The sequence below is a fragment of the Streptomyces roseoverticillatus genome (assembly GCF_000719265.1).
GTDB lineage: Bacteria > Actinomycetota > Actinomycetes > Streptomycetales > Streptomycetaceae > Streptomyces > Streptomyces roseoverticillatus.
Genome location: NZ_JOFL01000005.1, coordinates 171,463 through 227,734 on the forward strand (window position 1 = coordinate 171,463; position 56,272 = coordinate 227,734).

Sequence of the window (56,272 nt, forward strand, 5' to 3'; positions counted from 1 at the left end):
ATCTGCCCCGCCACGTATGAGGCCCCCTTCTTCCAGGAATCGGCGAATTCACCGAACGCCCCGCTGCAAGCGAACCCCGTCAACGACCCCGAAACGTCGGACGTCTTCGACACCGCGTCCTTGTGCGCTTCCCTGAATTCCTTGGCGGCCTTGTTCTCGGCCTTGTCCGCGCGATCGCGCAACAACGCGGCCGTCACGTGAAGCTTCCCCCGTCCTTCAGCACCCGCGCCGCCACCCGCACCGTCGAGCCGCATGCGCGGGGCGTGCTCGGCCTTGGCCTCGGCGACAAGCCGCCCCCATTCCTCCTCAAACGACATCCCCTACCCCCAAGTGATAGATACCCCCCAAGCACGCTACCAACGTGCGGCCGAGGGGTATGTGACGCAGCTGTCACGGCGGGCGAAATCTCGTTAAGGCCCCGTCAAATGAGGTGCGCCGGCCCCTGGGGCCAGGTGGCGGCCCTCCGTCCCTCACCCGGATGGGCAACTCAACGACGCTGACCACTCCTTCGCAGGAGCGCGCCCCAACGGCATCGTCGTTCCCGCCCAGTTGGGGACGTTTCTCCCCACGCGCCCCCCAAACTGGATCAACTCCCCCTAGAGGCGGCAATCATCCACGATGGCACCGAAAGGTCGGGGAACCCCCCGTACCCACGTCAACAGTTATGACTCGGAGGAGAACGTGACGTTCCTGAGGAACGCCGCAGCTGCCGCGGCGATCGCCATCACGGCGGTCGCCGGCCTCGCCGCACCGGCCGGCGCCGACCCGGTGCCCAACACCGCCGACGCCCAGGCGACCAGCACCGACGGACAGAGCAAGACCAGCACCGCGGGCGTGGCGTCGGCCGCGGCCAACACCCCGGTCCAGCGCGCCTCGAGCTCCACCGAACGTGAGCTGGCCGCGAACTGCTGGAACGGCCGCACGGACGGCGGCCGAAACTTCTTCATGACGTGCAACGGCACCTCGTACCACGTGTACGTGGACTGCACGGACGGCCGCCACCTGTTCCCGGAGACCTTCTCCGGCCAGTGGGACTTCCGCCTGACCTGCCCCGCCGGGACCCGGGCCGTGTGGGGCGGCAGCTGGTAACACACCACATCGGCCGGGCGCCACGGGGCGCCCGGCCGATGGCCCCGGCGGCGCGCGCCTCGGGGGATACGACGGAGCCCCTCTCCCGGTGACAGGAGAGGGGCCGCGGGGTCACTTTTTCCGGCGCTTGCGGGGCGCGGGAATGGCCGGTGCCTCGGTCTCGCGGGCGGCAGTGAAGAAGGGCGCCATGACCTCCTCGTACTGCTTCAGGGACTCGGACCCCAGGTCGATCTCGAGCCACTTGGGCACCTGGATTTCCCTGATCTCCGTCACCGGGGAACCGTCCTCATCCACCTCCCCGGTCAGGTCCTCCATTTCCTCGGTGACCGTCACGGCGAACTTGACCGTGGTCAGATTGTCGGTCACCTCGGGCGCGAGGTCATCGAAATCGATCCGCTGAACGAAAATCGGCGTCGTGATCGTCTGACCACCGACCTCGATCGTCTTCACTCCTTCTTCCACGCCGGGCTGACCCTTGTGGGATTCGTCTACCTCAATGAATTTGGTGCCCATGGACGGCGCCTCTCCTCTTTGCTGGTGTGCGAGTAAAGTCTAGTGGAGAAAGGGTTGTTGACGCCAATTCAGGGAGAGCTGACCTATCGTCACACAGATGTCGTCGGCGGATCTCCGGTGACCGGATATGGAGTCTCGACGAAAGGCGCCTGATGGACAAATGGCCGGTTCGGGCGCCTTTCTCATGCCGCTAGAAGAAGCCCAGCTTCTTCGGGGAGTACGAGACGAGCAAGTTCTTCGTCTGCTGGTAGTGGTCCAGCATCATTTTGTGGCCCTCGCGGCCTATGCCTGACTGCTTGTAGCCGCCGAAGGCGGCGTGGGCCGGGTAGGCGTGGTAGCAGTTGGTCCAGACGCGGCCGGCCTGGATGGCTCGGCCGGCGCGGTAGGCCGTGGTGCCGTTGCGGGTCCAGACGCCGGCGCCCAGGCCGTAGAGCGTGTCGTTGGCGATCGAGATCGCGTCGTCGAAGCCGGTGAAGGGTGTTACCGCTACTACCGGGCCGAAGATCTCCTCCTGGAAGACGCGCATGTCGTTGCGGCCTTCGAGGATCGTGGGCTGGACGTAGTAGCCGCCGGCCAGTTCGCCGCCGAGGTCGGCGCGGTGGCCGCCGGTGAGGGTGCGGGTGCCTTCCTGGCGGCCGATGTCGAGGTAGGAGAGGATCTTCTCCAGCTGGTCGTTGGAGGCCTGGGCGCCGATCATCGTGGCGGTGTCCAGGGGGTGGCCCGGGACGATCTGTTCGGTGCGGGCTTTCGCTGCCTCCAGGAAGGCCGCGTAGTGGCCCTGCTGGATGAGGGCCCGGGACGGGCAGGTGCAGACCTCGCCCTGGTTGAGGGCGAACATGGTGAAGCCTTCGAGGGCCTTGTCCAGGAAGTCGTCGTCCGCGGCGGAGACGTCGTCGAAGAAGATGTTCGGGCTCTTGCCGCCGAGTTCGAGGGTGACCGGCTTCAGGTTCTCCGAGGCGTACTGCATGATCAGGCGGCCCGTGGTCGTCTCACCGGTGAAGGCGATCTTCGCCACGCGGGGGCTCGACGCCAGGGGCTTGCCCGCCTCGGCGCCGAAGCCGTTGACGATGTTGACCACGCCCGGCGGGAGGAGGTCGGCCACCAGCTCCATCCACACGTGGATCGAGGCCGGGGTCTGCTCCGCCGGTTTGAGGACGACCGCGTTGCCCGCCGCCAGGGCCGGGGCGAGCTTCCACGCCGCCATCAGGATCGGGAAGTTCCACGGGATGATCTGGGCGACGACGCCCAGCGGCTCGTGGAAGTGGTACGCGACCGTGTCCGCGTCGATCTCCGACAGGCCGCCCTCCTGGGCGCGGATCGCGCCCGCGAAGTAGCGGAAGTGGTCGATCGCGAGCGGGATGTCGGCGGCGAGGGTCTCGCGGACGGGCTTGCCGTTCTCCCAGGATTCGGCGACCGCGAGCGCCTCCAGGTGCTGCTCCATGCGGTCCGCGACGCGGTTCAGCACGGCGGCCCGCTCGGCCACGGGGGTGCGGCCCCAGGCCGGGGCGGCCGCGTGCGCCGCGTCCAGGGCGCGTTCGACGTCCTCGGCGGTGCCCCGGGCGATCTCGGTGAACGGCTGCCCGTTCACCGGCGTCGGGTTCTCGAAGTAGCCGCCCTGCTTGGGCGGTACGTACTCGCCGCCGATCCAGTGGTCGTAGCGCGGGCGGTACGAGACCACCGCGTCGGGGGAGCCGGGGCTGGCGTAGCGAGGCATGGGGACGGCCTTCCCTTCCGGGTTCCGGTTTGCTGCCGGTCTGCTGCTGATCTACCGGCGTCCGCTTCCTGTGCGGGCGGCGGCGACCGGCAGGAGCTCCAGGGCGCTCAGGACGCTAGGGCCGGGGACGTTGCGTGAACGTTGCCCGGTCGGCAGACAGGCCCGGCGCCGCGGCCCGTACCCCCGGCGCCCCGGTTCCTCCGCCCCGCGCCGCCGCCCGTAAGCCCGCCGCCCCCGCCCGTACGCCCGGAGCCGCGCCCCCTGCGCCCGGCCCTCCCGGCGCGTACAGCTCCCGTAACCTCCGTGCCTCCGCCGCCACCCCGCCCCGCTGCGGCGCGCTCGCCGGCAACGCCGCCAGCAGTCTCTCCCACACCTCCAGGTCCTCCTCGCCCCACGCGCTGTCCGCCCACAGCTGCAGCGCCCATGCGTCCCCGCAACTCAGCACCGCCCGCCGCAGCCGCCCCTCCACCACCCGCCGCACCCGGCACACCCCCGGCGCCTCGGAGGAAGGCAGCAGAGGCCCGTCGTACGAGCGGAGCGCCCCGCGCACGTCGCCCGCCGCCAGCTCCCGCTCCACCCGTGCGACGTCCGTCGCGACGGGCGCGCACAGCCGGTACGGGCGCGAGCCGAGCAGCGGTCCCACCAGCCGCCGCAGCCGCGACAGCTCGGCGCGCAGCGTCACCGGCGGCACGAGGCGCTCCCCGTACAGCGCCGTCGCCAGCTGATCCCCGGTCAGCCCTTCGGGGTGCGCGGCCAGCAGGACGAGGATCTCGCTGTGCCGCCGGCCCAGGTGCACCCGGCGGCCGTCCGCCGTCGCCAGGACCGCCTCGTCACGGCCGAGGGCCGACAGGAACGGCCCTGTCCCGGCGCCGGCCGCCAGTCTCGCCTCGGCCGCCAGCGCGGTCGCCCGGACCAGCGCCAGGCTGTGCGGAACGGCGAGCTGGTCGCCGCCGGTGAGGTCCACCGCGCCCAGCAGCCGCCCGGTCCGCGGATCGTGCACGGGCGCCGCCGCGCACGACCACGGCTGGACCGCGCGGTTGTAGTGCTCGGTGGCGAAGATCTGCACGGCGTGGTCGAGGGCGAGGGCCGTACCGGGCGCGTTCGTGCCCGCGTGCCGCTCGTCCCAGCGGGCACCGGCGACGAAGTTCATGGCCTCGGCCCGGCTCCGTACGCCCCGGTGCCCCTCGACCCACAGCATCCGGCCGTACGCGTCGCAGACCGCGAGCAGGTGCGCCCCGTCGTCGGCGATCGTGCCGAGCAGCTCTCTGAAGAGCGGCATGACGGAGGCCAGCGGGTGCGCCCGCCGGTACTCCTCCAGCTCCGCGCCGTCCAGCTCGACCGGTGCCAGGAAGTCGGCCGCGGGCAGCGCGGCCGCCGACCGCCGCCACGAGCCGGCGACCACCGGGCGGACGCCCGCCCCCACCGTGCCTCCGGTCACGAACTCCTCGTGCGCGCCGCGGACCGTACGGCTCCGCTCGGCAGGGTCGTCGCCGGTACCCATCGCCGGCCAGGAATCGGCCACCTGGTCCCTCCTCACGTGCAGTTCCGGGGCTTGCGGTGCGGGCCGCGCCGCCACGACGCTTCCCTTACCCATCGGACACGAACGGAAGAGACGAAGAAACAGTCATGCAGAAAGCGCAGAAAGTCCTGCTCGACATCCTTGAGCGCACCGCCGCCGCCTACATCACCACCTTCCTCGGTCTCCTCCTCGCCGACGGGTTCGACCTCACTGACGTCTCCGCCCTCAAGGCCGCGGCCATCGCCGCCCTGCCCGCCGCCCTCTCGGTGATCAAGGGCGCGATAGGCACCCGCTTCGGTGACAAGGGCAGCGCGGCCTGGCTGCCGGGCAGCGGTCGCATCCGCGGTCGCGGCCGCAAGCCCCGCAAGGCGGCGGCAGAAGACCCGAAGACCACGAAGACCACAGGGGCCGGGGGGACCACGGAGGCTGCGAAGGCCGCCAAGGCGACGGAGGCCGGCGCGGCCACGGACCGCTCCACCGGCACGACCGGAGGCTGATCGTTCACACGGGGTGTGAGCCGCGCACCCGCGATCGCCCCCGCACACACGCTCCCGCGCGCGCCCGTACCGCGCTTGACTCGGTTCTGCGAGTCCCAATGGAGCGACGGGACCCCCGGGCCGTCGGTCCTTCCCCCGAGCCGGCGACCCACCCGCCTCGTACCGCCGGGCGGACGGTACGGGGCGGGCCCGTGCGCCCGTGCGGGGGGTTCGCACGGGCGTCAGTGCGCACCCCGCCGCCGCGCCGCGCGGCGCGGATGCAACGATGTCCACGTCATGAGAGCAGGGCCGCAGCCGGAACAGGGACCGCGAGCGCTGCGAGCCGCGGTGTTCGCAGCGGTCTGTGTGCTGCTCGCTGCCCTGGGCCACGCGGTCATGTCCGGCACGACGGTCCCGTGGTGGGCCGTCGCCGTCGCGCTGTGCGGCACGGGCAGCGGAGCATGGTTTCTCGCGGGCCGCGAGCGCGGGCCGCTGCTGGTCACGCTCGCCACCGTCGGCGCCCAGACCGGCCTGCACTTCTTCTTCGCACTGGCGCAGAACGTCGTCGTGAACACGGCCCGGGCCGCCCGGCTGGGACTGGACCCGGGCATGCCCGTGGATCACAGTGCCATGCCCTCCATGGGCGACGTGCCCTCCATGGGGGACATGGCCGGCAACGCCATGTCCACGGGTATGGATCCCGCCATGGACATGGGTATGGGCATGGGCACGGGCATGGGTCATTCCATGTCCATGGGCATGGACCACGGCGCCATGGCCTCCATGGGCGGCATGGCCGGCCACTCCATGTCCATGCACGCAGGCCACGGCGCCCTCGGCATGTGGTCCGCGCACGTCCTCGTGGCCGTCGTCTGCGGCATGTGGCTCGCCGGCGGCGAACAGGCGGCCTTCCGGCTCGCCCGCATCGTCCGCAGCAGCCTCTTCGTCCCGCTCCTCGTCGTCCTCGGTGCCGTACCCGCGCCCTCCGGACCGCCGCGCATCCGCGCCGACCGGAGCCGCGCCGCGCAGCGCCTGCGGCAGCTGCTGTACGCGCATGTCCTCTCCCGACGTGGTCCGCCGGCCCGCCTCGCCGTCAGCTGACTGACGGCGACCTCCGGCACCGCATCACGTCACCGGGCCCGTCCCGTTCCTCGGGCTGCCCGGATTCCAGGAAGGACACAGGGCGATGACCCCTGCCCGTACGGGGGACGTGCCACGCAGGCACGCCGCTCCCGCCACCCCCTCGGCCGCCTCGGCTCCCGCAACCGTCTCAGCCCAGGTCGAACCGCGCCGCGAGAAGCTTCAGCCGGCGTGCCCGATCGCCCCACGCACAGCACTCGGCGCAGCCCAGCAGGTGCGCGTCGAGGGCCGCGCCGGTCACCCCCGGCGGCAGGTCCTCGCCGTCGACGCGGGCGGACAGGGCGGTACGGAACTCACTGCAATGCACCCCGCCATCGTCCCCGGTGCCGCTTTTGCCCCGTGCATCACCCCCCGGGCTGCCCACACCCCCCGGTCTGCCCACACCCCTCGGGCTCCCCGAATCTCCCGGGCTCCCCGCACTATCCGTGGGGGAGGCCGCCATGCGTGATGACGAGACGGTGACCGCCTGGGCGCTCGCCGCCCGCGGCGGTGACGCCGACGCGGTGGAGTGCTTCATCCGGGCCACGCAGAACGACGTGCGCCGCTACGTCGCACGGCTCAGCAACGACCCGCAGGGCGCGGACGACCTCGTCCAGGAGACGTACCTGCGGGCCCTGCGCTCGCTGCCCCGCTTCGAGGGCCGCTCGTCGGCCCGTACGTGGCTGCTGACGATCGCCCGCCGCACGGTGGTCGACCGGCTGCGCTTCAACGCGGCGCGCCCGCGCGTGTCGGACACCGACGACTGGCAGTCGGCGGCCGAGCGTGCCCAGACGGCGCAGCTGCCCGGCTTCGACGAGGGCGTCGCGCTGTCGCAGCTGCTGGACCGGCTGCCGTACGAGCGCCGCGAGGCGTTCGTGCTCACCCAGATGCTGGGCCTGCCCTACGCGGAGGCCGCCGTCGTCGCGGGCTGCCCCGTCGGCACGGTGCGGTCGCGCGTCGCGAGGGCCCGCGAGTCGCTGATCTGCCAGCTGGAGACGGCGGAGCGGGACGCGGTGCGCATTCCGGTCGCGGCGTAGGTCCTTCCGGCGGGTGACGTGAACGCACTGGTTGCGGAGGCCGCGCATTCCGCCGGACTCTCACCGCCGTGGTCGCGCGCCGCTGCGGCGGGCACGTTTCGCCGCAGCGGCGGCGCGTGACCACGACGTGGTGGACCGGCAGTGTCGCGGCCCCGGTGGCTCGGCGGCGGCACCCGGTAGGAGGGTGGCGGGGCATGCGGCCCCGCCACCCTCACCCGTCAGCGGCTGCCCGGCCGGACGACCTCCGCCTCCACCCGTACCGTCCCCGCCTCCCGGAAGCGCAGGACGACGGGCAGCCGGTCGCCGAGCTTCAGCCGCGGCGGGGCCCACACCATCACGTCCAGGCCGTGCGGGGACATCTCCAGCGTGCCGCCGGACGGCAGGGGAGCGGACTGCACCATCTCCATGTGGCCCGCGCCCTTGCGCACCACGGTGCGGCTGAGCATCGCGCCCCCGGCCGTGGGCGCGTCGACGCCGATGAGTTCGTCGTCGGCGTCGCCCTCGTTCCGTACGCGGAAGAAGGCGGCGGTGTCGTCCCGGCCGAGCGGCAGCAGCACCCGTGCCTCCTCGACCGTGACGGCCGGCGGCCGGCCCGCCGCGCCCGAGGCCGTCCAGGCGCAGAGCCCGCCGAGGGCCACGGCGCCGGCGACGACCGGCACGAGCGCGGCGCGCCCGGCGGAGGCGAGGGCGGAGGGAACCGAGAGCTTCATGCGTCACCTCGCGAGGAGACCGGGGCGGCAGCGTGCCGGCCGGGGGAACCGTGGGAACCAGAGGCTGCGGGGCCGCGCCGCGGGCCCCTGCCCGCCGCCGCCCGCGAGGGCACCGGCTGCCAGCCGCGCAGCCGCAGGCTGTTCGCGACCACCAGCACCGAGCTGACGGACATCGCCGCCGCCGCGACCATCGGGCTGAGCAGGCCCACCGCCGCCAGCGGCAGCGTGACCAGGTTGTAGCCGAACGCCCACGCGAGGTTGGCCCGTACCGTGGCGGACGTCCGCCGGGCCAGCCGGACGGCGTCGGCCAGGGCGCCCATGTCCTCGCGGACCAGCGTCACGTCCGCGGCGCCGATGGCCGCGTCCGTGCCGCCGCCCATCGCGATGCCGAGGTCCGCGCCGGCCAGCGCGGCCGTGTCGTTGACGCCGTCGCCGATGACGGCCACCCGGCGGCCCCGGGCGCGCAGCTCGCGGACGAGCTCGGCCTTGTCCTCGGGCGTGGCCCGCGCGTGCACCTCGGTGATGCCGAGTCCGGCGGCGACGGCCCGCGCCGCGCCCTCGCTGTCGCCCGTCGCGAGGACGGGCCGCAGGCCGAGCCGCTTGAGGTGGTCGACGGCGCGGTACGAGCCGGAGCGGACGGTGTCGCCGAGGACGATCACGGCTTCGGGCGTGCCGTCGACGCGGACGACGACCGCGGTCCGGCCGTCGCGCCCGGCGGCCTCCACGGCGTCGGCGAGCACCTGGGGGAGACGGCCGCCGTCCGACGGGACCGGCTGCCCCTTACGCGCCTTCTGCCCGCTCTTCCCGGGCTTCCCGGGCTGCCGGGCGGCGGGCGCCGCCGCGGCGGGGGCGGCGTCCGGCCGTACGACCTCGACGAGCCGCTCACCGACGCGCCCCGCGACACCCCGGCCGGGGGTGGCCGTGAAGCCGGTGACGTCCGGCAGGGCGGGTGCGTCCGGCGTGACTGGTGAGTCTGAGGTGACTGGTGAGTCCGAGGTGACTAGTGCGGTCGATGCGGTCAGTGAGGTCGATGCGCTCGGCACGGTCGGTGCATCCGCCGTGCTCACCGTGTTCACCGCGCCTGCGGCGTTCGTCGTGGCGACCGCCGTGCCTGTCCCGCCGGAAGCGCCCGCCGGCGTCCCCGCGGCCTCCGCGGCTTCAGCCGCTCCCGAAGCGCCCCGCGCCGTCCCGTCCGCAGCCCCTTCCGTGGTCCCCTCAGCCTCCGCGTACGCGCACACCGCCCGCCCCACCGGGTGCTCCGAACCGCGCTCGACCGCCGCGGCCAGCCTCAGCGCCGCCTCCGCGCCGAGGCCGTCCGGCCGTGCCGTCACGCCCGTCACCGCCATCGAACCCGTCGTCAGCGTGCCCGTCTTGTCCAGGACGACCGTGTCCACGCGGCGCAGCCCCTCCAGCGCCTGCGGCCCGCTGACCAGGATGCCCAGGCCCGCGCCGCGGCCCGTCGCCGCCAGCAGGGCCGTGGGCGTGGCCAGGCCGAGCGCGCACGGGCAGGCGACCACGAGGACCGCGACCGCGGCGGTGACGGCCGCCTGCGGCGAGGCGCCCGCGCCCAGCCAGAAGCCGAGCACCGTCACGGCGACGGCCAGCACCGCCGGCACGAAGACGCCGGCGACGGCGTCGGCCACGCGCTGCGCCTTCGCCTTGCCGGCCTGCGCCTCCTCCACCAGTTTCGCGATCCGGGCGAGCCGGGTGTCCGCGCCGACCGCCTCGGCCCGCACCTCCAGCAGCCCGCCGGAGTTGACGGCGCCGCCGACGACGGACGAGCCCGGACCGGCCTCCACGGGCGCGCTCTCGCCGGTCACCAGCGACAGGTCCAGCGCCGAACTGCCCGCGACGACGACGCCGTCGGTCGCGACGCGCTCGCCGGGCCGGACCACGAAGCGGTCGCCGACCCGCAGCCGCTCGATCGGCACGCGGCGCTCCGTACCGTCCGCGTCCCGCACGAGCACGTCCTTCGCGGCGAGCGAGGCGAGGGCCCGCAGCGCCGACCCCGTGCTGTGCCGCGCCCGCGCCTCCAGCAGCCTGCCGATCAGCACGAACAGGGGGACGCCCACGACCGCTTCGAGGTACACGTCCGCCGTGCCGCCCGCCATCGAGGGCACCAGCGTGAACGGCATCCGCATGTCCGGCCGCCCCGCGCCACCGAAGAACAGGGCGTACGCGGACCAGGAGTAGGAGGCGAGCACACCGAGCGAGACGAGCGTGTCCATGGTCGCGGCCGAGTGCCGCAGACCGCGCAGCGCCCGCTCGTGGAAGGGCCACGCGCCCCACACGGCGACCGGCGTCGCGAGCACGAAGCACAGCCACTGCCAGTTGCGGAACTGCAGGCCGGGAGCCATGGACAGGACGAGTACGGGTACGGACAGCAGCGCCGTGATCAGCAGCCGGGTGAGCGCGCCGCCGGCCTCCGCGTCCTGCCCCTCGCCCGAATCCGGCACGGCTTCGGGCTCGGGCAGCGCCGCGGTGAAGCCGGCGCCCTCGACGACCGCCATCAGCTCGGCCGCGGTGACCCCGGCGGGGTGGGAGACGCGGGCCCGGCCGGTGGCCAGGTTGACGGTCGCGCTCACGCCGTCCACCCTGCCCAGCTTCTTCTCCACGCGCGCGACGCACGCGGCGCAGGTCATCCCGCCGACGATCAGCTCGGTGGTCGCGGTCGCGGTAGCGGTAGCGGGAACAGCCACGGTGTCGTTGGTCGTGTTCGTGCTGTCGTTGTTCGTGTTCGTGCTTGTGGTCACCGGCCACCGCCCATGCCGTGCATCCCGCCCATGCCGTTCATGCCATCCATGCCGCCCATCCCGCCGCCGGAACCCGATCCGGAACCGGAACCGGAGCCACCGCCGGTGCGGTGTATCCCGGGAGCGGCCGGCCCGGCGGCCGTGCCGACGGCGTACGCGACTCCGAAAAGGGCTGCCAGGAGCAGGACGAAACCGGCCAGGGTTCCGTACGGACTGAGGGGGCGACGAACGGTCATCCGGTCATCGTGGCACGCGGCGCGGCCCGTTCGGCCGCCCGCGACCGGCCCCCGGCGCGTGAGGATTGTCCCCTCTGTCCGCGGGAACCAGGGGCCGTCCGCGACCGACTACCTGGAGATACGGAACCCGTACGCGCAACGGGACACCCGTACGAACTTTCGCCGCACCGGCGGGAACTCACCCCGCCGTCCATCCGACTTCTCAGGGGTCCACGACTTCGCGAGGAGCCCTTCACCGTGTCCCTGCCCGAGCCGTCCGAGCCGTCCGAGGCTTCCGCGCTGCCCGATCCGGTCCCCCTCTACGGGCCCGGTTACAAGCGGGACCCCTACCCGCTGTACGCGCGCATGCGGGAGGCCGGCCCGATCCACCGGGTCCTCTTCCCCAGCGGGGTCACCGCCTGGCTCGTCACCGGGCACGAGGCCGCCCAGAAGACCCTCGCCGACCCCCGGCTCGGCAAGAACCACGACCGCGGCAACGACCGCTGGCGCGAGCGCGCCTCGATCATGCCCGAGCCGCAGCACTCGCAGCTGCAGGTGCATCTGCTCCACCAGGACCCGCCCAAGCACACCACGATGCGGCGCCTGGTGACGGACGCGTTCGCGCCGCGGCGCGTCGAGGGGATGCGGGCGCGCTTCCAGGAGATGGCCGACGCGCTCGTCGACGCGATGCCGGCGGAGGCGGACTCCGCCGACCTCGTGCGGTGCTTCGCCGCCCGCTTCCCCTTCCAGGTCCTCGCCGAGGTCATCGGCCTGCCGCCGCACCTGGCCGCGCGCTTCCGCCGCGAGTGGGGCAAGGTCGTGGCGCCCGTCGGCCCCGCGGATCCCGGGCGGCCCGCCTACGAGGCGCTGCTCCGCGAACTCCAGGGCTACATCGCGGAGGTCGTCGCCGACCGCCGCGGCGCGCCCGGCGACGGGCTGCTCAGCCGGCTGGTCGCCGCCCGCGACGGCGGCGAACTGACGCAGGAGGAGCTGGACTCCATGATCTTCCAGCTGCTGGTGGCCGGCCAGGAACCCGTCACCAACCAGATCACCACCGCCATGGTGGCCCTGCTCCGCCGGCCCGACGCGCTGGAGCGGCTGCGGGCCGAACCGGAACTCATGCCCGCCGCCGTCGAGGAACTCATGCGCCTCGACAGCGCCTTCGAGCTGACGACCTGGCGGTTCCTCGCCGAAGACGCGGACCTGCACGGCACGCGGGTGCCCGCCGGCGACTCCGTGATCGTCTCCCTGTGCGCCGCCAACCGCGACCCCGAGCGCTTCCCCGACCCCGACGCCCTCGACCTGGACCGGGCCCAGGGCCCGCACCTCGCCTTCGGCCACGGCGTTCACTTCTGCCCCGGTGCGGCCCTCGCCCGGATCGAACTCCAGGTGGCCCTCGGAACGTTGCTGGCCCGGCTGCCCGGCCTGCGGCTCGCCGTGCCCGAGGAGGAGCTGTCCTGGATCCCCGCCGTCCTCGGCCGCGGCACCGCCGAGCTGCCCGTCGCCTTCGACCGGCCCGTCTGCCCGCGCGGGCGGGGGTGAGCGCGGCCGTGTCCTCCCAGGCCACACTGACCCCTCCGGCGGCAGTTGCCGCCCCTTCGCCCGTAGAGGCTTTGGAAACCGTAGAGGCTCTGGAAACCGTAGAGGCGAACATCCTCCGCCTCCTCCTGCCGTACCACCGCACCACCGGGACGAGGTCCGCGAACCCCGCGGACTTCCCGGAGCAGTTGCACCAGATACGGCAGTTCACGGACGCCGGTGAGCCCGTCCTCTTCACCCTGCCCGGCTTCCCGTGCAAGTCCCCCAACCCCGCCAAGGTCCTCGGGCACCTGCCCGACGAGGGCGAACGCCTCTCGCTCGCCTTCCTCGACCGGCTCTGCGCGCGCATCGGCGAGACCTACGCGCCCGGCGCGCGGATACTGATCTGCTCCGACGGCCACATCTTCGGAGATCTCATCCACGTGCCCGACGAGCACATCGACGCCTACGGTGACGAGCTGCGCGCGATGATCGCCGGGGAAGGGCTCGGCCGGCTGGACACGTTCGACATGCGCGACGTCCACGGGGACCTGGACCACGACACCAAGCGGCGGCTCGTGACGGAGGCGTACGCGCCGCCGGTCGGCGAACTGCGGGCCCTGGTGCGCGGCGACGAGGAGACGGCACGGCTCTACCGCGGCATCACCCGCTTCCTCGTCGAGGACACCGCGGACCACGCCGGCACGCGGTCCGCGCTGCAGCGCGAGTGCCGGGTCCGCGCGTACGGCGTGATCGCGCGCAGCCGCGCCTGGGGCGACCTCATCGCCGACTGCCACCCCCGGTCCGTCCGCCTGTCCATCCACCCGCAGCGCCCGGGCGCGGAGAAGTTCGGCATCCGCCTGCTGGAGGCGGCGGACGCGTGGGCCACGCCATGGCACACGGCGGTCCTGCGGGGGCGCGGGGGAGAAGCGCGCCTCGTACACCGGGCGGAGGCGGAGAGGCTGGGGCACCTGGTGCTCCGCGGGGGCCGCCCGAGCCACTTCGAGGAACGCCCGTGAGCGCTGCCGGGCGTCCGGCGATCGCTCAGTCGGTCAGCACCCTCACCACGGCCCGGAGCACGCGCCACAGCCCGCCCAGGGCTCCCAGCTCGATCGCGGTGTCCGCGGCGTCCACGGCCAGCTCGGCCCGTTCGCCGCGCCGGCACCGCCGGCACTGACCACGCCGGAAGCGGCCCTCTCGGCCGCAGCTCCTGCACGTACCCCCGTGATTCCACATGACCATGATTATCCCGCGGCGCTCGCAGGGCAGCGGAAAGCCGTTTGCCCGCCCGCCCCTGCCGTGTCTAACCTGCTTGCCATCGGCGTGTAGATCAGTCAGTAGATCACCGGGCTCCTTACCCGGAGGGCGCAGGGGCGGAACCTGCCACGCCGGCCATGAAGGAACAAAATGCGCATGCGACACAGCAAACCGTAGCCGTCCACGCGGGATACCCGGTGGGCCAGTTGGCCCGGGCGTTCACCACCGCGGCGACGCATGAGTCCCCGGACACCCGCCGCCGTGCCGAGGAACGGATCCGCCGCTGGCGGGACGTCGTGGCCGGCATGGCCGGCGGACGGCTGACGCCCGGGTCGCGCACCCCCGTGGCGGGGCTCCCCGCCTGGGTCACCCCCGAGGTCGTCCGGGGCGGCTTCGCGACGGGCGCCGCGAGCGCCGGCGGGCCCCTCCTGCCGTACGAGACGGAGACCGCACGCCGTGCGGGCATACCCGCCGACCGGGCCGCACTGTTCGCATACTGGCTGAGCGACGCGGGCCTCGCAGAACTGAACGCCCTGCTCGACAGCGGGGCGTACGAGGTGGCCGTGCCCGAGGAGGCCGCGCTGCTCACCGTCGCCTGGCTGCTGCGCTCCGGCGACCGGGTCGGCGCCCTGCGCCTGCTGGAGAAGCTCCGGCCGTTCGCCGGACGGCTGCGCTTCGCTCCCCGCCCGGGTGCCGCACCCTTGTCCGGCTCCGGCTCCGGCTCCGGCTCCGACTCCGGCTCCGGCTCCGCCGACGCGGCGGTCGCGCACCGGCTCACCGTGGGCGAGGCGGCCCGGGCCGTCGGCCGGCGCCGCCCCAACCGGGCCGTCGAGTCCATGCGCGAAGCCCTCGCCGTCTGGAACCCGTTCTTCGACGAGATGCTCGCGCTCTGGCTGGAGACCGCCGCCGGCGGCCGTGTCCTGGCCCGTACCCCGGACGAGGACTGGATCGCGCGCGGCAGGCAACTGCTCCGGCGGTACGAGCGGCTGTCCTCCGAGCACACGCTGTGCACCAAGCACCGCAAGCCCGGCGAGAATCCGTCCGCCCTGCGGCTCGCGCTGGAGGCGTACGTGACGGGCCGGACGCTGGACCCGGCATGCTGCGGCCGGCTCCAGCACGCCGTCGACTCGATGGTGCGGCGGCGCGGCGAGCCCGGATCCGGGCGCCACGGCGAGCTGCGCGCACGGCAGGCGACGGAGGCCGCGCGCCCCTCGCACCACGCCCTGGCCCAGCTCGTGGCCCGCCGCCTGTCCGGCCTCCCGCAGGACACCGGCACGCCCGACGTCGGGCCGCTCGTCGCGCCGGTCACCGAGGAGGAGGCGCGGGTGAGCAGCGGCCTCACCGCCGGGGCGGAGATCCCGGAGCAGACGCGGCGGGTGGTCGAGTCGGCGCTCAGCGCCCCGCTCGCCACGCTGGTCGCGCGCGGCGTCGTGCCCTCGGCCGAGGTCCTGGCCGGGCTGGTCCCGCAACTCGTCGCGTCGACCACCGCGCTCGCCTACCCCGATGAATCGCTGCGCGCGCTCATGACGGCCCATTACCGGGCCTTCCGCAACCGCCGCTCCCTGCTCCTGCTCAACCTCGAACGCCAGGTGCGCATCGAGGAACTGCCGTGGGTGGCGGCGGTCGCCCGGCAGCGCCGGAAGGACGAGGCGGGCAGCGGCGCCCGGACGGCGCTGGTGCACCTGGCGGAGGTCGCGCTCCAGGGCTTCCCCGCCACGATCCTGCCGAACCCGCTGGTCCGCGAGCTGTCCACGCTGGCCGGGCAGGCGGGTGAGGACGTGCCGTTCGTCGAGGAGCTCGCCGCCGACATCTTCATGGGGACGTTCTCCGGCAAGTTCCTGGCCTCGGCGGCAGTCGCCGGGCGGCTCCTCGGCGGCTCGCTCTACGAGTGCTACTACGGCCTCGACTACGAGCTGGTCGTCGCTCTGGAGGAGGACACGCGCGGCCGCGGGCTCCTCGGCCCGGGCACGTCCGCGCAGCGGGACTTCGCGGATCTGTGCCATGCGTACGCCGGCACGCGGCACCGCGGGTGGTCGGTGGCGGCCAACGGCACGGTGATCGAGCAGGCCCAGATCCTCACCACGCACAACCTCGCCGCCCTCGCCGGCCCGCTCGGCGCCGCCCCGGCACCGGGCTGGGCCGACCTGGCCCGGCGCTCCTTCACCACCGTGTGCAGGCTGACGGCGCGGATCCCGCACCACCCCCGCCCCCTGCCCACGATCAAGGACGCGGCGTACGCGTGGCGGCAGATGCTCTTCCACCTCTCGCTGTGCCTGCCGGACGAGCAGGCCGCGGTCCTGGCCGCGCTGGACGACGAGGCGGCCCGGCACCCGGGCCACGTCGCGGCCCGGCTCGCCCCCGCCCTGGCCGGCCTGCGACTGACCGCCGAGGGCGGGTCCTTCGACGCCGACGGCACGGCGGATGGCGGGCGGGCCCGCCGCTTCCTCGGCTGGGCGACGGAGCGGCACTGGATGCGGGACGCTCCCGGGTCGTCAGCGGAGGAACGCCAGCGCCTGCTGTGACACCGTGCCATCGGTGAGCCCGGTGTCATGTCCTTGCACCCCTGGTCCCACAGCGCGCACAGGTACGCCGGGCCGGTGCCGTGGTCGGGCCCGCCGAGCGAGACCCAGTGCGCGGCCTTGGGTGTACCGGACACCGCCCGCCCCCGGGCGATCACGCGGGCGACGCTCGCACATTACGCTGAGCCGGGCCGGGCCTTGCTGTTCACGGAGTTGTTCACGGAGCCGTCCACCGAGGAGTCACCGCACATGACCGTCCCGCTCGACCTCGCCTTCTTCCGTCGCTTTCTCGAGCGCGCCACGCGCGTGATCGTGGCGGAGTCGGCGTACCTCACCGAACTCGACGCCGCCATCGGCGACGCCGATCACGGCGCGAACCTCAAGCGCGGGTTCACCTCCGCCGCCGAGGCGGTGGCCGCCGAGCCGCCGGCCACGCCGGGGGCGCTGCTGACGGCCGTCGGCGTGCATCTGACGAACACCGTGGGCGGGGCGTCGGGGCCGTTGTACGGGACGGTGCTGCGGCGGATGGGGAAGATCCTGGGCGAGGACCCCGTGGTCGAACCGGAGGCGCTGGGGCGGGCGCTCGGTGCCGCCGTGGCGAGCGTGCGGCGGCTCGGGGACTCGGCGCCCGGGGACAAGACGATGGTCGACGCGCTGCAGCCGGCCGCCGACGCGTACGCCGCCGCCCTGCCGCAGGGCGTCGTGGCCGCGCTGGACGCCGCCGCGCGGGCGGCCCGCGAGGGCGCCGGGGCTACGATCCCGCTGCAGGCCCGCCGCGGTCGGGCGAGCTATCTGGGCGAGCGCAGCATCGGCCACCAGGACCCGGGCGCGACGTCGTCCGCGCTGCTGGTCATGGCGCTGTACGAGGCCACGGACCCGGAGCTGTGCGCGGTGCCGCCGGAGCGGGAGGCCGCGGCTGCCGAGGCCCCCGCGCAGGCCGCGCCCGCGGGCCGGGTCGGGATCGTGCTGGTCTCGCACAGCCGCGAGGTCGCCACCTCGACCGCGGAGCTCGCGAAGGCCCTGACCGGCACGGGCGACCCGGCCCCGGCGGCCCCGGCCGGCGGGCTGCCGGACGGTTCGGTCGGCACCAGTGCCGAGCTGGTGCGCCGGGCGGTCGGAGCCGCGGACCAGGGTCAGGGGGTGGCGGTCTTCTGCGACATGGGCAGCGCCGTCCTCACGGTCAAGGCGCTGCTCGCCGAAGGCTTCGGCGGCTCCGGCGTGCGCATCGCCGACGCCCCCTTCGTGGAGGGCGCGGTGGCCGCCCTGGTGACGGCCTCGGCCGGCGGCGACCTCGCGGCCGTGCTCGCCGCGGCGGACGACGCCCGCACCTACCGCAAACTCTGAGTCAAGAGGCGGCGGCACCAAGATCGCAGCGGTGGCCGGGACGCATCACCCATGCCAGGGTGTAATGGCACAAATGCCCCTATGAATCCCGAACCTCGTTCCGGCGTGGAGGTCCCGCCACGGTGTCGTCGCGCAGACTCCCCTTCGCGCTGGTCCTGGCCTACCTGGGGGCCGTCGTCGCCGTCGACCTGATGACACCGTCGAACCTCCGGCTGGACGTCTACGCCGCCCTCGCCCCGATGACGGCCGCGGCGCTGTGCACGTACCGGCAGACGGTGTTCGTCGGCGTCCTCGACTTCTGCCTGATGGTGGCCCACCACGGCGTGGTGGGCGGCGAGGTGGCCGTCAACAGGGTCGGCTCGTTCGTCGGCAACGCCCTGATGGTCGGCGCGAGCATCGCCGTGGCCCGGCTGCGGCGCGACGCCGAGTCCCTGCTGGAGCGCGTACGGGCCACCGGCGAGGCCGCGCAGCGGGCACTGCTGCGGCCGCTGCCGCTGCGCACCCGCAGCGTGGTCGTCGACGGCTTCTACGTGTCCTCGCAGCGGGAGGCGCTCGTGGGCGGCGACCTGTACGAGGTGGTGGACACGCCGTACGGGACGCGCGTGCTCATCGGCGACGTACGGGGCAAGGGGCTCGGCACGCTGGGCGCGGGGGCGGCGGTGCTGACCGCCTTCCGCGAGGCGGCCTACCACCGGCGCGACCTGGAGGGCGGGGTGGTGGCGATGGAGCAGGGGCTGTACCGCTACCACCGGTCTGCGGAGTACCAGGCGCGGCTGCAGCCGGAGCGGCACGGCGGGCGACCGGAGGACGTGCGGATGCGCGCGGCGGAGGAGTTCGTGACGGCGCTGGTCTTCGGCACGGAGGAGGGCCCGGGCGGCCCCGGCGCGGGCGGGCACGTGCCGGTGGTGTTCGTGGACTGCGGGCACCTCGCGCCGTTCCTGATCGGCGCGGACGGCGGGGTGCGCGAGCTGGAACCGGACGACGCGGGGCTGCCCTTGGGCCTCGGCGACCTGGCCGCCGCCCCGCGGACGGCGCAGCGCGTCGCTCTGCCGCCCGGCTGCCGGGTGCTGGCCTGCACGGACGGGGTGACCGAGGCCCGGTCACCGGACGGCGGCTTCTACCCGCTGGCGGAGCGGCTCGACGCGTGGGCCGCCCTGCCCACACCCCAGCTGCTGGGGCGGCTGCGCGCGGACCTCGACGCGCACACGGGCGGGCGACTGCAGGACGACGTGGCGGTGCTGGTGCTGGAGCGGGCGGCGGAATACCAGGGCCCGGCCGGCAGCGATGCCCTGACGGAGGGGGCACCGGCCCCGTAGGGGCCGGGGGTAAGGGCCCGGCCTGCGGTCCATCGACCCGGCTCGCGGATCGGACTGCCGACCCTGTCCGCGGCCCGGCCCGCAGCCCGGACCACCACGGGACGGCAGCAGTCCGCCCGCAGCGGCCCGTCCGCGGGACGGACCCGTAGGGGCCCGGCCCGCTCGTCCGTCAGCGGCTGAACAGCTCGAACGACACCCCCGGCCGCCCGCCGAACCGCTCCGCGACGCCCCGCATGCTGCCTTCCAGGAAGGTGCGGCAGTACGTCTCCGGGTCCTCCTTCGTCAGCGCCTCGATGTACGTGCGGTGGCAGAGGAGCGAGGCGACGGCCCGCTCCAGGCCGCTGCTCGCGTCGACGGCGTGGGTGGGCTGCGGGGAGCCGGCCACCGCCACGTAGCGCACGCCGTCCCAGGGCACGAGGCCCTCCTCGGCGAGGCCGGGGAAGATCCAGCGGTTGCCGGCGTCGCCGACGGCGTCGAGGACGGCCCGGCCGACGTTGCGGTGGTCGGGGGTGTTCCAGTACGTGCCGCCCCAGGTGTCGTGGTGGTTGAGCGTCAGGACGAGCTCGGGGCGGTGGCGGCGGATGGCGGCGGCGAAATCGCGGCGCAGGGCCGTGCCGTACTCGATGACGCCGTCGGGGTGGCCGAGGAACTCGACGGTCGCCACCCCCACGGCGGCGGCGCTCGCCCGCTGCTCGCGCTCGCGCAGCGGGCCGGCCTCGGCGGGGGAGAGGGTGTCGATCCCGGCCTCGCCGACGCTGGCCAGGAGGTAGACGCACTCGCGGCCGTCGTCCAGCCAGGAGGCGATGGCGGCCGAGGCGCCGTATTCGAGGTCGTCGGGGTGGGCGACGATCGCGAGGGCGCGCCGCCAGTCGGTGGGCATCTCCTTGAGCTGACCGGCGGGCCGCTCCGCACCGGGCGGCTCCGTCGGCGCGGCCTCCGCCGTGCCCTCCGTCCCCGCCGTGGCCGTCGCACCCGTCACGTCCGTCGCATCCGCCATCACGGTCTCCCTCAGCCTGTCGGATCCGCCCCGGCGCGCGCCGCGCGCCGTCGGCAGGGCGTTCGACGAAGCGTACGTCGCAGTTCTTCGCGACACGCGGGAACCCGGCGCTCCCGCGGTCCGACTACCTGATCCGGGACCGCACCGGCGGGCCCGTGGCGAACCGAAATTCCTGGAGTTGTCTGATGCGCCCTCGTGCGTGGTGCGGTGTTCTGGCCGCTGTGGCCCTGTCGGCGACGGCCTGCGGCGGTGGCGGCGGCGGTGAGGCGAAGAAGACCGACGACGCGGGCGCCGGCGCGCGGTCCGGCTTCCCGGTGACCGTCACGGACTGCACGGGCGCGAAGACCACCTTCGACGCGGCGCCGAAGAAGATCGTCACCAGCAACGCCGCGGGCCTGGAGCTGCTCATGTGGCTGGGCGCGGGCGACAAGGCGGCCGGCACGGGCTTCCCGCCCGGCAACGGCGCCATGCCGGGCCAGTACGCGGACCGTGCGGCGAAGGTGCCGGTGCTGGGGAAGACGGCGATCCCCAAGGAGAAGCTGCTGGGCTCGGGCGCGGACCTCTACGTGGACGCGTTCTCCTCCATGAAGAACATGGGCAAGATGGGCGACGCCCCCACGGCGGAGGAGTTCAAGGCCGCCGGCATCAAGCACGTCTTCCTGAAGTCGACGGCCTGCGCGGCGATGAGCAAGACCCCGCGCACGGACCTCTCGGGCGTCGAGGCCGACATCGAGGAGCTCGGCAAGGTCACCGGCACCTCCGCGCGCGCCGCCGAACTGGTGCAGGAGATGCGGAAGAAGACGGGCGCGGTGCGCGACGCCCTCAAGGACGTCCCCGCGGACAAGCGGCCCTCTTACTTCTTCTTCGACTACGACGCGGGCACCAAGCAGCCGATGGCCGTGTGCAACCGGCAGGTCGCCAACGCCGTGATCGGCATGGCCGGCGGCCGCAACGTCTTCGACGGCTGCGACGGCGACTTCAAGCCCGTGGGCTGGGAGGACGTCGTCGCCAAGAACCCCGACTGGATCCAGCTCGGCGTCCGCAACCGCGGCAGCGACGAGGCGAACGCCAAGGCCTTCGACGAGGCCGCGGAGTTCCTGAAGACCTTCCCCGCCACGAAGGACCTCACGGCCGTCAAGGAGGGGCACTTCCTGCGCGTCGGCTCCGAGCGGACCACGATCGGGGGCGTGCGCAGCGCGGACACCGTCCGCGAGATCGCGCACACCCTGCACCCGGACCGGGTCAAGTAGATGGCGGCGCTCACCACGGCGGCCGCGGAGGAGGCGCAGGAACGCGAGCCCGGGGCGCGGGCGCCGTGGGTGGCGGCCGCGCTGGGCTGCGCGCTGCTGATCGCGCTGACGGCCTCGGTGTGCCTGGGCTCCACGGACGTGCCGCTCGGCGACGTGTGGTCCTCGGTGGCGCGCGGGATCAGCGGCGGGGAGCCGGTGCCGGGCACGCAGGACCTGATCGTATGGCGGCTGCGGGTGCCGCGGGCGCTGCTGGCCGCCGTGGTGGGCGCGGGCCTGGGCCTGGTGGGCACCGCCGTCCAGGCCCTCGTCCGCAATCCGCTCGCGGACCCGTATCTGCTGGGCATCTCCAGCGGGGCCTCGCTCGGCGCGGTCGCGGCGATCGTGCTGGGGGCGGGCGCGGGCGGGCTGCTGGGACTCGGTCTCTCGGCGGCGGCGTTCGCCGGTGCGCTCGCGTCGTTCGCGCTGGTGTGGGCGATGGCGCGGCGCGGGGGCGGGTTCTCGCCGCTGCGGCTGGTGCTGGCGGGCGTCGGCATCGGCCAGTTCCTGTCCGGCTTCACGCACTATCTGGTGCTGCAGGCCGGCGACGACCAGCAGACCCACGGCGTGCTGTTCTGGCTGATGGGCTCCCTCGGCGGCGCCCAGTGGTCCACGCTCGGCGTGCCCGCCGCGGCCGTGGCGCTCGGCCTCGCCGCGCTCCTCGCCCGGGCCCGGGGGCTGGACGCGGTGCTGATGGGCGACGAGACCGCGGCGGGGCTGGGCGTGGACGTGACGCGGCTGCGGCGCGAGCTGTTCGTGGTGACGAGCGTGCTCACCGGCGTGCTGGTGTCCGTCTCGGGCGCGATCGGCTTCGTGGGGCTGATGGTGCCGCACGTGTGCCGGATGGTCGTGGGCGGCGCGCACCGCGTCCTGCTGCCGGTGGCCGCGCTCTTCGGCGCGGTTCTGCTGGTCGTGGTCGACCTGGTGGCCCGTACGGCCCTGCCGGACCAGGAGCTGCCGGTGGGCGTGGTCACGGCGCTGGTCGGCGCGCCGACGCTGCTGTACCTGCTGGACCGGCGTCTGCTGGAGAGAGGCTGAGAGGGGCTGGGGGATGGGCGGAATGAAGATCGCGATCGAGGACCTGGAAGTGTCCCTGTCCGGCCGGACGGTCGTCTCCGGGGTGCACCTGGTCGCGGAGGAAGGCGAGATCGCCGGGCTGGTCGGGCCGAACGGCAGCGGCAAGTCGACGGTCCTGCGCACCGTCTACCGCTATCTGCGGCCGCACGCGGGCCGGGTACTGGTCGGCGGTACGGACATCACGTCGCTGACCGCCGCCGAGTCGGCCCGGCGGGTGGCCGCGCTCCCGCAGGAGCGCGGCAGCGACTTCGAACTCTCGGTACGGGCGGTGGTGGCCATGGGCCGCACCCCGTACAAGCGGGCGTTCGCGGGCGAGGACCGCGCCGACGCGGAGATCGTGGCGGCGGCGCTGGCGGGGGTCGGGCTCGCCGGGGCGGAGAAGCGGCGCTTCTCGGCGCTGTCGGGCGGCGAGCGCCAGCGGGTGCTGCTGGCGCGGGCGCTGGCCCAGGACCCGCAGGTGCTGGTCCTGGACGAGCCGACGAACCACCTGGACGTCCTGCACCAGGTCGAACTCCTGGCCCTGCTGCGCGCGCAGCGCCGCACGACCCTGCTGTCCCTGCACGACCTGAACGCGGCGGCGTCGCTGTGCGACCGCCTCCACGTCCTGCACGAGGGCGCGCTCGTGGCCTCGGGTCCGCCGCGGGAGGTCCTGACCCCGGAGCTGCTGGCCGGCGTCTTCGGCGTCCGGGCGGCGGTCGTCGACCACCCGCTGACGGGCGACCCCCTGATCGCCTTCGACCACCGCACGCCCGCGGCGGGCGCGCCGCGGGCGGTGGCGGAGGGCGCGACGGCGACTGCGTGAGCCCGCCGGTGACGGCCACGCCGTGAGCCCGCCGTGACGGCGCCTGCGTGAGCCCGCCCGTCACGGCGACCAGGCGCCGTCAAGGCGACCAGGCGAGCCGCCCGTTCCGGTCCGGTGTCAGCCGATCGACTTGATCAGCTCGCCGTCCGCCGTATCGCCGCTCAGTTCCCAGAAGAACGTGCCGCCCAGCCCCTGACGGTTCTTGTACGCCGTCTTCCCGGCGATCGTCGACGGGGTGTCGTAGCTCCACCAGTCGCTGCCGCACTTGGCGTAGGCCGTGCCCGCCACCGTGCCGTTGGCCGGGCACGTGGCCTTGAGGACCTTGTAGTCCTCGAAGCCGGCTTCGTAGGTGCCCTTGGCGGGGCCGGTGGCCGTGCCGCCGGGGGCCGACCGGGTCACGCCGGTCCAGCCGCGGCCGTAGAAGCCGATGCCGAGCAGGAGCTTGGAGGAGGGGATGCCGAGGGACTTGAGCTTGGTGATCGTGGCGTCGGTGTTGAAGCCGGGCTTCGGGATGCCGGTGTAGGAGGTGAGGGGGGAGTGCGGGGCCGTGGGGCCCTTGGCGTCCCACGCGCCGAAGAAGTCGTAGGTCATGGGGTTGTACCAGTCGACGTAGCGGGCGGCCCCCGCGTAGTCGACGGCGTCGATCTTGCCGCCGTCGGAGGCGTCTGCGGTGATGGCGGCGGTGACGAGGTTGCGCGTGCCGAACTCGGCGCGCAGCGCGGCCATCAGCTTCGCGAACCCCTCGCGTCCGCTCGTGTCGCAGGTGAGGCCGCAGGCGTTGGGGTACTCCCAGTCGATGTCGATGCCGTCGAAGACGTCGGCCCAGCGCGGGTCCTTGACGAGGCCGTAACAGGACTCGGCGAAGGCGGCCGGGTTGCGGGCGGCCTCACCGAAGCCGCCCGACCAGGTCCAGCCGCCGAAGGACCAGACCACTTTGAGGCCCGGGTGCAGCTTCTTGAGCTTGCGGAGCTGGTTGAAGTTGCCGCGCAGGGCGCCGTCGTCCCAGGTGTCGGCCTTGCCGTCGACGCTGCCTGCGGCGTCGTAGGCCTTGTCGTAGTCGGCGTAGGAGTCGCCGATGGTGCACTTGCCGCCCGAGACGTTCCCGAAGGCGTAGTTGATGTGGGTGAGCCGGTCGGCCGAGCCCGACGTCTCGATGTTCTTGACGTGGTAATTGCGCTCGTAGACGCCCCAGTTGGTGAAGTAGCCGACGACCTTGCGGCCCGCGGCGGTGTCGTCGGCTCCGGCGGCCGGGGGCGCGGCGGGGGAGGCGTTCGCCGGACCGGTGAGGAGCGTCGTGGTGATCAGGACCCCGGCGGCGGCGAAGGCGGCCAGGAGGGTACGCGGTCGTGCGGGCATCGGTTCTCCTCGGTGGGGTGGGGAGAGCTGCTCTGCGGGGGTGACCTGGCATGAACGCGCTAAGCGTGTCCAGGACCATAGAAGGTCTGGACCAGTGCGGTCAATGGTTTGGACCATCCCCGTTCATGACTCCGTCACAAGCCCGTTGTGCCTGGTGCGCGACTTGTCAACCCGTGACGTCGGCCCGCCGATCGGGCATACTCCAAGCCGCCACAGCCGCAGGTCATCCGGTGCCGCGACCCGGCGCGGGATCATCGGCTGGGCATCACCGGCGACGGCGCCACACCCTTGCGCGCCCGTCGCCGCAGCGCCCGACAGGGAGGAGAGCGCCGCCATGACCGACCACGGCCCGCAGCCGGTGGAGCGACAGCTGCCCACCGAGGAGGCCCGCGACCTGCTCGCGCTCGTACGCGATCTGGTGCAGCGGGAGATCGAACCCACCGCGGCCGAGGAGGAGGAAGCCGGGCGCTTCCCCCGTGAGGTCTTCCGGCTGCTGTCCGCCTCCGGCCTGCTCGCGCTGCCCTACACCGAGGAGTTCGGCGGCGGGGACCAGCCCTACGAGGTCTACCTGCAGGTCCTGGAGGAGCTCGCGGCCGCCCGCCTCACCGTGGGCCTCGGCGTCAGCGTGCACACCCTCGCCTGCCACGCGCTCGCCGGCTACGGCACCAAGGAGCAGCAGGCCGAGCACCTGCCCGCCATGCTCGGCGGCGGCCTCCTCGGCGCGTACTGCCTCTCCGAGCCCTCCTCCGGCTCCGACGCCGCCTCGCTGCGCACCCGCGCCACCCGCGACGGCGACACCTGGACCATCGAGGGCACCAAGGCCTGGATCACCCACGGCGGCATCGCGGACTTCTACACCGTGCTGGCCCGTACGGGAGGCGAGGGCGCCCACGGCATCACCGCCTTCCTCGTCCCCGGCGACGCCCCCGGCCTGTCGGCCGCGGCACCCGAGCGCAAGATGGGCATGAAGGGCTCGCCGACGGCCCAACTGCACCTCGACGGCGTGCGGGTGCCGGACGCCCGCCGCATCGGCGAGGAGGGGCAGGGCTTCGCGATCGCCCTGTCCGCACTGGACTCCGGGCGCCTCGGCATCGCCGCCTGTGCGATCGGCGTCGCCCAGGCCGCGCTGGACGAGGCGCTCGCCTTCGCCGCCGGGCGGCGGCAGTTCGGCCGGCCGATCGCCGACTTCCAGGGCCTGCGCTTCATGCTCGCCGACATGGCGACCCAGATCGAGGCCGGCCGCGCGCTCTACCTCGCCGCGGCGCGGCTGCGCGACGCCGGCCTGCCGTTCTCCAAGGAGGCGGCGATGGCCAAGCTCTTCTGCACCGACGCCGCGATGCGCGTGACCGTCGACGCCGTGCAGCTGCTGGGCGGCTACGGCTACACGGCCGACTTCCCGGCCGAGCGCTACATGCGCGAGGCCAAGGTGCTGCAGATCGTCGAGGGCACCAACCAGATCCAGCGGATGGTGATCGCCCGTCACCTGGCGGGCCCCGAGAGCCGCTGAGCACCGGCACGGCGGACGGGCCCGCACGGCCCGCCCGCCGGCAACGCTCCCGTGTCAGGACGGCCGGCGCATCTCCGGGACGCGGACCGGGCGCGAGCCGGGACCCCCGACGTGGGAGAACGGCTGCGTCCGCCAGTCCAGGCTCTCCGGCAGCGTGAGCATCAGCGCGGCGTCGAACTCCATGCCGTCCGGCGACTCGTCCGCCGCGGGCGCGTTCCCCATGGCGCGGCCCGAGCCGGGGCACACCGTGAGCCCGAAGGGATTCCACGGCGAGGGGCACAGTGCGTGCTCGGGGAGCACGTCCTCGTCGGGGAGCAGTGCGATCGGGCGCGCGCAGTCCGGGCACGTCACCCGGAACATCGTGCTGGTGTCGACCTCATAGGGCTCGTACGGGCTGCCGTCGCCTTCGTTCAGGCGTTCCAGGCTGGGCATAGTCTTTCTCCCCCTCGGATTGGCCGGCCAGGCGCGGCCTCGGCCACAGCAAGCACTTCCCGCGTGACGAGCCGGGTAATCTCCGCATCACGGAGGACACGGGTGCATATCTGTGTTGTTCGTCACATGTCTTTGTGCGTGGTCATGCGCCCCCACGGAGCCCGTCGACTGTGCCGCTCCGGCCCGGACCCAGTAGGTTGATCCGCGTGGAGGAGCTGGACAGAGAAATCGTGGAACTGCTCGTCAAGGACGGGCGGATGAGCTACACCGACCTGGGGAAGGCTACTGGCCTTTCCACCTCGGCGGTGCACCAGCGCGTGCGCCGGCTCGAACAGCGGGGCGTCATCCGCGGCTACGCGGCCGTCGTCGACCCCGAAGCGGTCGGGCTGCCGCTCACCGCGTTCATCTCGGTGAAGCCGTTCGACCCCAGCGCTCCCGACGACATCGCCGACCGGCTCGCCGAGATCCCCGAGATCGAGGCGTGCCACAGCGTCGCCGGCGACGAGAACTACATCCTCAAGGTGCGGGTGGCCACGCCGCTGGAGCTGGAGCACTTGCTGGCGCGGATCCGGTCCCTTGCCGGCGTCTCGACGCGGACGACGATCGTCCTGTCGACGCCGTACGAGGCGAGACCGCCGCGGGTGGGGTGACGCCGCGTCTTTTGCCCTCAATCGCCGGACGGCTCAATTTTTTTGCGGGCGGAGCCCCGGTTACGGGATGGGGCAGGGCAGGGGAGAAACTGATCCCATGACCGAGCCCCACGCATCCCAGGACAAGCCGCGCACCGTACTGCTGCGCAACGGCGACGTGCACAGCCCCGCCGACCCGTTCGCCACGGCCATGGTCGTCGAGCGCGGCGCCGTCGCCTGGGTCGGCTCCGAAGGGGCCGCGGACTCCTTCGCGGAAGGAGTGGACGAGGTCGTGGACCTCGGCGGCTCCCTCGTCACCCCCGCGTTCACGGACGCACACGTGCACACCACCGCGACCGGCCTCGCGCTCACCGGTCTCGACCTCACCGGCTCCCGCTCCCTGGCCGAGGCCCTCGACCGGATCCGGGCGCACGCCGCCGCCCGCCCCACCGAGGGCGTCCTCCTCGGCCACGGCTGGGACGCCAGCGCCTGGCCCGAGCAGCGCCCGCCGTCCCGCCGCGAGCTGGACGAGGCCACCGGCGGCCGGCCGCTGTACCTCACCCGGGCCGACGTCCACTCGGCCGTCGTGACCACGGCCCTGCTCGGCCTCGTGCCGGGCCTCGCCGGCCTGGACGGATACGCCGCCGAGGCGCCGCTGACGGGCGACGCCCACCACGCCGTGCGCGCCGCCGCGCACGCCGGGGTCACCCCCGCGCAGCGCGCCGCGGCCCAGGCGGCCGCGCTCGACCACGCCGTCTCGCTCGGCATCGGCTCCGTGCACGAGTGCGCCGGGCCGCAGATCTCCGGCACCGAGGACTTCACCGGGCTGCTGCGCCTCGCCGCCGCCCGCCCGGGCCCGCGCGTCGTCGGCTACTGGGCGGAAGCCGTCGCATCCGCGAACGACGCGGAGCGCATCCGCGAGCTCGGCGCGGCGGGCGCCGCAGGCGACCTCTTCGTGGACGGCTCCCTCGGCTCGCACACCGCGTGCCTCCACGAGCCCTACGCCGACCTGCCCGGCAGCACCGGCACCGCCCGCCTCGACGCCGCGGCCGTCGCCGCCCACGTCGCCGCGTGCACCGAGGCGGGCATCCAGGCCGGCTTCCACGCCATCGGCGACGCCGCGCTGACCGCCGTCGTGGAGGGCGTCCGCGCCGCGGCCGACAAGCTGGGACTGCCCCGCGTCCGCGCGGCCCGGCACCGCGTCGAGCACGCCGAGATGCTCACCCCCGAGCACATCGCGGCCTTCGCCGAGTTCGCCCTCACCGCCTCCGTCCAGCCCGCCTTCGACGCCACCTGGGGCGGCGACACGGGCATGTACGCCCAGCGCCTCGGCGTCGAGCGGGCCCGCACCCTCAACCCGTACGCGGCCCTGCTGCGCGCCGGCGTGCCGCTCGCCCTCGGCTCCGACAGCCCGGTCACCCCGCTCGACCCGTGGGGCACCGTCCGCGCCGCCGCCTTCCACCGCACCCCCGAGCACCGCATCTCGGTCCGCGCCGCGTTCACCGCTCACACGCGCGGCGGCTGGCGGGCGACCGGCAGCGACGACGCGGGCGTCCTCGTGCCCGGCGCACCCGCCGACTACGCGGTCTGGCAGGCCGGCGACCTCGTCGTACAGGTGCCGGACGAGCGCGTGGCGAGCTGGTCCACGGACCCGCGCTCGGGCACCCCGGGCCTGCCCGACCTGACCCCCGGCACCGGGCTCCCGGTCTGCCTGCGCACCGTCGTGGGCGGGCACACCGTCTACGAGCGTCCGAACGAGTGACTCCGCGCCCGGCGCGTACCGCCGAACGATGAGACGTCGGCCTGTCGCCGCCCGTGATCACTCGCCGTACTGACCTGCTGATTTAGTGCATATCCCCAGGTCGTGGAGGTGTTGACAGGGTCCGGGCGGCGGCCGGTAGGTTCTGCGGAGTCCACCACAGGACGTCCGGCCGGTGCACTTCCACACAGTCGTCGAACGCCGCTGGGCCATGGGGTGGTGCGCCGGGGAGCGGCCACCGCCACTGGCAGCCAGGTTCCAGCGCACGGGGGCGAGGGAGGTGCTGCCGGGCCGGCAGGTGTGACCCGGGTGGGGCCCGGACGTTCAGTAGACAACGGCTCTCGGTCGACCCGCAGCCAGCGGGTCCCAGGTCGGCCCGAAGGACGCCGGGCCCCCATTCGCCCCACCCCCCTCTTCCCGGCCCTTCCCCGGCCTGCCCCTGCTTTTGAGCGCCTTCCGCGCGCACCCAGGGCGGGCGCGGTGCCCCGAGCGATGTACCGTCGGGCTCACCACCGCAAGACAGCAGGAAGGCTCGCCCGTGCCCCCGGGTCCCGAAACCACCGCCGGAGCCGACGTGGCATCCGCCCCCGGCGACGAGCGCTCCCCGGCCGCCCCGGAGGAGACCGCACCCGTCGCGGGGGAGACCGCCGCGGAGGAGACGCCCGCGGAGGAGACCGCGCCCGCCCCGCAGGCGCGCCCCCGCCGGGCCGTGCGCCTCGCCCGGCTCGCACGCCGCGAGGCGGCCCGCACCGGGATCGCCGTGCTCTCCGGCATCGCGTTCGCCCTGTCCTTCCCGCCCTACGACGTGTGGCCGCTGTCGGTCGTGGCCGTCGCCGCGCTGGCCCTGCTGACCCGCGGGCGCACCGTCCTGCAGGCCGCCTGGACCGGCTTCGCCTTCGCCCTCCCCTTCTTCTTCGTGCTGCTGCGCTGGCTGCACGTCGTCGGCTACGACGCCGTGACCGGCCTGTCGATCGCCGAGGCCCTGTTCGTCGCCGCCCTCGGCGCGGCCCTCGCCCTCGTCTCCCGGCTGCCCGCGTGGCCGCTGTGGGGCGCCTGCCTGTGGGTCGCGCAGGAGCTGGCCCGCGACCGGCTTCCGCTGGGCGGCTTCCCCTGGGGCCGGCTCGCCTTCGCCAACACCGGCTCGCCGTTCACCCCGCTCGCCGCCCTCGGCGGCGCCCCGCTGGTGAGCTTCGCCGTCGCCCTCACCGGCGGCCTCCTCGCGTACGCCGTCACCGTCGCCCTGAAGCTGCGCACGGCCTCGGGCACGGGCCGGTTCAAGGCGGTGCTGCCGGGCGTCGAGGCGCTGGCGCTCGCCGTCGCCGTGCTGCTCGCGGGCTACGCGGTGCCCGTACCGGTCAAGGCCGACGACGAGGTCAAGGTGGCGCTCGTCCAGGGCAACGTCCAGCACGCGGGCATGGACTTCCTCGGCCGCCCGATGATGATCCTCGACAACCACGCCGAGGCCACCCTGCAACTGGCCAGGGACGTCAAGGCCGGCCGCGTGCCCAAGCCCGACCTCGTCATCTGGCCGGAGAACTCCTCCGACCTCGGCCCCTTCCAGTACCCGCAGGCCTACGACCGCATCGACGAGGCGGTCAAGGCGGTCGGCGTGCCCGTCCTCGTCGGCGCTCTGGTGGACCACCCGGGCCGGAGCGGCTATATCGACAACAAGGGCATCGTCTGGGACCCGAGGACCGGCCCCGGCGCCTCCTACGCCAAGCAGCACCCCGTGCCGTTCGGCGAGTACGTGCCCTTCCGCAGCGCCCTGAGTAAGGTCATCACCCGCCTCCAGCGCGTCCAGCGCGACTTCTACCCCGGCGACCACACCGGAGTGATGCAGGTCGGCCCGGCCCGGCTCGGCGACGTCATCTGCTTCGAGGTCGCCTACGACGAGATCGTCCGCGACACCGTCAAGGCCGGTGCCCGCGCCCTCGTCGTCCAGACCAACAACGCCACCTACGGCCGCACCGGCCAGCCCGAGCAGCAGCTGGCCATGTCCCGGCTGCGGGCCGTCGAGCACGGCCGCGCCGTCGTCACCGTCGCCACCAGCGGCATCAGCGCCGTGGTCGCCCCGGACGGCACGGTGCAGCAGCGGAGCGAGGAATTCACCCGCGACGTGATCAGCGCCACCCTCCCCCTGCGGGACGGGACGACCGTGGCCGACCGCGTGGGTGCGGCGCCCGAATGGGCGCTCGCTATGGTGGGCCTTCTGTCCTGTGCGGCCGCACTCCTGATCGGCCGTCGGGGACGGACGGACGAGCCGGAAAAGAGAGGCCAGCAGTGAACGACGGTGGGCAGCGGAGATTCGGTCCGCTCGGCACGACCTTGGTGATCATCCCGACCTACAACGAGGCGGAGAACATCAAGAGCATCGTCGGCCGGGTGCGGTCGGCCGTGCCGGAGGCGCACGTCCTCGTCGCCGACGACAACAGCCCCGACGGCACCGGCAAGCTCGCCGACGAGCTCGCGGGCGACGACGACCACGTCAAGGTCCTGCACCGCAAGGGCAAGGAGGGCCTCGGCGCCGCCTACCTCGCGGGCTTCCGCTGGGGCCTGGAGCACGGCTACGGCGTGCTCGTCGAGATGGACGCCGACGGCTCCCACCAGCCCGAGGAGCTGCCCCGCCTGCTCACCGCCCTCAAGGGCGCCGACCTGGTGCTCGGCTCCCGCTGGGTGCCCGGCGGCAGGGTCGTGAACTGGCCGAAGTCGCGCGAGATCCTCTCCCGCGGCGGCTCCACGTACTCCCGGCTGCTCCTCGACGTGCCGATCCGGGACGTCACCGGCGGCTTCCGGGCCTTCCGCCGGGAGACCCTGGAGGGCCTCGGCATGGAGGACGTGGCCTCCCAGGGCTACTGCTTCCAGGTCGACCTGGCCTGGCGCGCCGTCAAGGCCGGCTTCCACGTCGTGGAGGTGCCCATCACCTTCGTCGAGCGCGAGCTCGGCGACAGCAAGATGAGCCGCGACATCGTCGCCGAGGCCCTGTGGCGGGTCACCTCCTGGGGCGTCGGCTCCCGGGTCGGCAAGGCGCTCGGCCGCAAGTAGCCCGGCGAGCGTGCTGTGAGGGATGCCGGGAGGGGCGGGCCGGGCGGCCGCGCCGTAAGCGGCCCATAAGCGCCGCCCCCGGCTTCCGCCGCAGGCCAGGCACACTTGAGGCATGACGTTCGGAGCACAGCAGACGATGAACGGCCGCCCGCCGCAGCGGCGGCGCGCCCGCAGGCTCATCCCCCTGGGAGTGGCCCTCTGGGCCGTCCTGGAGATCTGGCTGCTCACGCTGGTGGCCGGTGCCGCGGGCGGCCTGACCGTCTTCGCCCTGCTGGCCGGCGGCGTCGTCCTCGGCTCCTACGTGATCAAGCGGGCCGGGCGGCGGGCCTGGAAGCGGCTCACGGTCTCCCTGCAGCCCGGCGGCGCGACCGCCGGGCCGGGCGGCCAGGAGACCGGTGGCAACGCCCTCACGATGCTCGGCGGCCTGCTGATCATCCTGCCCGGGCTGCTCTCCGACGCGGCCGGCCTGCTCTGCCTCTTCCCGCCCACCCGCGCCCTGCTGCGCAAGGCGGGGGAGCGGTGGCTGGGCCGGCCGGCGGCCCCCGGCACGCTCGGGGACGCCTTCCGGCAGGCCCGCAGCGCCGACCTGGGCGGCATGGGCACGGGCGGCCCGGCCGGGCCGGGCGGGTCCGGCGGCAAGGTCGTCCAGGGCGAGGTCATCCGCGACGACGAGCCGCCCGCCCCTCGCCCGGGCGGCCCTCAGCTGCCGCGTTGAGAGACGCGCAAAAGGGCCCGGGCCACTGCTTCGGCAGCGGCCCGGGCCCTTTTGTTACTGCGTGGTGTCCGCTCAGGCGGACTTGCGGGTGTCCCGCGGATGAACGGCAATGTTCATGGCGCCGGAACGAAGGACCGCCAGCCGCTCGGCCAGCACCTCCTCCAGCTCCTCACGAGTACGTCGCTCCATGAGCATGTCCCAGTGCGTACGCGCAGGCTTGCCCTTCTTCTCCTCAGGACCGTCGCCGTCCACCAGGAGTGCAACGGCGCCGCACGCCTTGCACTCCCACTCCGGCGGAATCTCCGCCTCTACCGAGAACGGCATCTCGAATCGATGGCCGTTCGGGCATGCGTACTCCACCGCCTGGCGCGGGGCCAGATCGATGCCGCGGTCGGTCTCGTAGCTGGTAACCACAAGTCGCGTGCCGCGGAGAGCTCGCTCACTCATGAATCGTGCCTCCCGGGCTTAGTCGCCCACAGGACAGGTGTCGCTGTCGTCGTCATCCGGTCAACGTCCGGTCGGCGGTGAAGATTCCCGTTGAGGGACATGCGTCGCCCGTCGTGCCGCCCCTTGTTGTACCCACCAACGCCCGTTTTGTCACATCTGGCAACGGATGTCACCCTGCGTTTCTGTCGCTTTAGCGTGCAGTAACGGTTCGTTCGGTGGGTCGAAGGCGTACACTACCGGGCCACTTCCTCCCGGCCTAAACCAGGTCCGGAACTTTCTCCCCGGCCGGGGTCGCAGGGGCCGGAACCGATCGCTCCGGAAGGGCGAACCGGCGCAGGAAGAACTGCGACAGCGGGCCGATCGCCAGGGCGTAGAAGACGGTGCCCGCGCCCACCGAACCGCCCAGCGCGAACCCCGTCGCCAGCACGACCACCTCGATGCACGTCCGCACCAGCCGCACCGAGCGGCCCGTGCGCCGGTGCAGCCCCGTCATCAGCCCGTCCCGCGGGCCCGGGCCGAACCGCGCCGAAATGTACAGCCCCGTCGCCACCGCGCACAGCACCACCGAGAAGCCCAGCAGCGGGATCCGCAGCCACAGCGACCGCGGGTCGGGCACCACACTCAGTGTCGCGTCCATCGCCAGGCCGATGACCAGCACGTTCGAGACCGTGCCCAGGCCCGGCCGCTGCCGCAGCGGGATCCAGAGCAGCAGGACGAGCGCGCCGATCGCGATCGACGCCGCGCCGATCGAGATGCCCGTGTGGCGCGCGACGCCCTGGTTCAGCACGTCCCACGGCGCGAGCCCCAGCCCCGCCCGCAGCTGCAGCGCGCCGCTCACTCCGTACAGCGCGAGCCCGACGTAGAGCTGCAGCAGCCGGCGGGTGAGGGATGGCACTCCCGACGGTCCCCCTGATGCGGACAACGGTTCCTCCTGACGGTCGGCACGGCCCCGAAAGCGCGTGCTCGGCATATTGAGCGGCCACCCGCAGTGGTGCGAGTGGCCTGCCGCATGTCAGTCTGGAGAACAGGTGGACGCAAGATCCATGGCCAATCCCCGAAAGGTGGACCGATTCAGATGAGTCATTGGACCTCGTCGGTAGGTGCGCAGAAGCTCGCGCGTCTTCTCGGCTCGCAGCGGGAGCGCGAGACGCAGGGCGTCCGCGGCACGGTCACACCCCTCGGCGGCCGCCGCGCCCCCGCCTACCGCTCGCTCGCCGACGGCATCCGGCTCCTCGTCCTCGAAGGGCGCGTGCCCGTCGCCGCCCGGCTGCCCGCCGAGCGGGAGCTCGCCGCGGCCCTCTCCGTCAGCCGCACCACCGTCGCCGCCGCCTACGAGGCGCTGCGCAGCGAGGGCTTCCTCGAATCCCGGCGCGGCGCCGGCAGCTGGACCGCGGTCCCCGCCGGCAATCCGCTGCCCACCCGCGCCCTGGACCCGCTGCCCCCCGAGGCCGCCGGCTCCGTCATCGACCTCGGCTGCGCCGCCCTGCCCGCCCCCGAGCCCTGGCTCGGCCGCGCCGTCCAGGGCGCGCTGGAGGAGCTGCCGCCCTACGCCGCCACCCACGGCGACTATCCCGCAGGGCTGCCCGCCCTGCGCCAGGCCGTCGCCGACCGGTACACCGCCCGCGGCGTGCCCACCATGCCCGAACAGATCATGATCACCACGGGGGCCATGGGCGCCGTCGCCGCCATCTGCCGGCTCTTCGCCGGGCGCGGCGAGCGGGTAGCCGTCGACTCGCCCTCCTACGCCAACGTCCTCCAGCTCATGCGCGAGGCCGGCGCCCGGCTCGTGCCCGTCGCCATGGGCGACGGCCTCGCCGGCTGGGACCTGCCGGCCTGGCGCCAGGTGCTGCGCGACGCCGCCCCCCGCATGGCCTACGTCATCGGCGACTTCCACAACCCCACCGGCGCCCTCGCCACCGAGGAACAGCGCCGGCAGCTCGTCGAGGCCGCGCGCGCCGCGGGCACCCTGCTCGTCGCCGACGAGACCATGGCAGACCTCTGCCTGGAGCCCGGCCTGGAACTGCCCCGCCCCGTCTGCGCCTTCGACCCCGCCGGCAGCGCCGTCATCACCGTCGGCTCCGCCAGCAAGTCCTTCTGGGCCGGGCTGCGCATCGGCTGGGTGCGGGCCGCGCCCGACGTGATCCGCAGCCTCGTCGCCGCCCGCGCCTACGCCGACCTCGGCACGCCCGTCCTCGAACAGCTCGCCGTCACCTGGCTGATGACCACCGAGGGCTGGGACGCCGCCGTCGGGATACGGCGGACGACGACGCGCGAGAGCCGCGACTCGCTCGTGGCGGCGGTCCGCCGCCATCTCCCCGGCTGGGAGTTCACCGTGCCGCGCGGCGGACTCACCCTGTGGGTCCGCACCGGCGGCCTCTCCGGCTCCCGCATCGCCGAGGCGGGCGAGCGGCTCGGGGTACGGGTCCCGTCGGGCCCCCGCTTCGGAGTCGACGGCGCGTTCGAGGGCTACGTCCGGTTGCCGTTCACGGTCACCGGCGCGGTCGCGGAGGAGGCGGCGTCCCGCCTGGCGGAGGCGGCCCGCCTGGTGGCGAGCGGCGCGACGGCCGCGGTGGAAGCGCCGCGGACGTTCGTGGCCTGAGGCCGGTCCGAGGCGCTGATCCGGTCTGCGGTTGCGGCCGCGCCTTGCGCCGGGCCGCGCCGCGGGGGTTGCGCGCCGCCGGTCTGCGATCACCGTGCCCTCATCCCGCCGGGACGGTGAGCAACCAGTAGCGGCCTGTCCGGCGGTGCCGGACTCGCCTGGTGTGTGTACGGCACCGCCGGACTGCGCCGTGGGGGGTTGAGCGCCGTGGCGGCGGAGCCAGGGTGGGTGGCTCGGTACAGGGTTACCGCCGTGCCTTGTTTCCTCCGGGACGGTGAGCAACCAGTAGCGGCTTGTCCGGCGGTGCCGGACCCGCCTAGGGGGTGCGCGGCACCGTCTGACCGCGCCGCCACGGCGGAGCCGGGCCCGGCTACCTCGCTCCCGCCGGGAGGGGATCGTCGTCGGGCCGGCCGCCGGCCGGGAGGAGGGCCAGGACGGCCTCGCGTTCGTGGTCGGACGTTTCCTCGTCGTACGGGTCGGGCGTCGCCGGCACCTGCAGCCGGTGCACCGGGCCCGTGCCCAGGCGGGCGTAGCCGCGCCCCGGAGGCGCCTCCGGCGGTGGCGTGGTGCGCGGCGGGGCGCCGAGCACGGCCCGGACCTGTTCGTCGGTGACGGCGCCCAGCAGCACGCGGGCGCGCGTGAGCGCGAGCACCGGCTCCGCCAACTGGGCCGCCGCGTCGTCCAGGTGGTCGCCCAGGACGACCGTGACGTTCGCGATCCGCCCGTGCCGCAGCGGCACCTGCAGCAGTACCTGGGGGTCGGCCCGGCCCTCGGCCGCGGCCAGGTGGCCGAGCGCGGTGGGCCGGTCGACGACGATCCACAGGGGGCGGCGGACGTCCTCGGGCGGCTGGTGGCCTTCCTGGCGCGCGCGGTTGGCCGTCATGAGCCGCCGTTCGGTCTCGTGCGAGGCCCACTCCAGGACGGCGAGGGCGCCGGCGGCCGAGGACTCGACGGCCAGGACGCCGTCGCGGCCGCGGAGGAAGGAGAACTCGCCGGACCCGCTGCCGTCGACGGCCACCACGTCGCCCTGGTGCAGGGCCTGGAGGGCGAGGGAGCGCAGCAGCGTGCTGGTGCCGGCGGAGGGCCGGCCGAGGACCAGCAGGTGCGGCTCCGCGGAGCGCGGGCCCGTGCGCCACAGCACGGGCGCCTCGTCACGGCGGTCGGTGCCGTCGAAGACGGGCAGGGTGCGGTGCACCTCGCCGGGGTCGGTGAAGCCGAGGACGGTCTCGCCGGGCGCGGTCACGAACCGCTGGGCGAAGATGTCGGCGGGCAGCGCGGGCAGCACGTGCACGTGGAGGCGGTTGGCCTCCGCGTCCCAGTCGAACCGGTACTCGCGCCCCCGCCCGGCCTTCATCCGCAGCAACTGCTCGATCCTGGCCCGGGCTTCCGGTTCTCCGTCGGGGAAGTAGGCGGGGTAGCGCAGTTCCAGGGAGCCGAGCCGGCCCTCGTGGTCGAAGGAGTGGGCGGCGAAGGCCTCTTCCCAGTCGCCGTCGTGGGCGTAGAGCGGCGCCGGGTCCTCGGGGACGGAGAGGTAGGGCACGAGGGCCTCGTACAGCGCTTGGAGCCGCTCGCCCTCGCTCTCGCGGACCGTCTCGGACGCCGGGTCGCGGTCGCGCCCGGCCCAGGCCGCGAGGGTCATGAGGGCGACGCCGGTGAGCGGCGGCCCGTACGGCAGGAGCATCACGATGGCCGTGCACGAAGCCGCGAGCAGCAGCGTGGGGCCGCGGCGGTCGCCCGGTGTCCGCTGCCACCTGCGCCACGCCCCGGCGGCCAGGACGCGCAGGCCGCGCGCGATGACGCAGAGCGGGTGGAATATGTCGGCCGCGCTGTCGGCCGCCGTGCGCGCGAGCTCCTGCCCGCGGGCGACGGGCCGGCCGCCGGCCAGGGTGCGGGGGAGCTGTCGTGGGTCCACGTCGGTCTCCTCCTGCGGGGGTTGCGGCCGGAGCGCCGCCCGGTGCGGGGGTCAGAACTTGAGGCCGCCCAGGAGCCCCGCGAGGCTGGCGCTGCCGGCCCTGATGCTGGGGGCGATGGCCGTGCTGGAGAGGTAGAAGCCGAAGAGGGCGCAGACGATGGCGTGGCTGGCCTTCAGGCTGTCCTTGCGGAAGAACAGGAAGACGATGACACCGAACAGCACGACGCCGGAGATGGACAGGATCATGACGTTTCTCCTGAGTGGGTCGAGGGGTTCACCATGAGCTCCTCAGGACTCACGGAAAGTATTAATGCGAAAAAAAGACAGCGCAGTTCGATCAGTGGGGCCTTCGTCGTGATCGTCGGAGGGGCGGCAAGGGGCCGCAAAAATGCAAACCGCCTGTCCGGGGCCGCGGGCCGCGCCTCCGCACCGGCGCCGACCGGCTGCGAGACTTCCCGTGCGGGTGTCCGGCGATTCACCCGAACGGGCGCGTCCGTGCCTCCCGGACAGCGCGTGGCACCCGTACATAGGGTGGGGGTACACCGATATCGCGTGCACCCGTGCGCACTGACCGGAGGACCGCGGACCCATGACCGAGCAGACTCCCGAGACCGAGCCCGCCCACGACCCCGAGGTGCTCCAGCTCGCCGCCAAGGTCTTTGACCTGGCGCGCCACGGAGACACCGACACGCTCGCCGCCTACGTGGACGCCGGCGTGCCGGCCAACCTCACCAACGACCGCGGCGACTCGCTGCTCATGCTGGCGGCCTACCACGGTCACCTCGACGCGGTCCTGGCCCTCCTGGAGCGCCAGGCGGACCCGAACCGGCCCAACGACCGCGGGCAGACCCCCCTCGCGGGCGCCGTCTTCAAGGGCGAGGACGAGATCATCCGCACGCTGCTGGCGCACGGCGCGGACCCCGGCCTGGGAGCGCCTTCCGCCGTAGAGGCGGCGGGCGTGTTCGGGCGGCAGGACCTGCTGGAGCTCTTCCGGGGCAAGTAAGTCCGCGCGGTTGCGCCGTCGCGACGGCGGCCCCGAGCCCCTGAACGGCCGGGCCGGCACCGCAGGTCCGGCCGTTCACGCTTTCCCAAGGGTTTGGGGCCGTCCCCGGAAGCCCCCGCTGTTACCCGCCGCAACAGCCGCTTCTTAAAACCCTCTTAGCTCCGTTCGTTATCAACTCTCCATGTCCATCACAACCTGCCGCGCCGCCGCCCTCGTGCTGGCCGCCACCCTTCCGTGCCTCACCCTCGCCGAGCCCGCGCACGCCGCGGCCGGGCCCGCGCAAGCGGTGCGCGTGCACGGCCGGTCCGTCGGCATTCCCGTCCGCGGCGGCACCGCCACCGTCGACACCGCCACCCTGCGCGTCACCGCCCGCACGGCCGCGGGCGGCACCGTGGAGCTCTCCGCGCCGGCCGTGACCGCCCCCGGCGCCCCGGGTGCCGTCACCGCCACCGCGGACGGCGCACGCTGGACCTACCCCGGCACCGGCCTGGAGGTCACCGCCCGCGCCGAGAAGGGCAGGCTCCTCGTCACCGTCCGGTCCACCGGCACCGCCGACCGCACCCTGAAGTGGCCCGTCACGGGCACCGGTTCCACCACCTCCGCCCTGCAGCTGCCGCGCGGCGAGGGGCTGTCGATCCCCGCCGGCGACACGTTCTGGAACGGTCCCGGGGCCGGGCTCGCGGGCAGCAGCATCGCCATGGAATCCGGCCTCACGATGCCCCTGTGGGGCTGGTCCGCGGGCCGGAGCGGCGTCAGCTACCTCGTCCCCACCGACATCGGCACCGCGCTCGACGTCACCTCCGAGAAGGGCACGCTACGCGCCACCGCCGCCCACACCTTCTCCCGCGGCGAGGGCACCACCGACTACACCGTCGCCTTCAGCCTCACCGACGGCTCCCCGGTCGCCCCCGCGCTGGACTACCGCGCCTGGCTGAAGGAACACGGGCAACTCGGCAGCCTCAAGGGCAAGATGGAGGCCGTCCCGGCGAACAAGAAGCTGCTCGGCGCCTTCCACGCCTACACCTGGGGCCGGGCCCGTACCGCCGACGGCGTCCGCGAGCTGCGCGCGCTCGGCGTGGACCGCATGTGGCTCGGCTACGACGCCGACGACCAGCCCATGACCCCGGATGCCGTCAAGGCCGCCAAGGACACCGGCTACCTCGCCGGGCCCTACGACTCCTTCGCCAACGGCCAGGACCCGCAGAAGTCCGACGCGCCCACCTCCGTCTGGCCGGACAAGGTCTACCCGGACTTCTGCGTCCAGCGCGCCGACGGCTCGCCCGAGCCCGGCTTCCACGACCGCGGCTGCTACCTCAGCACCGAGGCGTTCGAGAAGGCCGAGCCCACCCGCCACTACCTCGCCGACCGCACCCGCAAGATGACCGCGAACGGCGCCGACAGCTACTTCCTCGACGTCGACGCGGCCGGCGAGCTCTACCGCGACCACAGCGCCGCCCACCCCCAGACCAAGGCCCGCGACCGAGCAAACCGCCTCGCCCGCATGAAGCGCCTCGCCGACGGCGACAAGCTCGCCCTCGGCTCCGAGTCCGCGGGCGCCTGGGCCAACGAGGCGCTGTCCTACGACCACGGCTCCGGCACGCCCGTCCACGACGGCCTGTGGGCCGCCCAGCGCGACAAGGAGAAGTGGGGCGGCTACGCCCCCGCCAAGGCGCCCGGCATCTTCTTCAAGCCCGCCGAGCTCCCGGCCGACGTCGCCAAGGCCATGTACGACCCGGCCTACCGCGTCCCGCTGTTCGAGACGGCCCTCCACGACTCCCTCGTCAACGCCGAGCGCTGGGAGCTCTCCTACGACAAGCTGCCGCAGCAGAAGACCACCCGCGCCCTGCTCGCGATGCTCTACAACACCCCGCTCAACTTCGTCATCGGCGGGGACTCCCTGGAGAAGCGGGGCAGCGAGCTCGCCGCCCTCCAGAAGTACTTCTCGCCCCTCCACCGGGCGGCCGGCACCGAGCCCATGACGGACTTCCGCACGCTGACCGGCGACCGCAGCGTCCAGCGCACCGCCTTCGGTGACGGCACCCTCACCGTCACCGCCAACTTCGGCACGAAGGCGTACGAGGGCCTGCCCGGCGGCTGCGTGGACGCGAAGCTCAAGGACGACAAGAAGCCGCGGCGGCTCTGCCCCGCCACGGTGAACGTCAACTCGTAGCGCCCAGGGCCAGCACGGCATCCAGCATGTCGGCCTCCTCCGCCCGCTTGTCCTCCCGGTACCGCACCACGCGCGCGAACCGCAGCGTCACCCCCGCCGGGTACCGGGAGGACCGCTGGAGGCCGTCGAAGGCGACCTCCACCACCAGCTCCGGCCGCACGGTCACCACGAAGCCGTCGTCGCTCACGGCCAGCTCCCGCAGCCGCTCCGTCTGCCACGCCAGCATCGCGTCCGTCATGCCCTTGAACGTCTTGCCGAGCATCGCGAAGGAGCCGTCCGGCCGCCGCGCCCCCAGGTGCAGGTTCGACAGCTTCCCCGTACGCCTCCCGTGCCCCCACTCCACCGCCAGCACCACCAGGTCCAGCGTGTGCACCGGCTTCACCTTCAGCCACGCGGAGCCCCGCCGCCCCGCCGTGTAGGGCGCGTCCAGCGCCTTGACCACCACGCCCTCGTGGCCGCGCCGCAGCACCGCCTCCGCGAAGTCCCGCGCCGCGGCGCGGGCTCCGGCCTCCGCCGGGTCCGCGACCACCAGGCGCCGCACCCGCAGCGGCTCGGGAACCACCCGCGCCAGCTCCGCGTGGCGCCCGGCCGAGGGCAGCGCCAGCAGGTCGCGGCCGTCCACGGCCAGCAGGTCGAAGAAGACGGGCGACAGCGGCACCGTCACCGCCGCCCCGGCCACGTTCAGCCGCGAGCCGACCCGGCCCGCGGTCTCCTGGAACGGGCGCGGCCGGCCCTCCGCGTCCAGCGCGATCACCTCGCCGTCCAGCACGGCGGACGACACCGGCAGCTCCCGTGCCGCGCGGCAGAGCTCGGGCAGCCGCTCGGTGATCTCCTCCAGCCTGCGCGTCCAGATCCGTACGGAGCCGCCGTCGCGGTGCACTTGGACGCGGATGCCGTCGAGCTTCTCCTCGACGGCGCACGGCCCGAGCCGGTCCAGCGCCTCGTCGACGTCCTTGGCGGTGTGCGCCAGCATCGGCAGCACCGGGCGCCCGACTTCCAGCCGGAAGTCCGCCAGCGCCGCCGGGCCCCGCGCCAGCAGCTCCCGGGCGACCGCGGCGAGCGAGCCGCCCAGCATCACGGCCCGCCGCACCTCGGCGGGGTCCGCGCCGGCGGCGGCCGCGAGGCCCTCGGCCGCAGCCGCGTCCAGGGCGCCCTGGCGCAGCTCCCCGCCGAGCAGGCCCCGCAGGAAGCGCTGTTCCTCCGCGGTGGCCGCGGCCATCAGCGCGTCCACCAGGCGGCGCCGCTCGGCCTGCGCGCCCTTGCCGGCGACGGCGGCGAGGGCGCCGACCGCCCGGTCCACCTCCGCGACGGTCAGCACGGGGACGGCCGCGGGCGCCGGCGAGTCGCGCAGCACGCTCCAGCCGACGCCGACCCTGCCCTGCGGCAGCCGCCCCGACAGGTACGTCAGGGCGACCGGCGCCTCGTGCGGGTCCGCGCCGCGGAAGAGACCGGCCAGCAGGGCGGTCTTCTCCGACCGCGCGGACGTCGCGGCCACCTCGGCGGACACGCGGGCGACATCGGCGAGGAGCATGCCTTCATCGTGCTACGGGTGCACCCGGAGCGCAGTCCGGCTCAGCCCTGCCGCTGCCGCTCCCAGAACGCGCAGTGGTGGGCGGCGCCGAAGTCGACCGGCCGGATGCCGTCCGCTCCCGGCGCGAGGGACAGCGTGAGCGGGTCCCGGTCCCGGAAGACCGGCCAGCGCGGGGCACCGGCCGCGTTCGGGTCACCGGTGCGCGCGAAGCGGGTCCAGTAGTCGGTCATCCGGTCCGACAGCGCGACCTGGGCCTCGTTCAGCGGCTTCTGGAGGGGGAAGCCGGTGAACAGGTAGGCCAGTTCGAAGGCGTGCGAGGCGCCGTAGGGAAAGCCGGGCACGGCGGGGATCCCCTCCATGACGGGCGCGTCACGGTCGGCGAACTCGTAGGCGTACGTGGGCACGCGCCCGGCCAGCGCCTTGTCGGCCTGGAACGCCGAGCACGCGAACGTGGTGTCGGTGAGCACCGCGGACCAGGCCAGCGCGGGTGTGGGGTACTTGCTCAGCGGGTACTCCGCCTCGACGGCGCCCGCCGCCGCGCCGAAGGACTCCGTCAGCCGGGCCCGGTAGTCGCGCGCGTCCCGCAGCGGGTACTGGCCCAGGCTGAGGCCGACGAACAGCCGCATCTCGTCACTGGTCGTGCCCTGGACCACCGGCACCCGGTGGAAGCGGCCGGCGGCCAGCGCGCGGCCGGGCGCCGCCGGCAGCAGGGCGTTGCCGTAGGCGGGCTTGCTGAACGTCTGCGAAAGCTCGGGCGTGATCAGCTTCTCCGCGCTCAGCCCGCGCAGGCAGTCCAGTGCCCCGGGCCCCTCCGGGCAGCCGAGCCGGCCGGCCGCCGCGGCACCCGCGTCCTGGACGGTCTTCTGCGGCTCGAAGAACCCGGAGCCGGGCGTGCCCGGAACGATGGCGCCGCGGGGGAACGCAGTGGTGCACGAGCCGCTCTGCAGCACGGCCTTGTGGAAGAGGCCGGCCGCCGTGGGCGAGGTGAGCTGGGCACAGGTGCTGATGGCGCCCGCCGATTCGCCGAACAGCGTCACGTTGCGCGGGTCGCCGCCGAAGCGGGCGGCGTTGGCCTGCACCCAGCGCAGGGCCGCCTGCTGGTCGGCCAGGCCGAAGGCGGGCGCGTCGCCGAGCTCCGGGTGGCCGAAGAAGCCGAGGGCGCCCAGCCGGTAGTTGACCGTGACGACGACGGCGTCGCCGCGCGCGGCCATCCGCCCGGCGTTGTACTCGCCGCCGGAGCCGCCGGTGAACCCGCCGCCGTGCACCCACACCATGACGGGCCGGCCCCGGCCCGGGGCACGGCCGGCCGGCGTGGCGACGTTGAGGTACAGGCAGTCCTCGGAGCCGGTGGCGGGCCCGGTGCCGAACACCGGCAGCTGCAGGCACTTCGGGCCCGGCGCCCCCGCGTCCCGCACGCCCTCCCAGCGGCGTGCGGGCTGCGGCGCGCGCCACCGCAGCGGGCCGGTGGGCGGCGCGGCGTACGGTATGCCCTCGTACGTGGCGTACGTGCCGTGCGACCTGCCGCGCACCGGGCCGTGGTCGGTGCCCACGACCGGCCCGTCCGGCGTGCGGGTCCGCGGCCCTGGCGGCGCCGCGGCGGCGACGGAGGTGATGGACAACAGCGCGAGGAGGAGGGCGAGCAGGGCCCCGCCTCTGCGGTGCGGGAGCCGGACATGCTGCATTGCGTATGTCCTTTCGGCTTGCGGGCACGTGGTCGGGCCCGGGCACCGGGGTAGGTACCCATCCCGGCCCGCAGGTATCTCCGCGCCGCGCCACTACCGCCCGTCACGTCATGGCCGGGGCCCGATGACCTCCGTTCCCTCGGTGACGGTGATGGCCGCCGCGGGGCACGAGTCCGCCGCGTCCAGCAGCGCCTCGTCGGGCCCCGCCGCCTCTCTCAGCGGCCGGGACCGCTCGTCCTCCAGCCGGAACGACTCCGGGGCGAGGGCCGCGCAGATCCCCGACCCGAGGCAGGCGCTCCGGTCCACCGTCACCCGCCACGCCGTCGCGTCCGCCGCCGCTCCTGCCGTCGCGTCCGCCACGGGGCTCACCACGCCACCGGCATCGAGCGCGGCCCGCGGACCAGCATCTCCGTCTTCCACACGACGTCACCGGCCGGGCGGAGCCCCGGCAGCCGCAGGACCAGGGCCCGCAGCGCCTCCTGCAGCTCCAGCCGGGCCAGCGGCGCGCCGAGGCAGTGGTGCACGCCGTGGCCGAAGCCGAGGTGCTGGTTGCCCTCGCGGCCGATGTCGAGGACCTCCGGGGCGGCGAACCGCCCGGCGTCCCGGTTGGCCGCGCCGACGGACACGAGCACCGCGTCGCCCTTGCGCACCAGCGTCCCGCCCACCTCGGCGTCCTCCAGGGCGTAGCGGGCGAACGACGCTCCCGCGCCCAGCGGGACGAAGCGCATCAGCTCCTCCACGGCGCGCGGCAGCAGGGCCGGGTCGTTGCGCAGCCGCTCCAGCTCGCCGGGGTTGCCGAGGAGGGTGAGCACGAAGTTGGGCACCTGGGTCGCGGTGGTCTCGTGACCGGCGACGAGGATGCCCACGCACAGGTCGATCAGCTCCAGCTCGGAGAGCCGGTCGTTCACGTCGCGCGCTTCGATCAGCGCCGTCATCAGATCGTCGGCCGGGTGCGCGCGGTGCTCCTCGACGAGCCCGGCCATGTAGGCCCGCAGCTCGTCCCGGTTGGCCGTCTTCTCCTCCGCGGTCAGCGAACTCGTCGACAGCGCGGCATCGCTCCACCTGCGGAACCGCGGCCGGTCCTCCACCGGGACCCCGAGCAGCCGGCAGATCACCGCCACGGGGATGGGCAGCGCGTAGTCCTCGACCAGGTCGGCGGGCGGGCCCGCCGCCACCATCGCGTCCACCAGGCTCTCGGCGAGCGCCCGCACGTCCGGCCGCAGCTTCTCGACCCGAGGCGTGGTGAACGCCTTGGTGACCAGCGTGCGCAGCCGGGTGTGGTCGGGCGGGTCCATGCTCAGCAGGCCGGTGCTGGGCGGCCCGTCACTGCGGCGCGGCTCGTCGTGGTGGACGCTCTCGGCGCGGCTGAACCTCCGGTCGCCGAGGACGAGGCGGGCGTCGGCGTAGCGGGTGACGAGCCAGGCGGGCTCGCCGTACTCCATGCGGACGCGCAGCAGGCCCTCGCCGCTGCGCGCTTCCGCGTACTTCCCGGACAGGTCCAGTCCGGTGGGGTCGTTGAAGGGATAGGCGGTGGGCTCGTCATGGGCGATGGACATCCGGGCGCCTCTTTCCTGGCTGTTCCTGCCTGGTTTTCCTGCGATTCCCTGGCTCCCCCGCGCCATCGCGGCCCGCGGCCGCGGTGACCCTTCAAGCCTCCGCAAAAATGGGTGCCTCAGTCAACAAGGCGTCACCCGGTCGGTGCCGCGGCGCGGGCCCGGCCCGCGCTGTCGCTGATCCGTATCAGCAGCGCCACCATCAGCCAGTTGGCGACGAGCGAGGAGCCGCTCTTGGCGAGGAACGGCAGTGCCTTGCCGGTCAGCGGTATCAGGCCCAGCACGCCGCCCGCCACGACGAAGACCTGCAGGGCCAGGGCCGCCGAGAGCCCCACCGCCAGCAGCTTCCCGAACGGGTCGCGCAGGGCCACCGCCGTGCTCAGACCCCGCTGCGCCAGCAGCGCGTAGAGCATCAGCACGACCATCGTGCCGGCCAGACCCAGCTCCTCGCCGACCGTGGTGAGGATGAAGTCGCTGCGGCCGGCGAAGCCGATCAGATCGGGGTGGCCCTGGCCGAGACCCGTGCCGGTCACGCCGCCGCTGCCGAAGCCGAACAGCGCCTTCGCGAGCTGGTCCGAACCGGCGTTCTGGCTGTGCAGCGCGGCGAACGGATGCTGCCAGGCGTCGATGCGGCCCTTGACGTGCGGCTCTGCCGAGCCGACCACGACGGCGCCCGCCGCCGCCATCAGCACCCCGCACAGCACCCAGCTGAACCGCTCGGTCGCCACGTACAGCATCACCACGAACAGCCCGAAGAAGATCAGCGACGTGCCCAGGTCGCGCTCGAAGACGAGCACCAGCAGGCTCAGCACCCACACCGTCAGGATCGGCGCGAGCTGCCGCCCCGGCGGCAGCCGCACCCCCAGCACCTTGCGGCCCGTGAGGGCCAGCGCGTCCCGGTGGATCACCAGATAGCCCGCGAAGAACACCGCGATCATGGTCTTGACGAACTCGCCCGGCTGGAACGACAGCGAGCCGATGAAGATCCACCGCTTGGCGCCGTAGGTGTCGCCGGGGAAGAACGCCGGGGCCATCAGCAGCACCAGCGCCACGGCCATCGTCAGGAAGATGTAGCGCTGGAGCCTGCGGTGGTCCTGCAGGACGATCAGCACGCCCACGCACAGGCCCACGCCGATGACCGTCCACATCAGCTGGTTGGAGGCCGTCGGATCCGACGAATAGCGCGCGCTGTACGAGAAGTCCAGCCGGTACAGCAGCACCAGGCCGATCCCCGACAGCAGCACGGCCAGCGGAAGGATCAGCGGGTCGGCGTACGGGGCCCAGCGGCGCGCCGCCAGGTGCGGCACCAGCGCGAGGCACAGCATGGAGCCCGCGAACCCGGCGAAGCCGTCCGGGATCCGGTCGGCCGTCGCGAGACCGGTGTACACGTAGCCGAAGCAACTGATCAGCACGGCCAGGCCGAGCAGCAGCGCCTCGCGGCCCCGCCGCGCCGCCGCCGACGGGCCCCGCGCTTGTACGCGGTGCTCGCCACTGCCGTCGAGGTGCACGGAATCCACGGTCACACCGATCACTATCGGCGGTCCGGGCTGAAGAAAACCTGAGAATCCTGAACGAACTTTCAGGAATCGGATGTTCTGCTCGGTGCGGAGCCCGTCGGCCCGCCCGGTGCGGAGCCCTTCAACCCTCTCTGTGCGGAGCCCGTCACGGGGAACCGCGCCACCAGCCGCGCGCCTTCCCCGCCCGGCGCCACCGCCAGGCTCCCGCCGTGGGCACGCGCGATCTCCCGGGCGATGGCCAGGCCCAGCCCGCTCCCGCCGCTCTCCCGGGCGCGCGCCGCATCCAGCCGCACGAAGCGCTCGAAGACCCGCTCGCGCTCCTCCTCCGGGATCCCCGGCCCGTCGTCGGCCACCTCCAGCACCGCTTGCCCCGCCGCCTCGTCGAGCGACGCCGTGATCACCACGCGCGAGGCGGCATGCCGCAGCGCGTTGTCGACCAGGTTCGCCAGCAGCCGCTCCAGCTGGCCGGTCCGGCCGCGCAACGGCACCGGGGCACCGGCGCGCACGCTCACCGGCACCCGGGCCGCCGTCCGGCGCGCCGCCTCCTCGGCCGCCAGCAGCGCGAGGTCCGCCGGTTCTACCGCGGCCATCGGCGCCCGCGCGTCGAACCGGGCCAGGAGCAGCAGGTCCGCCGCGACGCCCTGCAGCCGGACGGTGTCCTCCAGCGCCGCGCGGACGGCCTCCGGCGACGGCCCGCCGGGCGCGGCCAGCGCGACCTCCAGCCGGGAGCGCACCGCGGCCACGGGGTTGCGCAGCTCGTGCGAGGCGTCCGCGACGAACTGCCGCTGCCGGCCGACCGCGAGCTCCAGCCGGTCCAGCGTGGCGTTGACCGTACGGGCCAGCTCGGCCACTTCGTCGCCCGCCGCCGGCACCGGCACCCGCCGGTCCAGCGCGCTCGCCGTGACGGCGGCCAGCTCCGTGCGGATCGTGGTCACCGGCCGCAGCGCCAGCCCCGTCACCGCCCACGCGATGGCCGCGGCCAGGGCGATCAGCGGCGGCGCGCCCGCCAGGAGCCCGATCGCCACCGCGTGCGTGGCACCGTCGACGTCGTTGAGGACGGTCAGCGCGTACACGTACCGCTCGTGCCGCTCCCCGCCCGGCCCCGGCGGCGGCGCCGAGGCCCGGACCGCCACCACGTCGGCACGGTCCGGATCGTGCGCCCGGCCGCGGTCGCCGCCCGCCGCCCGCGCCCCGGACAGGATGCGGTGGGCGGAGTCCGAGCCGGCCTCCGGACGGATCGGCGCCAGCTCCTCGGCGAGGGTCTCCGCGGACGGCCTTGTGGTGGCGACCACCCGGCCGTCCGCGTCCAGGACGAGCACGATGTCGACGCCCGTGCGCGGCGAGGCCAGCAGCGCGGGCAGCTCCCCGGCGTCCGCCCGCGCCGCCACCTCGCGGGCGGCCAGCTCGGTGCGGCCGGTCGTGGTGTCCAGCAGGTTGGCGCGCAGCACCGTGTACAGCCAGGTGCCGCCCACGCCGAGGACCACGGCCATCGCCAGGGCCGCCGCGGCCGCGCACCGGCCCCGTACCGTACGGGGGAGCCGCACTCCGCGTGCCGGGGCCGGCGGCGGGGTCACGCGCATCCGTCGCCCGGGTCGATGCGGTAGCCGGTGCCGTGCACGGTCACGATGGTGCGCCGGCCGAACGGCGCGTCGATCTTCCTGCGCAGCGAGGAGACGTACACCTCGACGATGTTCGGGTCCGTGTCGCCGGGGAAGTCCCAGACCTCGTCCAGGATGTCCCGCTTGGCGACCGCCTGCCCGGCGTTCGCCATCAGGTAGCGCAGGACCGACAGTTCGCGTGCGGTCAGCTCGATCTCCTGCCCGCCGCGCAGGCAGCGGCGCGCCGCCGGATCCAGCACGAGGTCCCCGGCGCGCAGCGGGAGCGCCGCCCCGGGGCCGCGGCGGCGGCCCAGCGCGCGCAGCCGGGCGAGCAGCACGACGAACGAGAACGGCTTCGACAAGTAGTCGTCCGCGCCCGCGTCCAGCCCCTCCGCCTCGTCGTACTCGCCGTCCTTGGCGGTGAGCATCAGCACCGGCGTCCACTGGCCGAGCCCGCGCAGCCGCCGGCAGATCTCGTAGCCGCTCAGCCCCGGCAGCATCACGTCCAGGACGATCACGTCGTACACGCCGGTGAGCGCCGCCGTAAGGCCGCGGTGGCCGTCGTGGACGGCGTCCACCAGATGGCCCTCGGCGGCCAGGCCGTGCCGCAGCGAGTCGGCCAGCCCGGCCTCGTCCTCCACTATCAGAATGCGCACGCCCCAAGCGTCACATATGCCACCAGAAGCACTTGCGGCGCGTCCTTCAGGGCTCGCGCGTGATGTCCCGCACACTCGGAGAAAGGGCCGTAACCGCCTGATGACCGCCGGGTTGACCCGGGGGAGAGCACGCAGAACGCACCCCGCCACAGGACGGAGCAGTGGTACATCCATGAGCAAACGCCAGAAGGGCCGCAGGCACCGCAGGGTCAACCGCACACCGCGCCCGGTCGGCGCGGCCCGCCCCCGCGCCATGGCAGCGGCCGTGCAGGCGGCCGTCGCGCCTTTGGCCTCGCAGCCGGCGGGGCCGGCCGCTCCGGCGGCGCCCGCCGCGCCCGCGGCCCGGCAACGGCCCCTGGAGCAGGAGACCCGGCCCGCGGCCCCCGCTGCCGAGCTCGGCCGGCACGCCGCGCGTACCTGGGAAAGTCTGCGGACGTGCGGTGCCGCCGGGGCCTCCCTGGAAGAGCTGTGCGTCGCGGCCGGCTACCAGCCGCGCACCGTCACCAAGCACGTCCAGGGCCTCGCGGACCAGGGCCTGGCCGAGCTCCGCGACGAACGCTGGTACGCCCGCGAAGCGCTTGCCGCGAGCTGAGACCGCGCCGGGCTGCCCTGGCGTCGGCACCGCAGGGCTCCACGCTGGTGGTGGCTCGCCGCGGCGGCGGATGGAGGGGGTGCCGCCGGTGCACCCCCTCCGGCCCTGCCGCCCCGGCGCCGGCGCCGACCGCCTGGATGACAGTGCCGGCGCCGCCGGGCTCCACCGCCGCGGCGACCGATCGCGGCGACGGTGCTCACATGCCTGCGGCAGGCCAAGCCCCCGCCGCGACGGCGCGCGCGACCACGACGGCGAGGGTCCGGAGGAATCCGGCCGGCGGCTCGGTCGCCTACAGCTCCCGGCCGCCCGTTCCCGTCCGCCCGGCAGGGCTACCGCCACCGCCGGCCCGGCCCGGCGGAGTCGTCGTCCTCCAAACGCCGGTCCAGGGCCGCCAGGACCGCCTCGTGCCGGGCCAGGGCCTCGGCCGCGCGTTCCAGGGAGCGGGCGGCCGTCTCGGCCCGGTCCGCGTGGGCGATCATCCGCTTGCGCAGCGCAGCGCCCTCCGCCCCCAGCGACGCCACCTCCTCGGCGCTCGACCGCAGCCGGGCCGCCTGCTCCCGCAGCGAGCAGGCCTGTGCCCGGACGGGCCGCGACCAGGGCGCGTGCTCCGCGCCGCCGCCCATCACCGGATCCCCCCGGGCCGCAGCATCCGCCAGGGCGCGAACGCGTTGCGCACCCCCTGCAGGGCCGGGGCCAGCTCCGGGTGGTGGCGCAGGAGCACGTCGGTCATGCCGGTGCGGTCGATCCACTCCATGCCCTCGGGCGTGTAGATCTCGGGGCGGTAGTCCCGGGTGAAGAAGCGGTCGCTCTTCAGCCGCCGCGAGGCCATCAGGACGAAGAGCCGGAACGCCGTGTCGCTGAACGCGAACCCCCGCGGCCGCCGCTCGGCGTACATGCCGACCATGGTGTCGACGCGGTCCAGCCGCCCGTCGTAGACCTCGCGCAGCTCGGCGGCGAGCCCCACGTCACCGCCGGTCAGCTCCTCGAAGCCGGAGACGGGCGGGCGGTGCAGCGCCGCCCGGAAGGCGGTGTAGCGGGGCACGCCCCGCTCGCGGTCGCGCAGCACGTCGACCGCGCCGACGTCGACGTGCTCGCCGGAGATCCGGAGGAGGTCGCGCAGGCAGTCGGGGTGGTTGTGCAGGGTGATGTCGCCGGGGTTCATGACGCCGAAGGAGTACAGCAGGTCGGAGAGGCCGAACTTGTCGACGGCCGGCCGGGTGGCCAGGGCCTGCAGGTCGTCGAAGCCGGTGCGCTCGACGAGCGCGCCCGTGCGGTGCGAGTGGACGGCGTACTCGTCGCGGATCAGGGGGTGCAGCCGGTACGCGGCGACGAACTCCTCCGTCATCGAGTACGGCGCGGTGTGGTGGTCTGTGGGGGAGCCGGGGATGCCGAACAGCATCTCGCCCGTGCCGAACCGGCGGACGCTGCGCCGCACCCGCGCGGGCAGGACCCCGTACCAGTTCATGTGCATGGCCGCCCGCGTGACGGGGTGGGCGACGATCCCGGGGGTCCACTCGACCGTGTGGATCTTGGCCATGACGGCGGCGTTCACGAGCCGGGCCGTCTGGAAGAGCCGTTCGTCGCCCCAGGTGGGGTGGGCGGCGGCGATCCGGTCGCAGATGGCGTTGTGCTCCTTGGCGAAGAGCGTGTGGAGCAGGGACAGCCCGACCCAGTAGTTGTCGTTGAAGCCGGTGAGGTCGATGCCGGACAGGCCCGGCGCGGTCTCGTCGGGCAGCCGGCCGTCCGCGAGGGCGAGCTTCCCGCGCTCGCCCGTGCGCAGGGCGCGGCACCGCTCCTCGCTCGACCCGTAGAGCTGGGAGCCGTCCCACCAGTGGCTGACGGTGTTCTCGTACGTGGGCGGCCGGGTGGTGTCCGTGCGGGGGACGGGGTCGGGGCGGGAGCGGCGCACGAGCATCGGGCACTGCGGCCAGTCGTCGTCCGCGTCGAGCGGCACGGCGAGCGGCTGGTCGGTCTTGTTGTCGCCGTGGCTGAACCAGCCGTGGTTCTGGAACTGGATCCAGGCCGCGGCCAGCAGGTTCAGCCCGGTCGCCGGGCGGAAGCCGGAGCGGCGGCGCAGCAGTTGCCGGCTGACCTCGCGGGGGCTGGGCGAGAGCAGCCCGTCGTCCTCGGGCTCGGGGTAGGTCTCCGGCAGGGGGCAGTTGCGGTCGAAGCGGGTGCCCGCGCGGCCCATGTCGGCGTCGCCGGGGTCGTAGCCCGAGCCGTCGTAGCTGCGGTGGGGGAGGAGGTCGGCGACGGGCGTGCGGGGGCGCTCCCCGCCGGCCCCGTAGGTGTCGTACAGGTTGTGCGCCCGCAGCACTTGCCGCTGTCTTCTGAGCTCCAGCAGCGCGAGGGGGAAGGGGAGGTCGTGCCACTCGCGGCGGCGCGGTACCGGCGTCATCGACAGTTCTCCGTGAGGGTTGCAGAGGGTGTGCGGAGAGGGTGGGTGCGGAAGGGGTTCCGGGCGCTCGGGCGCACCGGCCTAGCCGCCGGGGAGGCGGTGGACGACGGTCTTCCCGGCCCGGCCCCGGTAGGGGGCGAGCAGCTCGTCCACCCGGTCGCGGGCCTCGGTGGCGGTCTTGTCGAGGCTCTGGGCGTACGCCTCCGCGCCGAGGCACTGCGGGACGTCGTAGGAGGGATCCGTCCAGGCGAGCTGCAGCCGGTCCGGGGGCGGGGGCAGGACCGGGCCGCAGCCCTCCAGACGGGGCATCAGGTCGTGCTCCTCGGCCAGTCCGGCGACGCGGGCGCCGGGCGCGGGCAGTCGCCCGGAGCCGGTGGGGGAGCCGGCCGTGACGACGAGCTCGACGGCCCGGCCGGTCCGCCCCGGGCCGCCGGCCAGGTGCAGGGCCGTCACTCCGCCCAGGCCGTGTCCGACGAGCGCCACCGGCATCCCCTCGGGCACCGTCCGGCGGAGGGCGTCGCGGGCGGCCAGGGTGTACGGGGAGGCGCCGTGGCGGAGTGCGGCGACGGCCGCGACCAGCCCCTCCGGGGAGGCGGTGCGCGGCAGGACGAACTTCGGGCCGGGCAGGAGCACCAGGCACCGGGTGGTGCCGTCCGGGCCCGTGACCTGCTGGGTGAGCATCCTGCCGGGGCCAAGGGCGGCCAGGTTGCGCAGGTGGGCGGAGATGCCGCCGCCGTCGTCCGGGCCGTCCGGGAACGCGATCTCCGGCGGCTCTGCGAAGGGGCGCGCGCCGCGGGACCGGGGGACGGACGGGAGGGCGCTCTCCGTCCGGGTGCCCGTGACGGTGTGCCAGGCCGCCGCGTCGTTGAACGGATTGCCGTCGGTCAGGGCGTGCCACGCCGTCACCTCCTCCCAGGACGGGGCGAGCGCGGCGAGGGCGTGCCCGGCGCTGCGGACCCGCACCTCTTCCCGGAGGATGCGCAGGGCCAGGGCGGGGAGGCCCGCTTCGACGGCCACGAGCATGCGCCGGACCGGGCCCTCGGCCCCGTACTCGGCGTGCCGGGTCGCGCACAGCCGGATCCGCAGCCGCAGCGCGGTGGCCGCGAGGTCGTCGGCGAGGCTCCCGCGGCGGGCGGCCACGCAGGCCAGCCGGACGGCACGCCCGGCCCGCCCGCCGTCCGGGGCGTGGCCGAGCCCGGCGGGGTCGGTGAGGCTGTGGGCCAGGGCACCCGCCGCCCGCAGGCCGCGGCGGGGCGAGCGGCCGAGCGAGGCGAGCAGCGCGGGGTCGCTCGCGACGGCCGTGACCGCCCGTCCCGCCGCCCGGACCGCCCCGGCGGCCTCGGCCAGCTCGCGGGCCACGGCGGTGAGCCGCGCCGCGGCAGCCGCGTCCTGCGGGCCGGCTCCCGTGGTGCCCCGGGGGCCCGGGGTGCTTGCGGCCGTCATGCGCCCTCCTCCGGCGTGCGGGACTGCGTGGCCCGGGCTTCCGCCGTTTCGGCTTCCGTCGTCCGGGGGGCGCGGATCCCGATCCGCAGCCGCGAGGTGTCGAAGGTGTGCGGGAGCGGCCGGCCGGGGCCGAGCCGGACCCCGGCGACGGCGAGCTCGCCGCCGCGCAGCAGCTCGGCGACGAACCCGGTGGCCAGCTGCAGGGCGAGCTCCATGCCGCTGCACTGGGCCTCGCCGCGGCTGAACGGGGCGACCGCCCAGTCGCGCTCCGCGGTGCCGTCCAGCCACTTCTCGGGCGCGAACCGGTGCGCGTAGTCGAGGCGTTCGCCGTCGCGGGCGTGGAAGGCGGCCGGCACGAGGACGTTGACCCCGCCCGGCGCGACCGCGTCCCGCCAGCGGGTCTCGGCCGTTGTCCGGCGCGCGAGGCCCGTGACCGGGGGCCACAGCCGGGCCGCCTCCTGCACGCAGGCGCGCAGGTAGGGCATGCCGAGGAAGCCGGGGACCGTGCGGGGGCCGTGGGTGCGGTCCGCCGCGCGGATCTCCTCCATGACGCGCTCGTGGTGGCGCGGGTGCGTGGCGAGCAGGGCGAGCGTCTGCACCGTCACCGCGGTCAGCGCGCCCAGAGCCATGAACCAGTGGCTGACCTGGCACTCCGGAGCGGTCTCGGGGCCCCGGGGCGCGGCCGCGAACAACCCGGCCAGGCTGCGCGGATCCGCTTCGTACAGATATCTCGCCTGGCGCTGCATCATTCTGCGGCGCAGCCGGCGGGTGCGGCCGGCGCGCCAGCGGCGGGCTCCCATCCAGTTGGCCTCGGCGAGGAGTTCGCCCAGCAGCCGGGAGAACTCCTCGTCGTCGGCGGCCGCCTCGCCCAGGAAGCAGCGCCGCCCCACGCGCTCGAAGCTCTCCCGCAGGGCCTCCGGGCGCAGCCCGGTCACGGCCTCCGGGCCGAGCAGGGCGGCGGCCTCTTCGCCGGTGACGCGCAGGAAGCGGTCGGCGAGCCGGTGCACCGGGCAACCGGTGTCCAGGACCGCGTCGTTGAACAGCCGCCGCACGATCCGCTGCCGGCCGTGCGAGGCCACGAGGGCCTCGGGCTGGACGGGCGCGAACCCGCTCACCTTCTCCCAGGTGTCGACCGCGTAGACCCCGACCGGGCCGGACAGCACCTGCCGGGCGTCGTCGGCGTCGAGCACGAGCAGGGTGGGGCCGGCGGCGCCGCGCACCATGACGGGGCCGCGGCCGTGCCGCCGCCGCAGCCGGCGCATGGTCTCCGGGGCGCGGCGGGCGGTGTCCGCCCGTGCGACGAGCGCGGCGATCCGGGGCCGGGACCGGAACACGCCTTTGAGGTAGTTGGGGAGGAAGTAGGTGAGGGTGAGCCGGAGATTCTCTCCCGCGGATGCGGCGGGCAGTGCCGTCCCCCGGCCCGTGCCGACCCCGGGCGCGATCGTCATGCGTCGGACCTCGTGAGGTTGAAGTGATCAGTGAGAGGGGAGCATTGCCACTTCAGGTCCGGCGGAGTCATCAGGTAGGAAGATCACCCGAGTTTTCATCCCTGGGGGTGAAAAAGGTGATTGCCGTTGCCATTGCCGGCCGTCCCGGTCGGACGGTCACGGCAACAGCAACGGCAAGGGTGGGGCGGCGGGAACCGCGCGGCGGCGGGGGAACGACGAGATTCGGACTTTTTCAGGACGGGTGGCGGTCAGCGCCGTGACCTCGCCATCCCCATGCGTGCCAGGGCGAGGGCCACCAGGCAAGCCACCGCTCCGGCGATGACATTGCTGACGACCGCGGCCGTGATGAACGCGTGACCGGAGACGACCCAGGGCGAAACGATCGTCCAGGCGCCGAGGCAGAGGGCCGCCCAGCTCATCGCGTGGGTGCGCTCGTAGGCGGGGCCGAAACCGCCGACCAGGCAAGCGAAGGCCGCACCCACGATCACATTGTGGATGGCAAGAGTGGAAGCGCCGCTGAAGCCCACAATCCATGGCGAAGCGGCCAGGTAGACACCGCAGAGGAGGGCGAGTGCCTCGACGGCCTGGGCGACGGGGGTGCTCGTCGCCACTTCGGAGTGGGCGCGGAGCGCCAGGATGTCCGGGTGCTGGTCTATCCGGGGCGACGTAGGGACGGTCACGTCAGCCACCTTCTTTCAGTGTCAGGTCCGACCTGCCTGCATTTTAACCTGATTGGAGGGATTTTCACCTGAATGGAGGCCGTCATATCTGGCGATTTCCCCTGTGTTGGGACTCGGTTTCATCCCGTCACCCTGGGGGAACCCGGGCAGTCGGTTTCCGGGGGCGAAGAAGGCTCGGCAATCGAGGAGGCGGCTGTGGAACAGCTCAAGGGACAGGGCGAGCGGATGCAGCACCGGGGCGAGGCCCGGGAGGAGACCGCGCGGACCCGCCGTCCGGTCCAGAGTGAGACGCCGGACCGGACCGGCGAGGATCCCGACGCCGAGTCGCACATCATCCGCGGC

At 74.2% G+C, this 56,272-nt stretch carries 50 protein-coding genes, 1 tRNA gene and 1 pseudogene (2 of these 52 running past the window's edge); 25 read left to right on the top strand and 27 right to left on the bottom strand.

Annotated elements, in window-relative coordinates:
* Positions 1–254: the 5' portion of a hypothetical protein gene (locus IF61_RS0107120; protein WP_157848550.1), read on the bottom strand. The gene continues 124 nt to the left of window position 1, outside the view; 254 of the gene's 378 nt are visible here — the first part of the coding sequence; it begins with the start codon at positions 252–254; its stop codon lies off the left edge, out of view.
* Between the two features lie 427 nt (positions 255–681).
* Between IF61_RS0107120 and IF61_RS0107125 the strand changes: the two genes are divergently transcribed.
* Complete coding sequence (locus tag IF61_RS0107125; protein ID WP_030365401.1) at positions 682–1,089, top strand: hypothetical protein; 408 nt, start codon at positions 682–684, stop codon at positions 1,087–1,089.
* Between the two features lie 111 nt (positions 1,090–1,200).
* Here IF61_RS0107125 and IF61_RS0107130 read toward each other — a convergent pair whose 3' ends face one another.
* The 3 genes from IF61_RS0107130 to IF61_RS0107140 form a co-directional block, all read right to left on the bottom strand.
* Positions 1,201–1,602, bottom strand: a complete 402-nt coding sequence (locus tag IF61_RS0107130) for a hypothetical protein (RefSeq protein WP_030365402.1) — start codon at positions 1,600–1,602, stop codon at positions 1,201–1,203.
* Positions 1,603–1,792: 190 nt separating this feature from the next.
* Positions 1,793–3,316, bottom strand: coding sequence for an acetaldehyde dehydrogenase ExaC (gene exaC, locus IF61_RS0107135; protein WP_030365403.1), 1,524 nt, complete (start codon positions 3,314–3,316; stop codon positions 1,793–1,795).
* Positions 3,317–3,431: 115 nt separating this feature from the next.
* Positions 3,432–4,838: a helix-turn-helix domain-containing protein gene (locus IF61_RS0107140; RefSeq protein WP_078660016.1), complete on the bottom strand. Its 1,407-nt coding sequence runs from the start codon at positions 4,836–4,838 to the stop codon at positions 3,432–3,434.
* Positions 4,839–4,942: 104 nt separating this feature from the next.
* Here IF61_RS0107140 and IF61_RS33210 point away from each other — a divergent pair, with 104 nt between their 5' ends.
* Positions 4,943–5,332 (top strand): holin, encoded by a 390-nt coding sequence (locus IF61_RS33210; RefSeq protein ID WP_052392463.1) that lies wholly within the window; start codon positions 4,943–4,945, stop codon positions 5,330–5,332.
* A gap of 276 nt (positions 5,333–5,608) precedes the next feature.
* Positions 5,609–6,412, top strand: coding sequence for a hypothetical protein (locus tag IF61_RS35725; protein WP_030365406.1), 804 nt, complete (start codon positions 5,609–5,611; stop codon positions 6,410–6,412).
* A gap of 169 nt (positions 6,413–6,581) precedes the next feature.
* Here IF61_RS35725 and IF61_RS36480 read toward each other — a convergent pair whose 3' ends face one another.
* A complete protein-coding gene (locus IF61_RS36480) occupies positions 6,582–6,758 on the bottom strand; it encodes a zf-HC2 domain-containing protein (RefSeq protein ID WP_107042993.1) in 177 nt (58 codons plus the stop codon).
* A gap of 133 nt (positions 6,759–6,891) precedes the next feature.
* On the opposite strand from IF61_RS36480, the gene IF61_RS0107160 reads away from it, so the two are divergent.
* Positions 6,892–7,467, top strand: coding sequence for a sigma-70 family RNA polymerase sigma factor (locus IF61_RS0107160; protein WP_030365407.1), 576 nt, complete (start codon positions 6,892–6,894; stop codon positions 7,465–7,467).
* A gap of 218 nt (positions 7,468–7,685) precedes the next feature.
* On the opposite strand, the gene IF61_RS0107165 is transcribed toward IF61_RS0107160, so the two are convergent.
* The 3 genes from IF61_RS0107165 to IF61_RS0107175 form a co-directional block, all read right to left on the bottom strand.
* Positions 7,686–8,177 (bottom strand): copper chaperone PCu(A)C, encoded by a 492-nt coding sequence (locus IF61_RS0107165; RefSeq protein ID WP_030365408.1) that lies wholly within the window; start codon positions 8,175–8,177, stop codon positions 7,686–7,688.
* On the bottom strand, positions 8,174–10,819 hold the full coding sequence (locus tag IF61_RS0107170; protein WP_078660029.1) for a heavy metal translocating P-type ATPase: 2,646 nt from the start codon (positions 10,817–10,819) through the stop codon (positions 8,174–8,176). The genes IF61_RS0107165 and IF61_RS0107170 overlap by 4 nt, the downstream gene beginning before the upstream one ends.
* Before the next feature lie 107 nt (positions 10,820–10,926).
* Positions 10,927–11,166 (bottom strand): hypothetical protein, encoded by a 240-nt coding sequence (locus IF61_RS0107175; RefSeq protein WP_043188077.1) that lies wholly within the window; start codon positions 11,164–11,166, stop codon positions 10,927–10,929.
* Positions 11,167–11,403: 237 nt separating this feature from the next.
* Here IF61_RS0107175 and IF61_RS0107180 point away from each other — a divergent pair, with 237 nt between their 5' ends.
* The 7 genes and pseudogenes from IF61_RS0107180 (at position 11,404) to IF61_RS0107210 (ending at position 19,099) form a co-directional block, all read left to right on the top strand.
* A complete protein-coding gene (locus IF61_RS0107180) occupies positions 11,404–12,687 on the top strand; it encodes a cytochrome P450 family protein (RefSeq protein WP_030365411.1) in 1,284 nt (427 codons plus the stop codon).
* A 71-nt stretch (positions 12,688–12,758) separates the two neighbouring features.
* The gene (locus IF61_RS0107185; protein WP_030365412.1) at positions 12,759–13,682 is read left to right on the top strand and encodes an L-tyrosine/L-tryptophan isonitrile synthase family protein; all 924 of its coding nucleotides are present in this window, start codon (positions 12,759–12,761) and stop codon (positions 13,680–13,682) included.
* 300 nt (positions 13,683–13,982) lie between these two features.
* A tRNA-Arg gene (locus IF61_RS0107195) sits at positions 13,983–14,058 on the top strand.
* Positions 14,058–16,442 carry a hypothetical protein gene (locus tag IF61_RS0107200; protein ID WP_043188083.1) on the top strand — a complete coding sequence of 795 codons (2,385 nt, stop codon included), beginning with the start codon at positions 14,058–14,060 and terminating at the stop codon, positions 16,440–16,442. Before IF61_RS0107195 ends, IF61_RS0107200 begins: the two co-directional genes overlap by 1 nt.
* A gap of 246 nt (positions 16,443–16,688) precedes the next feature.
* Positions 16,689–17,309, top strand: a pseudogene (gene dhaL, locus IF61_RS36840) (dihydroxyacetone kinase subunit DhaL); the annotation flags it as partial.
* Entirely contained in the window at positions 17,292–17,783 is a 492-nt protein-coding gene (locus tag IF61_RS36845) for a PTS-dependent dihydroxyacetone kinase phosphotransferase subunit DhaM (protein ID WP_245684434.1), read from the top strand. The pseudogene dhaL and the gene IF61_RS36845, both read left to right, overlap by 18 nt.
* Positions 17,784–17,905: 122 nt before the next feature.
* Positions 17,906–19,099: a PP2C family protein-serine/threonine phosphatase gene (locus IF61_RS0107210; protein WP_052392464.1), complete on the top strand. Its 1,194-nt coding sequence runs from the start codon at positions 17,906–17,908 to the stop codon at positions 19,097–19,099.
* Between the two features lie 169 nt (positions 19,100–19,268).
* On the opposite strand, the gene IF61_RS0107215 is transcribed toward IF61_RS0107210, so the two are convergent.
* Positions 19,269–19,979, bottom strand: a complete 711-nt coding sequence (locus IF61_RS0107215) for a PIG-L deacetylase family protein (protein WP_030365416.1) — start codon at positions 19,977–19,979, stop codon at positions 19,269–19,271.
* Positions 19,980–20,281: 302 nt separating this feature from the next.
* On the opposite strand from IF61_RS0107215, the gene IF61_RS0107220 reads away from it, so the two are divergent.
* From IF61_RS0107220 to IF61_RS0107230, 3 genes are read left to right on the top strand one after another with little or no spacing between them, the layout of a single operon-like run.
* Positions 20,282–21,346: an ABC transporter substrate-binding protein gene (locus IF61_RS0107220; RefSeq protein ID WP_030365417.1), complete on the top strand. Its 1,065-nt coding sequence runs from the start codon at positions 20,282–20,284 to the stop codon at positions 21,344–21,346.
* Positions 21,347–22,420: a FecCD family ABC transporter permease gene (locus IF61_RS0107225; RefSeq protein ID WP_030365418.1), complete on the top strand. Its 1,074-nt coding sequence runs from the start codon at positions 21,347–21,349 to the stop codon at positions 22,418–22,420.
* Between the two features lie 22 nt (positions 22,421–22,442).
* Positions 22,443–23,261 (top strand): ABC transporter ATP-binding protein, encoded by an 819-nt coding sequence (locus IF61_RS0107230; RefSeq protein WP_030365419.1) that lies wholly within the window; start codon positions 22,443–22,445, stop codon positions 23,259–23,261.
* A gap of 117 nt (positions 23,262–23,378) precedes the next feature.
* Here the strand turns inward: IF61_RS0107230 and IF61_RS0107235 are convergent, their stop codons facing one another.
* Entirely contained in the window at positions 23,379–24,617 is a 1,239-nt protein-coding gene (locus IF61_RS0107235; RefSeq protein WP_030365420.1) for a glycoside hydrolase family 18 protein, read from the bottom strand.
* A gap of 334 nt (positions 24,618–24,951) precedes the next feature.
* Here IF61_RS0107235 and IF61_RS0107240 point away from each other — a divergent pair, with 334 nt between their 5' ends.
* Positions 24,952–26,124: an acyl-CoA dehydrogenase family protein gene (locus IF61_RS0107240; protein WP_030365421.1), complete on the top strand. Its 1,173-nt coding sequence runs from the start codon at positions 24,952–24,954 to the stop codon at positions 26,122–26,124.
* Positions 26,125–26,178: 54 nt separating this feature from the next.
* Here the strand turns inward: IF61_RS0107240 and IF61_RS0107245 are convergent, their stop codons facing one another.
* On the bottom strand, positions 26,179–26,556 hold the full coding sequence (locus tag IF61_RS0107245; protein WP_030365422.1) for a hypothetical protein: 378 nt from the start codon (positions 26,554–26,556) through the stop codon (positions 26,179–26,181).
* A 206-nt stretch (positions 26,557–26,762) separates the two neighbouring features.
* Here IF61_RS0107245 and IF61_RS0107250 point away from each other — a divergent pair, with 206 nt between their 5' ends.
* The 5 genes from IF61_RS0107250 to fxsA all read left to right on the top strand — a co-directional run bounded on the left by IF61_RS0107250 (position 26,763) and on the right by fxsA (position 32,701).
* Positions 26,763–27,206 carry an Lrp/AsnC family transcriptional regulator gene (locus IF61_RS0107250; RefSeq protein WP_030365423.1) on the top strand — a complete coding sequence of 148 codons (444 nt, stop codon included), beginning with the start codon at positions 26,763–26,765 and terminating at the stop codon, positions 27,204–27,206.
* Between the two features lie 97 nt (positions 27,207–27,303).
* Positions 27,304–28,947, top strand: coding sequence for an amidohydrolase (locus tag IF61_RS0107255; RefSeq protein ID WP_030365424.1), 1,644 nt, complete (start codon positions 27,304–27,306; stop codon positions 28,945–28,947).
* A gap of 571 nt (positions 28,948–29,518) precedes the next feature.
* The gene (gene lnt, locus IF61_RS0107260) at positions 29,519–31,228 is read left to right on the top strand and encodes an apolipoprotein N-acyltransferase (RefSeq protein ID WP_052392474.1); all 1,710 of its coding nucleotides are present in this window, start codon (positions 29,519–29,521) and stop codon (positions 31,226–31,228) included.
* Complete coding sequence (locus tag IF61_RS0107265) at positions 31,225–31,986, top strand: polyprenol monophosphomannose synthase (protein ID WP_030365426.1); 762 nt, start codon at positions 31,225–31,227, stop codon at positions 31,984–31,986. The genes lnt and IF61_RS0107265 overlap by 4 nt, the downstream gene beginning before the upstream one ends.
* Positions 31,987–32,098: 112 nt before the next feature.
* Positions 32,099–32,701 (top strand): FxsA family membrane protein, encoded by a 603-nt coding sequence (fxsA, locus tag IF61_RS0107270; RefSeq protein ID WP_030365427.1) that lies wholly within the window; start codon positions 32,099–32,101, stop codon positions 32,699–32,701.
* 72 nt (positions 32,702–32,773) lie between these two features.
* On the opposite strand, the gene IF61_RS0107275 is transcribed toward fxsA, so the two are convergent.
* Together IF61_RS0107275 and yczE are read right to left on the bottom strand one after the other, a co-directional pair.
* On the bottom strand, positions 32,774–33,148 hold the full coding sequence (locus tag IF61_RS0107275) for an RNA polymerase-binding protein RbpA (protein WP_004948858.1): 375 nt from the start codon (positions 33,146–33,148) through the stop codon (positions 32,774–32,776).
* Positions 33,149–33,404: 256 nt separating this feature from the next.
* Entirely contained in the window at positions 33,405–34,043 is a 639-nt protein-coding gene (yczE, locus tag IF61_RS0107280; RefSeq protein ID WP_107042994.1) for a membrane protein YczE, read from the bottom strand.
* 180 nt (positions 34,044–34,223) lie between these two features.
* Between yczE and IF61_RS0107285 the strand changes: the two genes are divergently transcribed.
* Complete coding sequence (locus IF61_RS0107285; protein ID WP_030365429.1) at positions 34,224–35,747, top strand: SCO1417 family PLP biosynthesis transcription factor; 1,524 nt, start codon at positions 34,224–34,226, stop codon at positions 35,745–35,747.
* Between the two features lie 370 nt (positions 35,748–36,117).
* Here the strand turns inward: IF61_RS0107285 and IF61_RS0107290 are convergent, their stop codons facing one another.
* Both IF61_RS0107290 and IF61_RS0107295 read right to left on the bottom strand, forming a co-directional pair.
* The gene (locus tag IF61_RS0107290; protein ID WP_043188092.1) at positions 36,118–37,659 is read right to left on the bottom strand and encodes a membrane protein; all 1,542 of its coding nucleotides are present in this window, start codon (positions 37,657–37,659) and stop codon (positions 36,118–36,120) included.
* Positions 37,660–37,710: 51 nt separating this feature from the next.
* A complete protein-coding gene (locus tag IF61_RS0107295; protein ID WP_030365431.1) occupies positions 37,711–37,905 on the bottom strand; it encodes a hypothetical protein in 195 nt (64 codons plus the stop codon).
* A 343-nt stretch (positions 37,906–38,248) separates the two neighbouring features.
* On the opposite strand from IF61_RS0107295, the gene IF61_RS0107300 reads away from it, so the two are divergent.
* Complete coding sequence (locus tag IF61_RS0107300) at positions 38,249–38,662, top strand: ankyrin repeat domain-containing protein (RefSeq protein WP_030365432.1); 414 nt, start codon at positions 38,249–38,251, stop codon at positions 38,660–38,662.
* Positions 38,663–38,843: 181 nt separating this feature from the next.
* On the top strand, positions 38,844–40,832 hold the full coding sequence (locus tag IF61_RS0107305; RefSeq protein WP_030365433.1) for a glycoside hydrolase: 1,989 nt from the start codon (positions 38,844–38,846) through the stop codon (positions 40,830–40,832).
* Here IF61_RS0107305 and IF61_RS0107310 read toward each other — a convergent pair.
* The 7 genes from IF61_RS0107310 to IF61_RS0107340 form a co-directional block, all read right to left on the bottom strand.
* Positions 40,822–42,363, bottom strand: coding sequence for an ATP-dependent DNA ligase (locus tag IF61_RS0107310; RefSeq protein ID WP_030365434.1), 1,542 nt, complete (start codon positions 42,361–42,363; stop codon positions 40,822–40,824). The two genes, IF61_RS0107305 and IF61_RS0107310, sit on opposite strands and share 11 nt — an antisense overlap.
* Positions 42,364–42,404: 41 nt before the next feature.
* Positions 42,405–44,045 carry a carboxylesterase/lipase family protein gene (locus tag IF61_RS0107315; protein WP_078660019.1) on the bottom strand — a complete coding sequence of 547 codons (1,641 nt, stop codon included), beginning with the start codon at positions 44,043–44,045 and terminating at the stop codon, positions 42,405–42,407.
* Between the two features lie 108 nt (positions 44,046–44,153).
* Positions 44,154–44,405, bottom strand: coding sequence for a ferredoxin (locus tag IF61_RS0107320; protein WP_052392476.1), 252 nt, complete (start codon positions 44,403–44,405; stop codon positions 44,154–44,156).
* A 5-nt stretch (positions 44,406–44,410) separates the two neighbouring features.
* The gene (locus tag IF61_RS0107325; protein WP_030365437.1) at positions 44,411–45,601 is read right to left on the bottom strand and encodes a cytochrome P450; all 1,191 of its coding nucleotides are present in this window, start codon (positions 45,599–45,601) and stop codon (positions 44,411–44,413) included.
* A gap of 131 nt (positions 45,602–45,732) precedes the next feature.
* Entirely contained in the window at positions 45,733–47,115 is a 1,383-nt protein-coding gene (locus IF61_RS0107330; protein ID WP_397946010.1) for an FtsW/RodA/SpoVE family cell cycle protein, read from the bottom strand.
* A gap of 62 nt (positions 47,116–47,177) precedes the next feature.
* Complete coding sequence (locus IF61_RS0107335; RefSeq protein WP_245684432.1) at positions 47,178–48,689, bottom strand: sensor histidine kinase; 1,512 nt, start codon at positions 48,687–48,689, stop codon at positions 47,178–47,180.
* Positions 48,686–49,369 (bottom strand): response regulator transcription factor, encoded by a 684-nt coding sequence (locus tag IF61_RS0107340; RefSeq protein ID WP_030365440.1) that lies wholly within the window; start codon positions 49,367–49,369, stop codon positions 48,686–48,688. The genes IF61_RS0107335 and IF61_RS0107340 overlap by 4 nt, the downstream gene beginning before the upstream one ends.
* A gap of 172 nt (positions 49,370–49,541) precedes the next feature.
* Between IF61_RS0107340 and IF61_RS33960 the strand changes: the two genes are divergently transcribed.
* A complete protein-coding gene (locus tag IF61_RS33960) occupies positions 49,542–49,961 on the top strand; it encodes a hypothetical protein (protein ID WP_030365441.1) in 420 nt (139 codons plus the stop codon).
* Between the two features lie 329 nt (positions 49,962–50,290).
* On the opposite strand, the gene IF61_RS0107350 is transcribed toward IF61_RS33960, so the two are convergent.
* From IF61_RS0107350 to IF61_RS0107370, 5 genes are all read right to left on the bottom strand, one after another.
* The gene (locus tag IF61_RS0107350) at positions 50,291–50,584 is read right to left on the bottom strand and encodes a hypothetical protein (RefSeq protein ID WP_030365442.1); all 294 of its coding nucleotides are present in this window, start codon (positions 50,582–50,584) and stop codon (positions 50,291–50,293) included.
* Positions 50,584–52,359 carry a peroxidase family protein gene (locus IF61_RS0107355; RefSeq protein WP_030365443.1) on the bottom strand — a complete coding sequence of 592 codons (1,776 nt, stop codon included), beginning with the start codon at positions 52,357–52,359 and terminating at the stop codon, positions 50,584–50,586. The genes IF61_RS0107350 and IF61_RS0107355 overlap by 1 nt, the downstream gene beginning before the upstream one ends.
* Before the next feature lie 81 nt (positions 52,360–52,440).
* Positions 52,441–53,802 (bottom strand): hypothetical protein, encoded by a 1,362-nt coding sequence (locus tag IF61_RS0107360; RefSeq protein WP_052392467.1) that lies wholly within the window; start codon positions 53,800–53,802, stop codon positions 52,441–52,443.
* Positions 53,799–55,250: a cytochrome P450 gene (locus IF61_RS0107365; RefSeq protein WP_052392468.1), complete on the bottom strand. Its 1,452-nt coding sequence runs from the start codon at positions 55,248–55,250 to the stop codon at positions 53,799–53,801. The genes IF61_RS0107360 and IF61_RS0107365 overlap by 4 nt, the downstream gene beginning before the upstream one ends.
* A gap of 248 nt (positions 55,251–55,498) precedes the next feature.
* Positions 55,499–55,930: an SPW repeat protein gene (locus IF61_RS0107370; protein WP_030365446.1), complete on the bottom strand. Its 432-nt coding sequence runs from the start codon at positions 55,928–55,930 to the stop codon at positions 55,499–55,501.
* A 195-nt stretch (positions 55,931–56,125) separates the two neighbouring features.
* On the opposite strand from IF61_RS0107370, the gene IF61_RS35735 reads away from it, so the two are divergent.
* A protein-coding gene (locus IF61_RS35735; protein ID WP_157848552.1) for a hypothetical protein crosses the window boundary here: on the top strand, positions 56,126–56,272 show its 5' portion. Its footprint extends 9 nt past the window's final position; the window shows 147 of its 156 coding nt (coding positions 1–147); its start codon is at positions 56,126–56,128; its stop codon lies beyond the right edge, outside the window.

What these genes read in the sequence shown, in the direction of transcription:
- IF61_RS0107215 (WP_030365416.1), bottom strand. Translation starts at nt 19,979, where the DNA reads ATGCCCACCGACTGGCGGCGCGCCCTCGCGATCGTCGCCCACCCCGAC.
- IF61_RS35725 (WP_030365406.1), top strand. Translation starts at nt 5,609, where the DNA reads ATGAGAGCAGGGCCGCAGCCGGAACAGGGACCGCGAGCGCTGCGAGCC.
- IF61_RS0107360 (WP_052392467.1), bottom strand. Translation starts at nt 53,802, where the DNA reads ATGACGGCCGCAAGCACCCCGGGCCCCCGGGGCACCACGGGAGCCGGC.
- IF61_RS0107165 (WP_030365408.1), bottom strand. Translation starts at nt 8,177, where the DNA reads ATGAAGCTCTCGGTTCCCTCCGCCCTCGCCTCCGCCGGGCGCGCCGCG.
- IF61_RS0107220 (WP_030365417.1), top strand. Translation starts at nt 20,282, where the DNA reads ATGCGCCCTCGTGCGTGGTGCGGTGTTCTGGCCGCTGTGGCCCTGTCG.
- IF61_RS0107300 (WP_030365432.1), top strand. Translation starts at nt 38,249, where the DNA reads ATGACCGAGCAGACTCCCGAGACCGAGCCCGCCCACGACCCCGAGGTG.
- exaC (WP_030365403.1), bottom strand. Translation starts at nt 3,316, where the DNA reads ATGCCTCGCTACGCCAGCCCCGGCTCCCCCGACGCGGTGGTCTCGTAC.
- IF61_RS0107225 (WP_030365418.1), top strand. Translation starts at nt 21,347, where the DNA reads ATGGCGGCGCTCACCACGGCGGCCGCGGAGGAGGCGCAGGAACGCGAG.
- IF61_RS33210 (WP_052392463.1), top strand. Translation starts at nt 4,943, where the DNA reads ATGCAGAAAGCGCAGAAAGTCCTGCTCGACATCCTTGAGCGCACCGCC.
- IF61_RS0107350 (WP_030365442.1), bottom strand. Translation starts at nt 50,584, where the DNA reads ATGGGCGGCGGCGCGGAGCACGCGCCCTGGTCGCGGCCCGTCCGGGCA.
- IF61_RS0107160 (WP_030365407.1), top strand. Translation starts at nt 6,892, where the DNA reads ATGCGTGATGACGAGACGGTGACCGCCTGGGCGCTCGCCGCCCGCGGC.
- IF61_RS0107245 (WP_030365422.1), bottom strand. Translation starts at nt 26,556, where the DNA reads ATGCCCAGCCTGGAACGCCTGAACGAAGGCGACGGCAGCCCGTACGAG.
- IF61_RS36845 (WP_245684434.1), top strand. Translation starts at nt 17,292, where the DNA reads ATGGCGCTGTACGAGGCCACGGACCCGGAGCTGTGCGCGGTGCCGCCG.
- IF61_RS0107355 (WP_030365443.1), bottom strand. Translation starts at nt 52,359, where the DNA reads ATGACGCCGGTACCGCGCCGCCGCGAGTGGCACGACCTCCCCTTCCCC.
- IF61_RS0107315 (WP_078660019.1), bottom strand. Translation starts at nt 44,045, where the DNA reads ATGCAGCATGTCCGGCTCCCGCACCGCAGAGGCGGGGCCCTGCTCGCC.
- IF61_RS0107305 (WP_030365433.1), top strand. Translation starts at nt 38,844, where the DNA reads ATGTCCATCACAACCTGCCGCGCCGCCGCCCTCGTGCTGGCCGCCACC.
- IF61_RS0107255 (WP_030365424.1), top strand. Translation starts at nt 27,304, where the DNA reads ATGACCGAGCCCCACGCATCCCAGGACAAGCCGCGCACCGTACTGCTG.
- IF61_RS0107325 (WP_030365437.1), bottom strand. Translation starts at nt 45,601, where the DNA reads ATGTCCATCGCCCATGACGAGCCCACCGCCTATCCCTTCAACGACCCC.
- IF61_RS0107230 (WP_030365419.1), top strand. Translation starts at nt 22,443, where the DNA reads ATGAAGATCGCGATCGAGGACCTGGAAGTGTCCCTGTCCGGCCGGACG.
- IF61_RS0107295 (WP_030365431.1), bottom strand. Translation starts at nt 37,905, where the DNA reads ATGATCCTGTCCATCTCCGGCGTCGTGCTGTTCGGTGTCATCGTCTTC.
- IF61_RS0107130 (WP_030365402.1), bottom strand. Translation starts at nt 1,602, where the DNA reads ATGGGCACCAAATTCATTGAGGTAGACGAATCCCACAAGGGTCAGCCC.
- IF61_RS0107310 (WP_030365434.1), bottom strand. Translation starts at nt 42,363, where the DNA reads ATGCTCCTCGCCGATGTCGCCCGCGTGTCCGCCGAGGTGGCCGCGACG.
- fxsA (WP_030365427.1), top strand. Translation starts at nt 32,099, where the DNA reads ATGACGTTCGGAGCACAGCAGACGATGAACGGCCGCCCGCCGCAGCGG.
- IF61_RS0107365 (WP_052392468.1), bottom strand. Translation starts at nt 55,250, where the DNA reads ATGACGATCGCGCCCGGGGTCGGCACGGGCCGGGGGACGGCACTGCCC.
- IF61_RS0107235 (WP_030365420.1), bottom strand. Translation starts at nt 24,617, where the DNA reads ATGCCCGCACGACCGCGTACCCTCCTGGCCGCCTTCGCCGCCGCCGGG.
- IF61_RS0107170 (WP_078660029.1), bottom strand. Translation starts at nt 10,819, where the DNA reads ATGACCTGCGCCGCGTGCGTCGCGCGCGTGGAGAAGAAGCTGGGCAGG.
- IF61_RS0107275 (WP_004948858.1), bottom strand. Translation starts at nt 33,148, where the DNA reads ATGAGTGAGCGAGCTCTCCGCGGCACGCGACTTGTGGTTACCAGCTAC.
- IF61_RS0107175 (WP_043188077.1), bottom strand. Translation starts at nt 11,166, where the DNA reads ATGACCGTTCGTCGCCCCCTCAGTCCGTACGGAACCCTGGCCGGTTTC.
- IF61_RS33960 (WP_030365441.1), top strand. Translation starts at nt 49,542, where the DNA reads ATGAGCAAACGCCAGAAGGGCCGCAGGCACCGCAGGGTCAACCGCACA.
- IF61_RS0107240 (WP_030365421.1), top strand. Translation starts at nt 24,952, where the DNA reads ATGACCGACCACGGCCCGCAGCCGGTGGAGCGACAGCTGCCCACCGAG.
- IF61_RS0107200 (WP_043188083.1), top strand. Translation starts at nt 14,058, where the DNA reads ATGAAGGAACAAAATGCGCATGCGACACAGCAAACCGTAGCCGTCCAC.
- IF61_RS0107285 (WP_030365429.1), top strand. Translation starts at nt 34,224, where the DNA reads ATGAGTCATTGGACCTCGTCGGTAGGTGCGCAGAAGCTCGCGCGTCTT.